57 protein-coding genes and 1 pseudogene (2 of these 58 only partly in view) are annotated in these 54,800 nt (G+C 58.1%); 34 read left to right on the top strand and 24 right to left on the bottom strand.

Annotated features, from left to right (window positions below; translation table 11 throughout):
* The 10 genes from rplO to bfr all read left to right on the top strand — a co-directional run.
* A protein-coding gene (rplO, locus tag TU76_RS05855) for a 50S ribosomal protein L15 (RefSeq protein ID WP_003444362.1) crosses the window boundary here: on the top strand, positions 1-103 show its final stretch. 335 nt of this gene lie to the left of the window's left edge; 103 of the gene's 438 nt are visible here — the last part of the coding sequence; its start codon lies beyond the left edge, outside the window; its stop codon occupies positions 101-103.
* The gene (gene secY, locus TU76_RS05850; protein WP_019409908.1) at positions 104-1,432 is read left to right on the top strand and encodes a preprotein translocase subunit SecY; all 1,329 of its coding nucleotides are present in this window, start codon (positions 104-106) and stop codon (positions 1,430-1,432) included.
* Positions 1,433-1,464: 32 nt separating this feature from the next.
* Entirely contained in the window at positions 1,465-1,581 is a 117-nt protein-coding gene (gene rpmJ / locus TU76_RS05845) for a 50S ribosomal protein L36 (RefSeq protein ID WP_002555468.1), read from the top strand.
* Positions 1,582-1,710: 129 nt separating this feature from the next.
* Positions 1,711-2,067, top strand: a complete 357-nt coding sequence (rpsM, locus tag TU76_RS05840; RefSeq protein ID WP_016779184.1) for a 30S ribosomal protein S13 — start codon at positions 1,711-1,713, stop codon at positions 2,065-2,067.
* A 30-nt stretch (positions 2,068-2,097) separates the two neighbouring features.
* A complete protein-coding gene (gene rpsK / locus TU76_RS05835; RefSeq protein ID WP_007924177.1) occupies positions 2,098-2,487 on the top strand; it encodes a 30S ribosomal protein S11 in 390 nt (129 codons plus the stop codon).
* A gap of 18 nt (positions 2,488-2,505) precedes the next feature.
* On the top strand, positions 2,506-3,126 hold the full coding sequence (gene rpsD, locus TU76_RS05830; RefSeq protein ID WP_048351233.1) for a 30S ribosomal protein S4: 621 nt from the start codon (positions 2,506-2,508) through the stop codon (positions 3,124-3,126).
* Positions 3,127-3,148: 22 nt separating this feature from the next.
* Entirely contained in the window at positions 3,149-4,150 is a 1,002-nt protein-coding gene (locus TU76_RS05825; RefSeq protein ID WP_003176403.1) for a DNA-directed RNA polymerase subunit alpha, read from the top strand.
* Between the two features lie 42 nt (positions 4,151-4,192).
* Positions 4,193-4,579, top strand: coding sequence for a 50S ribosomal protein L17 (gene rplQ / locus TU76_RS05820; RefSeq protein ID WP_003444357.1), 387 nt, complete (start codon positions 4,193-4,195; stop codon positions 4,577-4,579).
* 173 nt (positions 4,580-4,752) lie between these two features.
* Entirely contained in the window at positions 4,753-6,201 is a 1,449-nt protein-coding gene (locus TU76_RS05815; RefSeq protein ID WP_019824345.1) for a catalase, read from the top strand.
* 155 nt (positions 6,202-6,356) lie between these two features.
* On the top strand, positions 6,357-6,821 hold the full coding sequence (bfr, locus tag TU76_RS05810; RefSeq protein WP_046810342.1) for a bacterioferritin: 465 nt from the start codon (positions 6,357-6,359) through the stop codon (positions 6,819-6,821).
* A 121-nt stretch (positions 6,822-6,942) separates the two neighbouring features.
* Here bfr and uvrA read toward each other — a convergent pair whose 3' ends face one another.
* Positions 6,943-9,777, bottom strand: coding sequence for an excinuclease ABC subunit UvrA (uvrA, locus tag TU76_RS05805; protein WP_019824343.1), 2,835 nt, complete (start codon positions 9,775-9,777; stop codon positions 6,943-6,945).
* Positions 9,778-9,974: 197 nt separating this feature from the next.
* On the opposite strand from uvrA, the gene TU76_RS05800 reads away from it, so the two are divergent.
* The 5 genes from TU76_RS05800 (at position 9,975) to TU76_RS05780 (ending at position 16,252) form a co-directional block, all read left to right on the top strand.
* Positions 9,975-11,366, top strand: coding sequence for an MFS transporter (locus TU76_RS05800; RefSeq protein ID WP_019824342.1), 1,392 nt, complete (start codon positions 9,975-9,977; stop codon positions 11,364-11,366).
* A 9-nt stretch (positions 11,367-11,375) separates the two neighbouring features.
* Positions 11,376-11,915 (top strand): single-stranded DNA-binding protein, encoded by a 540-nt coding sequence (locus TU76_RS05795; protein ID WP_048351232.1) that lies wholly within the window; start codon positions 11,376-11,378, stop codon positions 11,913-11,915.
* A 271-nt stretch (positions 11,916-12,186) separates the two neighbouring features.
* The gene (locus TU76_RS05790; protein ID WP_048351231.1) at positions 12,187-14,301 is read left to right on the top strand and encodes a mechanosensitive ion channel family protein; all 2,115 of its coding nucleotides are present in this window, start codon (positions 12,187-12,189) and stop codon (positions 14,299-14,301) included.
* A 144-nt stretch (positions 14,302-14,445) separates the two neighbouring features.
* Entirely contained in the window at positions 14,446-15,330 is an 885-nt protein-coding gene (locus tag TU76_RS05785) for a sugar nucleotide-binding protein (RefSeq protein WP_072022790.1), read from the top strand.
* Entirely contained in the window at positions 15,323-16,252 is a 930-nt protein-coding gene (locus TU76_RS05780; protein WP_019824335.1) for an NAD-dependent epimerase/dehydratase family protein, read from the top strand. Before TU76_RS05785 ends, TU76_RS05780 begins: the two co-directional genes overlap by 8 nt.
* A gap of 57 nt (positions 16,253-16,309) precedes the next feature.
* Here the strand turns inward: TU76_RS05780 and TU76_RS05775 are convergent, their stop codons facing one another.
* The 5 genes from TU76_RS05775 to TU76_RS05755 form a co-directional block, all read right to left on the bottom strand.
* On the bottom strand, positions 16,310-17,008 hold the full coding sequence (locus TU76_RS05775) for an OmpW/AlkL family protein (RefSeq protein WP_019824333.1): 699 nt from the start codon (positions 17,006-17,008) through the stop codon (positions 16,310-16,312).
* Between the two features lie 138 nt (positions 17,009-17,146).
* Positions 17,147-17,671, bottom strand: coding sequence for a DUF3299 domain-containing protein (locus tag TU76_RS05770; protein ID WP_048351229.1), 525 nt, complete (start codon positions 17,669-17,671; stop codon positions 17,147-17,149).
* 10 nt (positions 17,672-17,681) lie between these two features.
* Positions 17,682-18,947 carry an ABC transporter permease gene (locus TU76_RS05765; RefSeq protein WP_019824329.1) on the bottom strand — a complete coding sequence of 422 codons (1,266 nt, stop codon included), beginning with the start codon at positions 18,945-18,947 and terminating at the stop codon, positions 17,682-17,684.
* 1 nt (position 18,948) lies between these two features.
* Positions 18,949-19,659, bottom strand: coding sequence for an ABC transporter ATP-binding protein (locus tag TU76_RS05760; protein ID WP_019824328.1), 711 nt, complete (start codon positions 19,657-19,659; stop codon positions 18,949-18,951).
* A gap of 139 nt (positions 19,660-19,798) precedes the next feature.
* On the bottom strand, positions 19,799-20,362 hold the full coding sequence (locus TU76_RS05755; protein ID WP_046810340.1) for a DUF2796 domain-containing protein: 564 nt from the start codon (positions 20,360-20,362) through the stop codon (positions 19,799-19,801).
* 134 nt (positions 20,363-20,496) lie between these two features.
* On the opposite strand from TU76_RS05755, the gene TU76_RS05750 reads away from it, so the two are divergent.
* Positions 20,497-20,871, top strand: a complete 375-nt coding sequence (locus tag TU76_RS05750; protein ID WP_019824324.1) for a hypothetical protein — start codon at positions 20,497-20,499, stop codon at positions 20,869-20,871.
* Between the two features lie 72 nt (positions 20,872-20,943).
* Here the strand turns inward: TU76_RS05750 and trxA are convergent, their stop codons facing one another.
* From trxA to TU76_RS05735, 3 genes are read right to left on the bottom strand one after another with little or no spacing between them, the layout of a single operon-like run.
* Positions 20,944-21,819 (bottom strand): thioredoxin, encoded by an 876-nt coding sequence (gene trxA, locus TU76_RS05745; protein WP_019824322.1) that lies wholly within the window; start codon positions 21,817-21,819, stop codon positions 20,944-20,946.
* A gap of 31 nt (positions 21,820-21,850) precedes the next feature.
* Positions 21,851-22,540 (bottom strand): class I SAM-dependent methyltransferase, encoded by a 690-nt coding sequence (locus TU76_RS05740; protein WP_046810532.1) that lies wholly within the window; start codon positions 22,538-22,540, stop codon positions 21,851-21,853.
* Positions 22,537-22,986, bottom strand: a complete 450-nt coding sequence (locus TU76_RS05735; RefSeq protein ID WP_048351228.1) for a YbaY family lipoprotein — start codon at positions 22,984-22,986, stop codon at positions 22,537-22,539. Before TU76_RS05735 ends, TU76_RS05740 begins: the two co-directional genes overlap by 4 nt.
* A 139-nt stretch (positions 22,987-23,125) precedes the next feature.
* On the opposite strand from TU76_RS05735, the gene nrdR reads away from it, so the two are divergent.
* From nrdR to TU76_RS05685, 10 genes are all read left to right on the top strand, one after another.
* Entirely contained in the window at positions 23,126-23,590 is a 465-nt protein-coding gene (nrdR, locus tag TU76_RS05730; RefSeq protein WP_019824317.1) for a transcriptional regulator NrdR, read from the top strand.
* Positions 23,587-24,720 carry a bifunctional diaminohydroxyphosphoribosylaminopyrimidine deaminase/5-amino-6-(5-phosphoribosylamino)uracil reductase RibD gene (gene ribD / locus TU76_RS05725; RefSeq protein WP_019824315.1) on the top strand — a complete coding sequence of 378 codons (1,134 nt, stop codon included), beginning with the start codon at positions 23,587-23,589 and terminating at the stop codon, positions 24,718-24,720. Before nrdR ends, ribD begins: the two co-directional genes overlap by 4 nt.
* A 46-nt stretch (positions 24,721-24,766) precedes the next feature.
* The gene (locus TU76_RS05720) at positions 24,767-25,429 is read left to right on the top strand and encodes a riboflavin synthase (protein WP_019824314.1); all 663 of its coding nucleotides are present in this window, start codon (positions 24,767-24,769) and stop codon (positions 25,427-25,429) included.
* 16 nt (positions 25,430-25,445) lie between these two features.
* On the top strand, positions 25,446-26,537 hold the full coding sequence (gene ribBA, locus TU76_RS05715) for a bifunctional 3,4-dihydroxy-2-butanone-4-phosphate synthase/GTP cyclohydrolase II (RefSeq protein ID WP_046810534.1): 1,092 nt from the start codon (positions 25,446-25,448) through the stop codon (positions 26,535-26,537).
* Between the two features lie 92 nt (positions 26,538-26,629).
* Positions 26,630-27,106, top strand: coding sequence for a 6,7-dimethyl-8-ribityllumazine synthase (gene ribH, locus TU76_RS05710; RefSeq protein WP_003444275.1), 477 nt, complete (start codon positions 26,630-26,632; stop codon positions 27,104-27,106).
* Positions 27,103-27,603, top strand: a complete 501-nt coding sequence (gene nusB, locus TU76_RS05705; RefSeq protein ID WP_016779229.1) for a transcription antitermination factor NusB — start codon at positions 27,103-27,105, stop codon at positions 27,601-27,603. The genes ribH and nusB overlap by 4 nt, the downstream gene beginning before the upstream one ends.
* Positions 27,604-27,618: 15 nt before the next feature.
* Entirely contained in the window at positions 27,619-28,578 is a 960-nt protein-coding gene (gene thiL, locus TU76_RS05700; protein ID WP_019824309.1) for a thiamine-phosphate kinase, read from the top strand.
* Positions 28,579-28,803: 225 nt separating this feature from the next.
* A complete protein-coding gene (gene ribA / locus TU76_RS05695) occupies positions 28,804-29,421 on the top strand; it encodes a GTP cyclohydrolase II (protein WP_019824308.1) in 618 nt (205 codons plus the stop codon).
* The gene (locus TU76_RS05690; protein ID WP_019824306.1) at positions 29,418-29,837 is read left to right on the top strand and encodes a hypothetical protein; all 420 of its coding nucleotides are present in this window, start codon (positions 29,418-29,420) and stop codon (positions 29,835-29,837) included. Before ribA ends, TU76_RS05690 begins: the two co-directional genes overlap by 4 nt.
* A complete protein-coding gene (locus tag TU76_RS05685) occupies positions 29,837-30,634 on the top strand; it encodes a cobalamin-binding protein (protein WP_046810537.1) in 798 nt (265 codons plus the stop codon). Before TU76_RS05690 ends, TU76_RS05685 begins: the two co-directional genes overlap by 1 nt.
* A gap of 69 nt (positions 30,635-30,703) precedes the next feature.
* Here TU76_RS05685 and TU76_RS05680 read toward each other — a convergent pair whose 3' ends face one another.
* The 4 genes from TU76_RS05680 to TU76_RS05665 form a co-directional block, all read right to left on the bottom strand.
* Complete coding sequence (locus tag TU76_RS05680) at positions 30,704-32,575, bottom strand: TonB-dependent receptor domain-containing protein (RefSeq protein ID WP_048351227.1); 1,872 nt, start codon at positions 32,573-32,575, stop codon at positions 30,704-30,706.
* A 178-nt stretch (positions 32,576-32,753) separates the two neighbouring features.
* A complete protein-coding gene (dxs, locus tag TU76_RS05675; RefSeq protein WP_048351226.1) occupies positions 32,754-34,652 on the bottom strand; it encodes a 1-deoxy-D-xylulose-5-phosphate synthase in 1,899 nt (632 codons plus the stop codon).
* A 132-nt stretch (positions 34,653-34,784) separates the two neighbouring features.
* Positions 34,785-35,672 (bottom strand): (2E,6E)-farnesyl diphosphate synthase, encoded by an 888-nt coding sequence (gene ispA / locus TU76_RS05670; protein WP_019824299.1) that lies wholly within the window; start codon positions 35,670-35,672, stop codon positions 34,785-34,787.
* Positions 35,669-35,911, bottom strand: a complete 243-nt coding sequence (locus TU76_RS05665; RefSeq protein WP_019824297.1) for an exodeoxyribonuclease VII small subunit — start codon at positions 35,909-35,911, stop codon at positions 35,669-35,671. Before TU76_RS05665 ends, ispA begins: the two co-directional genes overlap by 4 nt.
* 150 nt (positions 35,912-36,061) lie before the next feature.
* Between TU76_RS05665 and TU76_RS05660 the strand changes: the two are divergent.
* Positions 36,062-36,412, top strand: a pseudogene (locus TU76_RS05660) (SDR family oxidoreductase); the annotation flags it as partial.
* Positions 36,413-36,760: 348 nt separating this feature from the next.
* Here TU76_RS05660 and TU76_RS05655 read toward each other — a convergent pair.
* From TU76_RS05655 to exaC, 8 genes are all read right to left on the bottom strand, one after another.
* Positions 36,761-37,498, bottom strand: coding sequence for a LexA family transcriptional regulator (locus TU76_RS05655; RefSeq protein ID WP_048351225.1), 738 nt, complete (start codon positions 37,496-37,498; stop codon positions 36,761-36,763).
* Positions 37,499-37,705: 207 nt separating this feature from the next.
* Positions 37,706-38,233, bottom strand: coding sequence for an inorganic diphosphatase (ppa, locus tag TU76_RS05650; RefSeq protein WP_003444254.1), 528 nt, complete (start codon positions 38,231-38,233; stop codon positions 37,706-37,708).
* Positions 38,234-38,334: 101 nt separating this feature from the next.
* Positions 38,335-39,147 (bottom strand): M90 family metallopeptidase, encoded by an 813-nt coding sequence (locus TU76_RS05645; RefSeq protein WP_046810541.1) that lies wholly within the window; start codon positions 39,145-39,147, stop codon positions 38,335-38,337.
* Between the two features lie 15 nt (positions 39,148-39,162).
* Positions 39,163-39,816 carry a DedA family protein gene (locus TU76_RS05640; RefSeq protein ID WP_019824255.1) on the bottom strand — a complete coding sequence of 218 codons (654 nt, stop codon included), beginning with the start codon at positions 39,814-39,816 and terminating at the stop codon, positions 39,163-39,165.
* A 309-nt stretch (positions 39,817-40,125) separates the two neighbouring features.
* Positions 40,126-40,935: an ethanolamine ammonia-lyase subunit EutC gene (eutC, locus tag TU76_RS05635; protein WP_019824253.1), complete on the bottom strand. Its 810-nt coding sequence runs from the start codon at positions 40,933-40,935 to the stop codon at positions 40,126-40,128.
* Between the two features lie 2 nt (positions 40,936-40,937).
* On the bottom strand, positions 40,938-42,338 hold the full coding sequence (locus tag TU76_RS05630; protein WP_019824252.1) for an ethanolamine ammonia-lyase subunit EutB: 1,401 nt from the start codon (positions 42,336-42,338) through the stop codon (positions 40,938-40,940).
* A gap of 52 nt (positions 42,339-42,390) precedes the next feature.
* Complete coding sequence (gene eat / locus TU76_RS05625) at positions 42,391-43,836, bottom strand: ethanolamine permease (protein WP_019824250.1); 1,446 nt, start codon at positions 43,834-43,836, stop codon at positions 42,391-42,393.
* 158 nt (positions 43,837-43,994) lie between these two features.
* Positions 43,995-45,515 (bottom strand): acetaldehyde dehydrogenase ExaC, encoded by a 1,521-nt coding sequence (gene exaC / locus TU76_RS05620; protein WP_048351224.1) that lies wholly within the window; start codon positions 45,513-45,515, stop codon positions 43,995-43,997.
* A gap of 346 nt (positions 45,516-45,861) precedes the next feature.
* On the opposite strand from exaC, the gene TU76_RS05615 reads away from it, so the two are divergent.
* The 4 genes from TU76_RS05615 to TU76_RS05600 all read left to right on the top strand — a co-directional run bounded on the left by TU76_RS05615 (position 45,862) and on the right by TU76_RS05600 (position 50,130).
* Entirely contained in the window at positions 45,862-47,748 is a 1,887-nt protein-coding gene (locus tag TU76_RS05615; RefSeq protein WP_048351223.1) for a sigma-54-dependent Fis family transcriptional regulator, read from the top strand.
* Between the two features lie 147 nt (positions 47,749-47,895).
* The gene (gene mpl / locus TU76_RS05610; protein WP_019824245.1) at positions 47,896-49,245 is read left to right on the top strand and encodes a UDP-N-acetylmuramate:L-alanyl-gamma-D-glutamyl-meso-diaminopimelate ligase; all 1,350 of its coding nucleotides are present in this window, start codon (positions 47,896-47,898) and stop codon (positions 49,243-49,245) included.
* Positions 49,242-49,871 (top strand): flavin prenyltransferase UbiX, encoded by a 630-nt coding sequence (ubiX, locus tag TU76_RS05605; RefSeq protein ID WP_019824244.1) that lies wholly within the window; start codon positions 49,242-49,244, stop codon positions 49,869-49,871. The genes mpl and ubiX overlap by 4 nt, the downstream gene beginning before the upstream one ends.
* Positions 49,864-50,130 (top strand): YceK/YidQ family lipoprotein, encoded by a 267-nt coding sequence (locus TU76_RS05600; protein ID WP_048351222.1) that lies wholly within the window; start codon positions 49,864-49,866, stop codon positions 50,128-50,130. Before ubiX ends, TU76_RS05600 begins: the two co-directional genes overlap by 8 nt.
* A 15-nt stretch (positions 50,131-50,145) precedes the next feature.
* Here TU76_RS05600 and TU76_RS05595 read toward each other — a convergent pair whose 3' ends face one another.
* Both TU76_RS05595 and TU76_RS05590 read right to left on the bottom strand, forming a co-directional pair.
* A complete protein-coding gene (locus TU76_RS05595) occupies positions 50,146-50,787 on the bottom strand; it encodes an oxidoreductase (protein ID WP_019824241.1) in 642 nt (213 codons plus the stop codon).
* Between the two features lie 49 nt (positions 50,788-50,836).
* The gene (locus TU76_RS05590; RefSeq protein WP_048351221.1) at positions 50,837-52,519 is read right to left on the bottom strand and encodes a C13 family peptidase; all 1,683 of its coding nucleotides are present in this window, start codon (positions 52,517-52,519) and stop codon (positions 50,837-50,839) included.
* A 185-nt stretch (positions 52,520-52,704) separates the two neighbouring features.
* On the opposite strand from TU76_RS05590, the gene TU76_RS05585 reads away from it, so the two are divergent.
* The 3 genes from TU76_RS05585 to TU76_RS05575 are packed head-to-tail and all read left to right on the top strand — an operon-like array spanning position 52,705 to position 54,381.
* Positions 52,705-53,067, top strand: a complete 363-nt coding sequence (locus TU76_RS05585; protein WP_019824238.1) for a CidA/LrgA family protein — start codon at positions 52,705-52,707, stop codon at positions 53,065-53,067.
* The gene (locus TU76_RS05580; RefSeq protein WP_019824235.1) at positions 53,064-53,780 is read left to right on the top strand and encodes an LrgB family protein; all 717 of its coding nucleotides are present in this window, start codon (positions 53,064-53,066) and stop codon (positions 53,778-53,780) included. Before TU76_RS05585 ends, TU76_RS05580 begins: the two co-directional genes overlap by 4 nt.
* A gap of 10 nt (positions 53,781-53,790) precedes the next feature.
* Positions 53,791-54,381, top strand: coding sequence for an LON peptidase substrate-binding domain-containing protein (locus TU76_RS05575; protein WP_019824234.1), 591 nt, complete (start codon positions 53,791-53,793; stop codon positions 54,379-54,381).
* Positions 54,382-54,392: 11 nt separating this feature from the next.
* Here TU76_RS05575 and TU76_RS05570 read toward each other — a convergent pair whose 3' ends face one another.
* Positions 54,393-54,800, bottom strand: partial view of a bifunctional DedA family/phosphatase PAP2 family protein gene (locus tag TU76_RS05570; RefSeq protein WP_048351220.1) — the end only. The gene runs 909 nt beyond the window's last position; 408 of the gene's 1,317 nt are visible here — the last part of the coding sequence; its start codon lies off the right edge, out of view; it ends in the stop codon at positions 54,393-54,395.

Below are 54,800 nucleotides of genomic sequence, written 5' to 3'. Positions count from 1 at the left end.
GTCCGGTGAAGTTACTCGCGCTGTCACAATCGGCAAGGGAATCGGCGCCACCAAAGGTGCGCGTTCGGCTATCGAAGCAGCTGGCGGCAAGTTCGAGGAATAAATGGCTAAGCAAGGTGCTCTCTCAGCGCTCAGCAAAGGCGGGTTATCCGAGCTCTGGGCTCGACTGCGTTTTCTATTCCTGGCGATTATCGTCTACCGAATAGGCGCACACATCCCAGTTCCAGGCATCAACCCGGACCGGCTGGCGGACCTGTTTCGACAGAATGAGGGGACCATACTTAGCTTGTTCAACATGTTTTCCGGCGGCGCGCTGGAGCGGATGAGTATTTTTGCGCTGGGGATCATGCCGTACATTTCGGCATCGATCATCATGCAGCTTATGTCCGCTGTTAGCCCGCAGCTGGAGCAGTTGAAGAAGGAAGGTGAAGCTGGACGTCGCAAGATAAGCCAGTACACCCGCTACCTCACTGTCGTTCTTGCTCTCGTTCAGGCTATTGGCATGTCCATTGGTCTGGCGGGGCAAGGCGTAGCGTTCACTGGTGACCTAGGCTTCCATTTCGTTGCAATAACCACTTTTGTGGCGGGTGCAATGTTCATGATGTGGCTGGGTGAGCAGATTACTGAGCGTGGTGTTGGCAACGGTATCTCGATGTTGATTTTTTCGGGTATCGTCGCCGGTCTTCCGAGAGCAATAGGGCAGTCTTTCGAGTCTGCACGTCAGGGCGATATCAATATTTTCGCTTTGGTTGCTATCGGTTTGCTGGCAGTAGCGATTATCGGTTTTGTGGTGTTCATTGAGCGTGGTCAGCGTCGTATTGCTGTTCACTACGCCAAGCGTCAGCAGGGCCGCAAGGTCTTTGCTGCGCAGACTAGCCACTTACCGCTGAAAGTGAATATGGCCGGCGTTATCCCGGCTATTTTTGCGAGCAGCATTTTGCTGTTCCCGGCTTCGCTGGGTGCCTGGTTTGGTCAGTCTGAAGGTATGGGCTGGTTGCAGGACATCTCGCAGTCGATCGCTCCTGGTCAGCCGTTGAATATTCTGCTGTTTAGTGCAGGGATTATTTTCTTCTGCTTCTTCTATACGGCGTTGATGTTCAATCCGAAAGACGTAGCGGAAAACCTGAAGAAGTCCGGTGCCTTTATTCCGGGTATCCGTCCAGGTGAGCAGTCGGCACGCTATATTGATGGCGTTTTGACTCGTTTGACTCTGTTCGGTGCTCTTTATATGACGGCCGTGTGTCTGTTGCCCCAGTTCCTGGTGGTTGCGGCAAACGTTCCGTTCTACCTTGGCGGGACCTCGTTGCTGATCGTTGTTGTGGTTGTTATGGACTTCATGTCCCAAGTACAATCGCACCTCGTTTCGCACCAGTACGAATCCCTGATGAAGAAAGCCAACCTGAAGGGCTACGGCAGCGGCATGCTTCGCTGAAGTACTACCCCGTAAGGTGAGAGGAGTTGGTGATGAAAGTTCGTGCATCGGTGAAAAAGCTGTGCCGTAACTGCAAGATTATTCGCCGCGAAGGTGTTGTTCGGGTAATTTGCAGCGCGGAACCACGTCACAAACAGCGCCAAGGCTGAGTGTGATCTGTTTGAAGCCCAGCAGCTAGTGCGCTGCTGGGTTGATTATTTGTTATTACAGCGATATTATCTCGCGCCCTATTTCTTGGCTTCCGGGGCGTAGGTAGCTGTCAATTGGAGTCCCACTGAATGGCCCGTATTGCAGGCGTTAACATTCCAGATAACAAGCACACTGTTATCTCGCTGACCTACATCTATGGTGTTGGTCGCACTACCTCACAGAAAATCTGTGCGGATGCTGGTGTAAACCCAGCCGCTAAGATCAAGGATCTGAGCGACGAGCAGATTGAGTTGCTGCGTGGCGAAGTGGCGAAGTTCACCACTGAAGGTGACCTGCGTCGTGAAGTCAACATGAAAATCAAACGCTTGATGGACTTGGGCTGCTACCGCGGTCTGCGCCATCGTCGTGGTCTTCCAGTACGCGGTCAGCGTACCAAGACCAACGCGCGTACTCGCAAAGGTCCGCGTAAGCCGATCCGCAAGTAATCGCACCAGCGAATCGACAGGAATTTAGTCATGGCAAAACCTGCTGCTCGTCCTCGTAAGAAAATTAAAAAGACAGTGGTTGATGGCATCGCCCACATCCACGCGTCTTTCAACAACACAATCGTGACCATCACCGACCGTCAGGGTAATGCGCTTTCTTGGGCTACCTCCGGTGGTTCGGGTTTCCGCGGTTCTCGCAAGTCCACCCCGTTCGCTGCTCAAGTAGCTGCTGAACGTGCTGGTCAAGCTGCGCTGGAATATGGCCTGAAAAACCTTGACGTTAACGTCAAGGGCCCAGGTCCAGGTCGTGAGTCCGCTGTCCGTGCTTTGAACGGCTGTGGCTATAAGATCGCCAGCATCACCGACGTGACGCCAATCCCGCACAACGGGTGCCGTCCGCCGAAGAAGCGCCGCGTGTAATCCAGGAGACTGTAAAGAATGGCTCGTTACATTGGTCCAAAATGCAAACTGGCACGTCGTGAAGGCACCGATCTCTTCCTGAAGAGTGGTGTGCGCGCTATCGAATCGAAGTGCAATATTGAAGCTGCTCCAGGCATCCACGGCCAACGCCGCGGTCGCCAATCCGACTACGGTACCCAACTGCGTGAAAAGCAGAAGGTCCGTCGTATCTACGGCGTTCTCGAGCGTCAGTTCAGCGGCTACTACAAACAAGCTGCTGGCAAGAAAGGTGCAACTGGCGAAAACCTGTTGCAACTGCTCGAATGCCGCCTGGATAACGTCGTATACCGTATGGGTTTCGGTTCTACTCGTGCCGAATCTCGTCAGTTGGTATCGCACAAGTCGATCAGCGTTAACGGTCAGACCGTAAACGTTCCGTCGTACCAGGTTCGTGCTGGTGACGTGATCGCTATCCGCGAGAAAGCAAAGAACCAGCTTCGCATTGTCCAAGCTCTCGATCTGTGTGCCCAACGTGGCCGCGTAGAATGGGTAGAAGTAGACACTGAGAAGAAGTCGGGCGTTTTCAAGAACGTTCCTGCTCGCAGTGATCTGTCCGCCGACATCAACGAAAGCCTGATTGTCGAGCTCTACTCCAAGTAAGGGCTAGAAAATAGGTGCATCCATGCAGATTTCGGTAAATGAGTTCCTGACACCTCGCCATATTGATGTGCAAGTTGTCAGTCCAACCCGCGCTAAAATCACACTCGAGCCTCTCGAGCGTGGTTTTGGCCACACCCTGGGCAACGCGCTGCGCCGCATCCTGTTGTCCTCAATGCCAGGCTGTGCAGTAGTCGAGGCCGAGATTGACGGTGTGCTCCACGAGTACAGCGCCATCGAAGGTGTACAGGAAGACGTAATTGAAATCCTGTTGAACCTTAAAGGTCTGGCTATCAAGCTGCACGGCCGTGACGAAGTTACGCTGACCTTGTCGAAGAAGGGTTCGGGGGTGGTTACCGCTGCCGATATTCAGCTGGATCATGATGTCGAGATCGTTAATCCCGATCACGTAATCGCCAACCTGGCGTCTAACGGCGCCTTGAACATGAAGCTCACCGTAGCTCGTGGTCGTGGTTATGAACCAGCAGATTCGCGTCAGAGCGATGAAGATGAAAGCCGCAGCATTGGTCGCTTGCAGCTTGACTCTTCGTTCAGCCCGGTTCGCCGTATCGCATACGTGGTGGAAAACGCCCGTGTCGAGCAGCGTACTAACCTGGACAAGCTGGTTATTGATCTGGAAACCAACGGTACACTGGATCCTGAAGAGGCCATTCGTCGTGCTGCAACCATTCTGCAACAGCAGTTGGCTGCATTCGTCGACCTCAAAGGTGACAGCGAGCCAGTGGTAATCGAACAGGAAGACGAGATCGATCCGATCCTGCTTCGTCCGGTTGACGATCTGGAACTGACCGTGCGTTCGGCCAACTGCCTTAAGGCGGAGAACATTTACTACATCGGTGACCTGATTCAGCGCACCGAAGTAGAACTGTTGAAGACTCCGAACCTGGGCAAGAAATCCTTGACTGAAATCAAGGACGTTCTGGCCTCCCGTGGTCTGTCCCTCGGCATGCGCCTCGACAACTGGCCGCCTGCAAGTCTTAAGAAGGACGACAAGGCGACTGCCTGATCGTCGTAATCACCGAACGTTGTGTTTGGTAAGGAATGAACCATGCGTCATCGTAAAAGTGGTCGTCACCTGAGCCGCACTAGCTCCCACCGCAAGGCTATGTTTCAAAACATGGCAGTGTCGTTGTTTGAGCACGAGCTGATCAAAACGACTCTGCCGAAAGCCAAAGAATTGCGTCGCGTTGCTGAGCCGCTGATTACTCTGGCCAAGAATGATTGTCTGGCTAACCGCCGTCTGGCCTTCGACCGTACGCGTTCGAAAGCCATCGTTGGTAAGCTGTTCAACGATCTGGGCAAGCGTTATGCAACTCGTGAGGGTGGCTACCTGCGCATCCTCAAGTGCGGTTTCCGCGCTGGCGACAACGCGCCTATGGCGTACGTCGAGTTGGTTGATCGTCCAGTTGGCGGTGAAGCTGTATCCGCTGAGTAAGACGTCAGTCTCTACAAAGAACCGGGCCTAGTGCCCGGTTTTTTGTGTCTGTACGATTATGTTTTTCTATTGATTCTTATCATTTAATGCATTTGCCCGTGCGCAGATCATGGTCAATACTCTTCCTCAGCCGATTAGCCGGCAGTACAAAGACTGACTGAGGAAGCAAACGCATGAGCCAGACCAAAACGCTTACAACCGCCAGCGGCGCTCCAGTTGCTGATAACCAGAATTCTCGTTCTGCCGGTCCTCGTGGCCCTTTGCTACTCGACGATTTTCATCTGATCGAGAAGCTCGCCCACTTCAACCGTGAAAACATTCCGGAACGACGTGTGCACGCCAAGGGTTCAGGTGCACACGGTACCTTCACGCTGACCCGTGACATGGCTCAGTACAGCAGTGCCAAGCTGTTCGACACCATTGGCAAGCAAACACCAACTTTTCTGCGCTTTTCAACCGTAGGTGGCGAACGTGGCTCGGCCGACACCGAGCGTGATCCACGAGGTTTTGCACTCAAGTTTTATACCGAAGAAGGTAACTGGGACATCGTGGGCAACAACACGCCCGTGTTCTTCATTCGTGACCCTCTTAAGTTTCCCGACTTTATCCACACCCAAAAACGTTTGCCGCAAAGCAATCTGAAAAGTGCGCAGATGATGTGGGATTTCTGGTCACACTCGCCTGAGGCATTGCACCAGGTCACTATCCTGTTCTCTGATCGTGGGATTCCTGATGGCTACCGTCACATGCACGGTTTTGGCAGCCATACCTACAGCCTGATCAATGCGGCCGGTGAGCGTCACTGGGTCAAATGGCACTACAAAACCAAGCAAGGTATCAAAAACCTGCCGCCTGCCGAGGCAGCGCGTCTTGCAGGTACTGACCCTGACTATGCACAACGGGATTTGTTTGATGCCATTGAGCGCGGTGATTTCCCTAAATGGCGTGTCTGCATGCAGATCATGACCGAGGCGCAAGCAGCCGCTCACTACGAAAACCCATTCGACGTGACCAAAACCTGGTCACAGAAAGAGTTTCCGTTGATTGAAATCGGTGAACTTGAGTTGAACCGTAATCCACTCAACTACTTCGCCGAAGTCGAGCAAGCTGCGTTTGGCCCCAGCAACATGGTGCCCGGTGTCGGTTTGTCTCCAGACCGTATGCTCCAAGGTCGTGTGTTCGCTTATGCTGATGCGCATCGCTACCGTATAGGTACTAACCACCAGCACCTGCCTATCAACTCGGCGCGTGTGCCTGTGCATAACTATCAGCGCGATGGTGCCATGGCCTATGGCAACAACGGGGGAGCTGCGCCGAACTACGAACCCAACAGCTACGCGGATGCGCCAAAACAAGCCCCGCAGTTCGCTGAGCCGCCTCTGGCCCTGAGTGGCGCAGCTGATCGTTACGATCATCGCGTTGATAGCGATTACTACAGCCACGCGGGCGCGCTGTTCCGTCTGATGAATGACGAGCAGAAAGCCCTGCTGATCAATAACATCGCAGGGGCAATGGGCGGGGTTTCAGACGATGTGGTGGAGCGTCAGCTGCAACATTTCTACAATGCCGATCAGGCTTACGGTGACGGTGTTGCCAAAGCACTGGGCGTAAAGGCTAAGTAAGTCTAAGTGAGAAGCAGAACCGCCCTCAATAGGGCGGTTTTTGCGTTATTTAGGCCTGTTTTCTCTACAAATGCAGGATTTTATAGCGATTGAGTCGTGACCTCTCAGTCTGCATGGTTCAAACTACAGCCTTTCAAGCAGGGAGATGTGCGGCGATGCAAGGGCACCCGGACGTAATCGATTACCTCAACACGTTGCTCACCGGCGAGCTGGCTGCACGTGACCAATATTTTGTCCATTCCCGTATGTACGAGGATTGGGGTTTTACCAAGCTCTACGAACGTATCAACCACGAAATGGAAGAAGAGGCACAACACGCTGATGCGTTGATGCGCCGGATTCTGATGCTTGAAGGCACTCCGCGCATGCGCCCGGATGATTTGGATGTCGGCACAACAGTGCCTGAAATGTTCGCTGCCGACCTGCGCCTTGAGTACAAGGTCCGCGCTGCACTGTGCAAAGGTATTGCTTTGTGTGAGCTGCACAAGGACTACGTAAGCCGTGACATGTTGCGCATTCAGCTGGCAGACACCGAAGAAGATCACACTTACTGGCTGGAAAAACAGCTGGGCTTGATCAAGACGATAGGTCTTCAGAACTACCTGCAATCGCAGTTCTGATTTCAGTCGGGTAAGAGAACGCAACCCTATTGTGGGAGCGTGCTTTGCTCGCAATACAGAATGCGCTAACAAAAAGCCCCTGCCATCTGTTGATGGCAGGGGCTTTTTTTATGCGCCGTTTTTAATCCCGGTCGCGGATCAGCAACGGTTTCAGATAGAAGCCCGTATGAGATTGCGACATCTCGGCTACTTCTTCCGGAGTACCGGTTGCGATGATCTGACCACCCTTGGAACCGCCTTCAGGTCCCAGGTCAACCAGCCAGTCAGCAGTCTTGATCACATCCAGGTTGTGCTCGATCACCACCACGGTATTGCCGTGATCGCGTAGACGATGCAGCACATCCAGTAATTGCTGGATATCGGCAAAGTGCAAACCTGTCGTAGGTTCATCGAGGATATAAAGCGTTTTGCCAGTATCGCGCTTGGACAGCTCGCGGGACAGTTTCACCCGTTGTGCTTCACCGCCTGACAGCGTTGTGGCGGACTGCCCCAGCTTGATGTACGACAAACCTACATCCATCAACGTTTGCAGCTTACGCGCCAAGGCCGGCACGGCATCAAAGAACACACGGGCTTCTTCGATGGTCATCTCCAGCACTTCGTGGATGCTTTTGCCCTTGTACTTGATCTCAAGGGTCTCACGGTTATAACGCTTGCTCTTGCACACATCGCAAGGCACGTAGATATCAGGCAGAAAGTGCATTTCTACCTTGATCAAGCCATCACCCTGACAGGCCTCGCAGCGTCCGCCCTTCACGTTAAAGGAGAAGCGCCCCGGGCCATAGCCGCGCGAGCGCGACTCAGGTACGCCCGAGAACAACTCGCGTATCGGCGTGAACAGCCCGGTATAGGTCGCAGGGTTGGAGCGGGGTGTACGGCCAATCGGGCTCTGGTCGATATCTACGACCTTGTCCAGATGCTCAAGGCCTTTGATGCTGTCGTGAGCCGCGGCTTCAAGCGTGGTTGCGCCATTGAGTGCTGTGGCGCTGAGCGGGTAAAGCGTGTTGTTGATTAGTGTCGACTTGCCCGAGCCCGATACACCGGTCACACAGGTCAACAGCCCAATTGGGATTTCCAGATCCACGTTGCGCAAGTTGTTGCCGCGAGCGCCTTTTAGCGAAAGCGTCAGCTTCTTGTTGCGTGGTGTGCGCTTGGCGGGCACGGCGATCTTCACCCGGCCCGACAAGTACTTACCGGTCAGTGAGTCCGGGTGTGCCATGACCTCGGCCGGGGTACCCTGCGCGACGATGTGCCCGCCATGCACACCCGCGCCCGGGCCGATATCCACCACATAGTCCGCCAGACGAATCGCGTCCTCGTCATGCTCCACCACAATCACCGTGTTACCGATGTCGCGCAGATGCTTGAGGGTGCCCAGCAATCGGTCGTTATCACGCTGATGCAGGCCGATGGAGGGTTCGTCGAGGATATACAGCACCCCGACCAGGCCTGCGCCGATCTGGCTGGCCAGACGAATACGCTGGGCTTCACCGCCGGACAGCGTATCGGCACTGCGATCCAGTGACAGATAGTCGAGCCCCACATTCACCAAAAACTGCAGGCGCTCGCGAATTTCCTTGAGGATCTTGTCGGCAATTTCGCCGCGACGTCCGGTCAGGCTCAGGGTGCTGAAGTATTCGGTCGCATCACCAATAGGCATATTGGTCACGGCCGGGAGGGTTTTTTCACCGACCCACACGTGGCGGGCTTCGCGCCGCAGACGGGTGCCGCGGCAATCCGGGCAAGCCTGGGTGCTAAGGAACTTGGCGAGCTCTTCACGCACGGTAGACGACTCGGTCTCGCGGTAGCGACGCTCAAGGTTTGGCACGATGCCTTCAAACGGATGCGCGCGCTTAACGATGTCACCGCGATCATTCAGGTAGCGGAAATCTACATTTTGCGTGCCACTGCCGTACAGGATGACCTTTTGCTTATCAGCCGCCAGCTCGCTGAACGGCACTTCAAGACTGAAGTCATAATGCTTGGCCAGCGCTCCCAGCATCTGGAAGTAATAAACGTTGCGCCTGTCCCAGCCGCGTATCGCGCCTTCAGCCAGGGTCAGCTCGCCATTGACCAGCCGCTTGATGTCAAAAAATTGCTTGACCCCCAGCCCGTCACACGTGGGGCAGGCGCCAGCCGGGTTGTTGAAGGAAAACAGCTTGGGCTCCAGCTCACTGATCGCGTGGCCACAGATTGGGCAGGCGAAGCGCGCGGAGAAAATCATCTCTTCGCCCGGCTCGTCGTCCATCGGTGCTACCAAGGCAATGCCATCGGCAAGCTTCAGCGCGGTCTCGAATGATTCGGCCAAGCGCTGTTGCAGGTCAGCACGCACTTTAAAGCGGTCGACCACCACGTCGATGGTGTGCTTCTTCTGCTTGTCGAGCTTAGGCAGCTCATCCAGCTCGCAGAGCTTGCCGTTGACGCGTGCCCGCACGAAGCCCTGGGCCCGCAGCTCTTCGAATACAGAAAGGTGTTCACCCTTGCGCTCGCGAATCACCGGAGCCAGCAACATCAGCTTGCTGCCTTCAGGTTGCGCCAGCACCAGATCGACCATTTGGCTGACGGTCTGGGCTTCAAGGGGGATGTCGTGGTCCGGGCAGCGGGGGATACCTACGCGGGCGTACAGCAAGCGCAGGTAATCGTAAATTTCGGTGATGGTGCCAACCGTGGAGCGCGGGTTGTGCGATGTCGATTTTTGCTCGATGGATATCGCTGGCGACAGACCTTCGATGGTATCGACGTCGGGCTTTTCCATCATCGACAGGAACTGCCGCGCATAGGCTGACAGCGACTCGACATAACGTCGCTGGCCTTCGGCGTACAAAGTGTCAAACGCCAGGGATGATTTGCCGGAGCCAGACAGTCCGGTGATGACGATCAGTTTGTCCCTGGGCAGGGTCAGGTCGATGTTCTTCAGGTTGTGGGTTCGTGCCCCACGTATCAGGATCTTGTCCACTGCGGCCTCGCTTGGCGGGCATAACGTAAACGAATGAGTATACGGATCTGTATGAAAGCTGTGCAGGCCTTGATGGCACGATGTCATTCAAGCAGCCTTTATAACTTTTGCGTGACAAAGCGTCGCGGCTCTCTCGCGTATGTGCTGTTACTCGATGGGACTGATAGAATCGCCGCCGGTTCACATGAGGTTTTTCCATGCACGATCCCCACAGCGAACGCATGAGTAGCGGCGAGACCCGAGCAGCAAGCGGTCTGGCCCTGGTGTTCGCCTTCCGTATGCTAGGCATGTTTATGGTGTTGCCGGTTTTGGCGACCTATGGGATGGACCTTGCCGGCGCGACGCCCGCCCTGATTGGCCTGGCGATTGGCGCTTATGGCCTGACTCAAGCCATTTTTCAGATCCCGTTTGGTGTTATTTCCGACCGTATTGGGCGGCGCCCGGTCATTTATCTGGGGCTGATTGTCTTCGCTTTGGGTAGCGTGTTGGCGGCTAATTCAGATTCGATTTGGGGTGTCATTGCGGGACGTATCCTGCAGGGAGCGGGTGCAATTTCTGCTGCTGTCATGGCATTGCTGTCAGACCTCACCCGTGAGCAGCATCGCACCAAGGCGATGGCCATGATCGGCATGACCATCGGTTTATCATTTGCTGTCGCAATGGTCGTGGGGCCGCTGCTCACTCGTGCCTTCGGGCTGTCCGGGCTGTTTCTGGCCACAGGTGCGATGGCGCTGCTGGGGATCGTGATCGTCATGTTCATGGTGCCGCGCTCGACCGGGACCTTGCAGCACCGCGAGTCCGGGGTGGCCAGGCAGGCATTGCTACCCACCTTGCGTCATCCAGATCTGCTGCGTCTTGATCTCGGCATTTTTGTGTTGCACGCCATGTTGATGTCGAGCTTTATCGCGTTGCCGCTGGCGCTGGTCGAAAAGGCCGGACTGCCCAAGGAGCAGCACTGGTGGGTGTACTTGACGGCCTTGCTGATTTCTTTCTTCGCCATGATTCCGTTCATCATCTACGGCGAAAAGAAACGCAAAATGAAACGAGTTTTACTCGGCGCCGTCGCGACGTTGATGCTCACTGAGCTATTCTTCTGGCAGTTTGGCGACAGCTTGCGTGCATTGGTGATTGGCACTGTAGTGTTCTTTACTGCGTTCAACCTGCTTGAGGCTTCATTGCCTTCGCTGATCAGCAAAGTGTCACCGGCGGGTGGCAAGGGCACGGCGATGGGGGTTTATTCCACCAGCCAATTCCTGGGTTCGGCACTGGGGGGCATACTCGGCGGCTGGTTATTCCAGCATGGCGGTTTGTCGGTTGTGTTCCTTGGAGGCGCAGGTCTGGCTGCACTCTGGCTGGCCTTTGCTGTTACCATGCGTGAACCACCATATGTAACCAGCCTGCGCTTGCCGTTATCACCTGAGGCGCTTCGCGAAGCAGGTTTGACCGAGCGTTTGAAAGCAGTTGCTGGCGTTACAGATGCAGTGATCGTGGCTGAAGAAGCTGCGATTTATATCAAATTGGACACCGAACTATTGGATCGCGCGACACTCGAGCAGTTGGTTAACCCAGCGCCGACGTGCGAAGCCTAGGAGAACGTTATGGCCCGTGGGGTTAACAAAGTTATATTGGTCGGCACATGCGGCCAGGATCCCGAAGTTCGCTACTTGCCTAACGGTAATGCCGTGACCAACCTGAGTCTGGCAACCAGCGAACAGTGGACTGACAAGCAAACTGGCCAAAAAGTCGAAAAGACTGAATGGCACCGTGTATCGATGTTCGGAAAAGTTGCCGAGATCGCTGGCGAATACCTGCGCAAGGGTTCGCAGGTATACATCGAAGGCAAGTTGCAAACCCGTGAGTGGGAAAAAGACGGTATCAAGCGTTACACCACCGAAATCGTGGTCGACATGCAAGGCACCATGCAGCTTCTTGGTGGCCGTCCACAGGGCGACCAGCAAAACCAGGGTGGTGGTAACAACTACCAGCAACAGCAGTCCGCTCCGCGTCAGCAGGCTCAACGCCCTGCGCCGCAGCAGCAGCCTCAGCAGCCTCAGCAGCAATCGCGTCCAGCGCCGCAACAGCAGGCACCACAACCTGCTCCGGACTTCGACAGTTTTGATGACGATATTCCGTTCTGATTTGTAGCTTTCGAGCTTCATCGCAGTACTAAAAAAGCCCGTCGCTGATTCAGCGACGGGCTTTTTTTGTGCCGCACTTTTTGCAGGGAAGGGCATGGTTGATCCGTGACAGGACTCGCTTGTGCTGCATATGAGAGAGTTTTCTCACGAAGGTGCTGGGTTAATCCGTGGATTGACTACGCTGTACCGGGAAGCGCGCGTCGAGTCGCCGGCCGATTTTCTCGGTTCGTTGCGACCTGCTCGCCAGACTTGTCCAGGAGGATTTCCGGGTTTGCTCACATTCAAGACAGCGATTTTGTTCCTCATCCTGTTGTTATCAGGCAACGGTGTTGTTCAGGCAGCGCCTACGCTGGCCTCCATCATGAAAGCCGAAGAGTCCGACGGTAAGCCACCCGTATTGGTCGATGGCGGTTTGCTGGGCGCCTTGGGTGCCGGTATGGATGAGGTCCAGAGCCAGCTGGGCTCCAGCGTGCATCAGTTAGGTGCCTGGAGTTTGCGTATCAAACGAGCGGCACAAGAAGTCGAGGAGCTGGGGGTTCAGGCATCGACTCATCCTTCGTGGAACGGGGTGGGGGATTTTTTCCTGTTATCCGTGATCTGGGTATGCGCCTTCATCGGATTAATGCTGGCAGGACGTTGGCTTGCGAGTTATTTGGGCAAGAGTCGTCGAATTAACAGCAGGCCGCGGATCCAAGCGCTTATCGGCTACGGGTTACCTTATTTGGTGCCTGCGCTGCTCAGCTTATTACTGACGTTGTATGTCAGTCGTTTCCTGAACGACTCCCTTGGCCGTTCGCTGGCGCTTAGCCTGTCATATGCCAGCAGCGGAGGGGTGTTCTGCTCGGCACTGGTGCTGTCACTGAATACGATGTTTGATGTGGAACACAAACGACGTGCAGTTCAGATCATTCGCGACTACGCCATGCGCCCGCTATTTTGGACCGGTTTTTTGGCTGCTTTGAGTGATGCCATGAACAGCCCGCAAATTACGCTGGAAATTGGCGGCAACATTGCGACCTGTCTCTCGGTGTTTTCAGGGTTGATGGCGTGCGCCATTTTAGCCTTTTTGGCAGTCCGGCTTCGTCGTCCGGTTGCTCACTTGATGCGTAATCGGGCCTTGGCTCAGCGTCTGGGGCAGCCGGCATTGCAAGAGTCATTACGCATTTTTTCGGTGCTCTGGTATTGGCCCCTATTGCTAATGCTGCTGGCAACGGCACTCAACTTGCTGGGTGTGGGCGAGGGTAGCGAGCGCGCTTTGCGCAATGCGCTGCTGACATCCGGCTTGCTGATCGGCACTGTATTTCTGAGTACGATCCTGCATCACTCATTTCGTACGAAAGTTCAAAGCTCCGGAGCCTATAAAGATCGCTTTATGAATGTGGTTTACGCCTTGCTGCGTATTGCCCTGGCGGTGAGCTTTATTGAGCTATTGGCTAATATCTGGGGTTTCTCATTGCTGGCCTTTGCTTCAGACAGCAATACCGGCCGGGTTATAAGCGACTCACTGGGGCACATCCTGCTGATTTTTCTGGTGACCTGGTTGTCGTGGGTCGTGCTCGACACAGCTATTCAGCAAGCGCTGGAGCCCACGACCAACCGACGTGGCACCCGCGAACCCAGCACGCGGATCAAAACCATCCTGCCGTTGACGCGCAATGCGATCAAAGTGGTGTTGGTGGTGATCTGTACCATCACCACCATGGCCAATCTGGGAGTTAACGTGGCTCCCTTCCTGGCGGGCGCCGGAGTTATCGGTCTGGCGATCGGCTTCGGCTCTCAGCAACTGGTTCAAGATGTGATCACCGGATTGTTCATCATCATTGAAGACACCATTTCGGTCGGCGATTGGGTCGTGATCGACTCTTCCCACGCGGGTACGGTCGAGGGGTTGACCATTCGGACCTTGCGGCTGCGGGACTCCCGTGGCTTTGTCCACTCGGTGCCGTTTGGTCAGATCAAGGCGGTGATCAACCACTCTCGGCAGTTTGCCTATGCATTTTTTTCAGTACAGTTCACTTACGACACTGACATGGACAAGGCGACAGCCCTGATACGGGAGGCGGGGAATAAAATCAGTGACGATCCTTTGCTGAGCCTCAGCTTGCAGGGCTCGTTGACCATTTTTGGTGTCGACAGCATGAACCTGGACGGTGTGACGATTACTGCGCAGTTCCGCACCCTGTCGGGGGCGCAGAACACCGTTAGCCGGGCATTCAATGACCGGCTTAAAAAGCTTGTGGATAAGTCGCCTGAAGTGCATTTTGCGCAACATTATCCACAGGGGTTCCTGATGCCTGTTCGTGAGCCGGAACAATCATCGCAAACAGACTCCTCGGCGCAACGGTCTACAGTGCTGCTGTCAGACATCCCGCCGCGATCACAGTGAGGGCCAGCTACATGGGGGCAGTTTGTCAGTGACGAGTGAGGCAGAAACCCGCAAAATGAGGCTATCTTGATCATGGTCAGCAGCTTTCACGGCTGGTTTTCTGGTATATATCACCGTTCTGAATAGACTGAGTCTGCATACTTTATGCGAATGCGCCTTATGTTATTGGGCGGCGGAAATGCCCTCGGGCAGGCGCTGATTCGTCTGGGTGCCGAGGAAGACATTAATTTCCTTGCCCCGCGTCCACCGCAAGACGGTTGGGACGCCGCGAGCCTCACGCAACTGCTCGACGACACCCGCCCGGATGCTGTCATCAACCTTGCGTACTACTTCGACTGGTTTCAGGCGCAGTCAGTGAGTGAGACCCGCCTTGCCGCTCAAGAGCGTGCTGTCGAGCGTCTGGCTGAGTTGTGCCAGCACCACAGCATTACCTTACTGCAACCTTCCAGCTATCGAGTTTTCGATGGGTCGCGAGCCACGGCCTACAGCGAGAAGGACGAGCCAGTCCCGCTAGGGTTGCGCGGTCAGGCCCTGTGGCGTATCGAGCAAAGTGTGCGGGCCATTTGCCCACAACACGTGCTGCTGCGTTTTGGCTGGTTACTGGATGACAGCCCCGATGGCACCCTTGGGCGGTTTCTGGCTCAAGCCGAAAAACCGGGCGAACTGCTGATGGCCGATGACCGACGGGGCAATCCGACACCGGTGGACGACGCCGCGCGGGTCATTATCTCGGTACTCAAGCAGCTTGATTGTGCGGCGCCCCTGTGGGGCACTTACCACTACGCCGGGCATGAGGCGACGACGCCGCTGGCGCTGGGCCAGGCGATTCTGGCCGAGGCGCGCAACCTGCACACGCTGGCAATCGAAGCACCTACGCCCCAGGCACATGCCGCGCGGCCGGATGCGGCTGAAGAGCCTCAGCACGCAGTGCTGGCGTGCAAAAAAATTCTACACACCTTCGGGATCAAGCCTCGCGCATGGCGTGCGGCACTCCCCACTTTACTGGACAGGTTTTATCGTCATGGTTGATGCTCCCGTTTTAATCACCGGCGGCGCCGGATTTATTGGCTCCAATCTTGTAGATGCCTTGTTGGCCAAAGGCTACGCGGTACGAATTCTCGACGATATGTCCACTGGCAAGCGCAGCAATCTGCCAATGGACAACGCACGGCTCGAACTGATTGAAGGTGATGTGGCAGATGCCGCGCTGGTGACCAAGGCCATGGCCGGTTGCAGTGCCGTGGTTCATCTGGCAGCAGTCGCGTCGGTGCAAGCATCGGTGGACGATCCGGTACGTACTCATCAAAGCAACTTTATCGGCACCCTGAACGTGTGCGAAGCCATGCGCGAAACCGGCATCAAGCGCGTTGTGTTTGCGTCCAGTGCTGCGGTCTATGGCAATAACGGCGAAGGTGAGTCGATCGTCGAAGACACGCCTAAAGCGCCGTTGACCCCTTACGCCGCCGACAAGCTGTCCAGCGAGTACTACCTGGATTTCTACCGTCGCCAACACGGTCTTGAACCGGTGATTTTCCGCTTCTTCAATATCTTTGGCCCACGCCAGGATCCATCTTCGCCCTACTCAGGCGTGATCAGTATTTTCAGTGAACGTGCTGAAAAGGGTTTGCCGATCACCATTTTTGGCGATGGCGAGCAAACCCGCGACTTCGTTTATGTGGGCGATCTGGTCAAAATCCTGGTGCAGGCTGTGGAAGCCACAACGGTTCAAGAGGGCGCGATCAACGTTGGCCTGAACAAGGCTACGACTCTCATGCAGATGCTTGCAGCCCTGAGCGAAGTCGTTGGAGAGTTGCCACCGATCAGCCACGGCCCGGCCCGTTCTGGCGATATCCGTCATTCCCGTGCCGACAACAGCCGTCTGTTGCAACGCTTCACCCTGGGTGAAACCACACCGATGAGTGTCGGACTGGCGCGCCTGCTCGGTCGCTAATGTTTTTTCGCTCACAAAAAAGGCGCCTTTAAAGGCGCCTTTTTTATGGGGGCGGGCTTAGAACTTGTAGCCCAGACCTACCATGTAAACCCATGGGTCTACATCAACGTTGACCTTGGCGCGTGTGCCCGGTGCGACGGCGTTGTTTTCGACCGTTGCGCGCGTGTCGATATCGATATAGCGCGCTTGGGCGTTGATCATGATGTTATCGGTCAGCATGTAGTCAGCACCCAGCTGCCATGCCATGCCCCAGGAGTTTTTCGCCTTGAAGTTGTCGAAACCTTCGGCGCTGGCGCTGCTGCCGACGTGTTCGTCGTAGATCCAGGTGTAGTTGATACCGGCACCCACGTAAGGCTGGAACACCGACTTGGAATCCAGTGGGTAGTAAACAACGCTCAAGGTCGGTGGCAAGTGCTTGAGGCTGCCCAGTTTGCCGTTGGCCGCAGCAAGGCCGGTGCCCTTGAGTTTGACGTCATGCTCAAACGGCGTTGCCGCCAGCAGTTCGATACCCACATGGTCGGTAATCATGTAAGCAAAGTTGAGACCCAGTTGCGTATCACTGCTCATGGTCGCCTTGCCACCCAGATCGGTGCCCGCCAGTGGGCCCTGATCAACCTTGACGCTGGAGCTGTCGGCCTTCGGGTTTACGGTGATGGCACCGGCACGCAGAATGATGTCGCCTTCGGTGTGTGCGTGGGCAAGAGGCGCGACGACAGCGAGCGCAAGGGCGGCTGCGCTGAGCAAAGACTTGTGCATGGGAGCTCCATTGGGATATTTAAAATTTATATAGCCAATGGTAATGAGCCCGCACACCCGTTCAGTTGACCCAGCTCAATGAAAAGATGAAGTTGTGAAAAATTCGTTAGTTGCCAAGAGCGCCCCGGTGCTTTTGATTTACTCCGGCAATTCGTACACCACGATCTTCTGCGCATCCATCTGATAACCCGCATCCGCCAGCTCGCTGGTACTGGCCTTGACCTGCATCGCCCCTACGATCCAGTACGGCTGGTATAGCTCGTCGAGTTTGACCCCCTCTTTGCTGGTCACATGCACGATCTGGTTCGACGGTGGGGGCGGTACGTGAATGCACGCGCCGAAGTAGGGCACCAGCAAAAAGTCCGTGGTACGGCCATCTTCGCTGACCTCAAGGGGCACGATATACCCCGGCAGGCGAATCAGTTGGCCGTCCAGCGCCGCAACTACCGGCGCGTTGGGCAAGTTCTGCCTGGCTGCCGGAGCGGTCTCCATGTCACCGATCTGAGACAAGTCGTGCAGCGGCGTCATGTCCGGGGCTTCAGGTGGCGCATCCGGCGGGATCATCTCAGACCAGGTCAGCTCTTTTGGGTCGGCTGCCCACAGCGGTGTCGCCACCAACAGTAAGAGCGCCAGTACCACGCGTGAGATTGCAGACCTTTTCATAAACGTAGGCTCATAAACGAATGGACAGGCCGTCGGCCAGCGATTGTCGATAGGCGCGCCAAGCGGGCACGCAGCCCATCAGCAGGGCGGCTGCCAGAATACCGCCCAGCAGCGTCCATTCATATTCACTTGGCCATGCCAGTGGCAAATACAGTCCGTAATTGGATTGCACGTAGCCTTGAGCGATGGCGATGCACACATACAGCAAACCTACACCTGCGATCACCCCGGCCAATGCCAGCGCGAGGGCTTCGAAAATCAGCAGGGTTGCGATGTGCCAGGGCCGTGCACCCACGGAGCGCAGAATCGCCATCTCGCGGCGACGTTCATTGAGGCTGGTCAAAATCGCAGTGAGCATGCCGATCAGCCCGGTCAATACCACGAACAGCGAAACCACAAACAGCGCCTTTTCAGCGGTGCTCATCAGGCTCCAGAGCTCTTGCAGGGCCACGCCCGGCAAAATGGCCATCATGGGTTCTCCGCGAAACTCATTGATTTCACGTTGCAGGGCAAAGGTGGAAATCTTGCTGTTCAGGCCCAGCATGAATGCGGTGATGGCCTGTGGCGTGAGGTCCATATTGCGTGCCTGATCGGCGCTGACACGCCCGGCACCATGGGCGGGCACACCGTTGTGCCAGTCGATATGAATCGCTTCCATGCCGCCAAGGCTGATGTGCAGCGTGCGATCAACCGGGGTGCCGGTGCGCTTGAGAATGCCGACCACGGTGAACGGTTTGTCGTCATGTTTGACCAGGCTGATCGCTGCCACGCCATGGGCCAGCACCAGCTTGTCGCCCAGTTTGTAATGCAGCGCCTCGGCGACTTCGGCACCCAGTACCACTTCGAAAGGATCGGTTGCAAAGGCCCGGCCACTGTCCAGCTTCAGGTTTTGTTTGTGGCCATATTGATAGTGTTCAAAGTAGTTCTCGTTGGTGCCCATCACCCGATAACCACGATGCGAGTCACCCAGGGACATGGGAATTGCCCATTTCACTTTCGGGTTGTTGGCGAAGTGTTCAAAGCTGTCCCAACGAATGTTGTTGGTGGCATTGCCGATACGAAATACCGAATACAGCAGCAGGTTGACCGAGCCGGAGCGCGCGCCAACGATCAAGTCCGTACCGCTGATGGTGCTTGCAAAGCTGGCCCGGGCTTCGGTGCGCACCCGCTCGACTGCCAGCAGCAGGCAGACCGAGAGGGCAATGGCGAAGGCGGTCAGCAGCGCGGTAAAGCGGCGATTGGCCAGGCTGGCCAGCGCTAGACGAAACAGATACATCTCAGACCTCTACCTGTGTGGCGGCGCGATTGAGTTCAGACAACGACAGATTGCGGTCGAACAGGGGAGCCAAGCTTTGATCGTGGCTGACAAACAACAGGCTGGCGCCAGCCTCGCGGCATTCGGCAAACAGCAACTGGATAAAGGCTTCGCGGGCGTCGGCATCCAGCGCAGAGGTGGGTTCGTCGGCAATCACCAGTTCGGGCTGGCCGATCAATGCGCGGGCGGCGGCAACGCGCTGCTGCTGGCCAATTGATAACGAATCGGCGCGACGCTCCAGCAGCGCCGGGTCTTTGAGGCCCAAATGTGCGAGCAGGGTTTGCGCGGCGTTATCCACACTGCCATGGCGCTGCACGGCGCGGCTGGCGCGTAGTTTGGAGAAGTGGCAAGGCAACTCAACGTTCTCGCGAACCGATAAAAACGGCAGCAAATTGAACTGCTGAAAAATATAGCCCGTGTGATCAACCCGAAAGCGGTCGCGTGCGCCCGAGCCTAGTTCGCTCAGTTCCTGGCCCAACAAGCGGATCGTGCCCAGGTCGGCTTTTTGCACCCCGCCCAGCAAACCCAACAGGGTAGTTTTGCCACTACCGCTGGGGCCTTTGAGAAACAGGGTTTCACCGGGTTCCAGGCGAAACGCCGGGATATCCAGCAGCACGGGGTGCCCCGGCCAGCTGAAGCTCAGGTCGCTCAGTTCGATAAGTGCTTGGGTCATGGGGAGAGGAAATCGCCTGTGTCATCGGGGGGTGTTTTTTGTGGGAGCGGGCTTGCTCGCGATCCAGACGCTGCAGTCTTTCAGTGAAAGCACGGTGACGCCATCGCGAGCAAGCCCGCTCCCACAGAGGGGCGGGTATTTAAAACTTCAGCGTAGGTGCCTTGGCCGTCACTTCCACCGCTTGCTGACCACTTGGGCCGATCAGTTGTACCTTGAATTTATGCGTGCCGGGGAATGTCTTGAAAAACTGGGCCAGGTCCAGGGCTTTCAGCGCATCCGGTTGACTGCAGGTAAAAGCGTAGTGGGCTTCGATATCACTGTGGTGGTGTTCGCCCTTGGTTACCCCTTCTTCGGGAGACGATTCGAACAGCGGGCTCTTGAGCTCTTGCTCGTCAGCGGTGCAGCCGGCGGCCTTTGGAATGCTGAACAGTACCAGCGGGTTTTCCAGTTGTTTGCGGGCCGAACTGACCTTGGCCTTGTCCGAGTCGGTCGTGGCGACGTGTTCAAAACCCACCAGATTCATGGATGGACCGTCCAGGTCCAGCTCCAGCGTCTGACCGTCCAGCGCCACATTCAAGCTTCCCACGCCATGTTCATGGGGCGGCAAGCTGCTGTGCTCATGGTCATGGTCATGAACGTCGGCGGCGTGAGCCATCGCCAGCGGCAACAAGGCAAACGGCAAAGCAAGAAGCAAACGGCGCATGGGAGCACTCCAGCAAGAAATATGAATATTTTGTTATGTGATCTTATAACAAGTGTTGCGAGAGTTTGCCCGTGTGCTTGGCGTTACGCAAGACGCATGGGAGCATGGCTTCCTGAAATTTGAGGAGCACAACGATGGTGCGCATTCGCGGAACGATAGGCGACTGGCCGGTGGATTTGACGGTGGAGCTGGATGACGGCGATTGGGCGAAGCTGGGCGCGCAGTTGCCTGTGGGTGAGGCGCCGACCATTCAGCCACCGGCCAAGCCAGCGAATCAGGATGATGCCGTGTGGGAAACCACCAAAGACTTGCTGCGCAAGGCCGGCCAGATGACCGGGCCTGAGCTGCTGGGGCAGCTTGAAGCGCTGACCGGCAGCACGGGTGCGGGCAAGCGCCTGTTGGTTCGCCTGCGCCATTGTGCCGAGGTCAAGGTGGTCAGCGGCGCAGATTCACCGATTTATAGTTGGGTTGAAACTAGCTCTGTGGGAGCGAGCCTACTCGCGAAATAACGCGTGTTGACTGTATAGCCGCAGTGCTCTTGAGACCTTCGCGAGCGGGCTCGCTCCCACAGTGGGTGGGGGTTAGTACAGCGCTGCAAACAGCTTGCGGCGGTACGTGGTGACCAGCGGGTGGTCGTTGCCCAGCAGGTCGAACACTTGCAGCAACGTCTTGTGGGTGATGCCTTCGTTATAGCTGCGGTTGCGGGTAAACAACTTCAGCAAGCCGTCCAGAGCCCCTTCATATTGCTGGCGCGACAATTGCTGAATCGCCAGTTGGTACGCAGCTTCATCGTCCTGCGGGTTTTGTGCCACGCGGGTTTTCAAATCGGCAACATCAGGCAAGTCTGCCGCCTGGCGCAAAAACGTCAGTTGCGCCTTGGCCCCTGCCAGCTCGGCTTTGTGCTCGTCGCTTTTGACCGCATCCAGCACGGCTTGCGCTTCAGTCAGTTCACCGCGCTCGGCCAGGCAGCGGCCATACAGGATGAGTGCCATGGCGTTGCTGTTGTCTTCAGTCAGGATGCTTTTAAGCAGGGCTTCGGCATCGGCAAAACGGCTTTCGGCGAACAGCGCCTGAGCCTGTACCAACGGGTCTTCCACGGCGGCTTCAGGCATGACTACGTGAGGGGCGAGCATGGTGCGGATGGCCGACTCAGGCTGTGCTTCCTGGAAACCATCGACAACCTTGCCGTCCTTGAACAGCACGACCGTGGGTAATGTCTGAATACCGATGCGGCCCACAATGTCCTGCTCGACATCGCAATTGACCTTGGCCAGCAACAATTCGCCCTGATAGTCCTCGGCGATTTGTTCCAGGATCGGCAGCATCACCTTGCAAGGCGCGCACCACTCGGCCCAGAAATCCACCAGAACCGGCTGGTCGAAAGAGGCCTGGACCACTAATTTGTCGAAGTCCGCGGAGGTTACGTCGAAGCTGTAAGCAGGCGTAGGCTGATTCATTATGTGTCTCGAAGCAGGTAAATGAGGGCAACTATAAAGGCTCGACGCGAGCGCTGAAAGGCGTGGGTTCGCGTTGCGCGTGATACAGGCTGACGTTGCGAAATTCGTGGGGTTCGGCCAGGTCGGGCAAGGTCAGTGCCTTGAGCATTTCCAGTGGTCGGTACAGCGGATGCTTGAAGTCGCGCACGCGGGAGTCGGCTACCAGCGCCTCTTGGCCGCGGGTTAAAAAATGATCCAGCAACGGCAGGTTTTCACGGTCATACAGCACGTCAGCCACCAGGATCAGATCGAACCGGTCGACCTCGGCAAAAAAATTACTGCAATAGCCCAGTTGCACATCGTTGAGTTGCGCATTCGCCCGGCATGCAGCCAGCGCCAGCGGGTCAAGGTCGCAGGCCACGACTTCCAGTGCCCCCGCCCGTGCAGCCGCAATCCCCGCCACGCCGGAGCCGGCGCCAAAATCCAGCACGCGCTTGCCTTTGACCCAGTGCGGGCGGTCGGCCAAAAAACGCGCCAACGCCAACCCGCTGGCCCAGCAAAACGCCCAGTAAGGCGGCTCGTAGAGAATGCGTCGGGTTTCGTCAGGGGTGAAGGCACGATCCATGTTGTGCGCATCGATCAGCCAGAGCTTGAGCGCAGTGTCGGGCAAGTCGGTAATGATCAGTTGCGCATCACCCAACAACTCGCCTAACGACTGCTGCAGGTCTAGCGGTGTATTCATGGTGCTTTGACGAATGCCAGAGTGCCCAGCGCCTGCGTTGCGGGCTGGCTGATAATTCGTGAAGGCAGGTGCAGGATCAGTTGCCCGGACTGGCTGGCCCGACCGCGCAGCTCCACCCGTGCACCGGCCGGGAAGGCTTCGGGGTTGAAGCGCAGCTTGAATGGCAGCGGCTGGTTATTACCGATGATTTTGCTGCTGGCCATCAGTCCTTGGGGGCGTCCGCGCTCGTCGACAATCAGCATTGCCAACTCAACCTCGGCGCCCGCCGGGGCACCGGTCAGCACACCGCTGAGCTCGCGCTGGTGAGCGGGCAGCGGGCCCAGGTCAGCCGGGGCGTCGGTTTTTGGCTGCGTCAGCACTTGGGGCTGTGCCGATTTTGGTGGCTCACTGCTACAAGCCACCAGCAAACTGGCAAGGCACAGCAAAACAAGCGTTCGTAGCGGCATACACGGCTCCAGCAGCAGGTCAGTCGATGTATCAGATTGTGTAAAACATAGTAGCCCGACTGTATACCGTAAAGCCTATGGCTTGTCTTGCCAGTGGGATGCGCTAACATGGCGCTCCCCATTTTTGTTGGCTGCCACCATGCACTGTCCCTTCTGCGGTGCCAACGACACTAAAGTCATCGACTCGCGTCTGGTCGCCGAGGGCGACCAGGTGCGTCGCCGGCGCGAATGCCTGGCCTGTGGTGAGCGTTTCACCACCTTTGAAACAGCCGAGTTGGTGTTACCCCGTCTGATCAAGCAAGACGGCAGTCGTCAGCCCTTCGACGAAGATAAGCTGCGCGCCGGCATGCAGCGTGCGCTGGAAAAGCGCCCGGTGAGTGTCGAGCGCCTTGAAGCGGCGCTGGCGCGAATCAAGCACAAGCTACGTGCCACCGGCGAACGTGAAGTCAAATCGCTGGTGGTTGGTGAACTGGTCATGGGCGAGCTGCAAAAGCTCGACGAAGTGGCCTATATCCGCTTTGCCTCGGTCTATCGACGCTTCCAGGACTTGAACGAGTTCCGTGAAGAGATCGACCGACTTGCCCGTGAGCCCTCGAAAGAATGACCCAGTCCACTGAACAATCGATTTTAGACATCCATTACATGGCGCGTGCCATCGAGCTGGCGCGCAACGGTTTGTACACCACTCACCCCAACCCGCGTGTCGGTTGCGTAATCGTGCGCGACGGGCAGATCGTCGGCGAAGGCTGGCATGTGCGCACCGGCGAGCCCCATGCCGAAGTCCACGCGCTGCGCGCAGCGGGCGAACTGGCCCGTGGCGCTACAGCCTATGTGACCCTTGAGCCGTGCAGCCATCACGGGCATACCCCGCCGTGTGCCGAAGGCCTGATCAGTGCGGGCGTGGCGCGTGTAGTTGCGGCCATGCAAGACCCCAACCCGGAAGTCGCCGGGCGCGGCCTCAAACGTATGGCTGACGCCGGAATTGAAGTGCTCAGCGGTGTGCTTGAAACCCAGGCCAGGGCGCTTAATCCAGGCTTCCTCAAGCGCATGGAGCACGGCCTGCCGTTTGTGCGGGTCAAGCTGGCGATGAGCCTTGATGGCCGCACCGCGATGGCCAACGGCGAAAGCCAGTGGATCACAGGTCCTGAGGCGCGCTCTGCCGTACAGCGTCTGCGAGCCCAGGCCAGCGTCGTGCTGACCGGAGCCGACACGGTTCTGGCTGACGGCGCACGCCTCACGGTGCGCGGTCCCGAGCTGGGCCTGAGCCCTGAACTGACCGCGCTGGCGCTCAGCCGCCCGCCGCTTAGAGTGTTGATCGACGGGCGTTTGCGAGTACCGCTGGATGCACCTTTTTTCAAAGCCGGGCCAGCGCTGGTCGCGACCTGCGTGCCGCCTGCCGAGCAGTACCGCACGGGGCCCGAATGCCTGGTGATTCACGGCGCCAACGGCCAGGTTGACCTGCGCAAACTATTGGTTGCGCTGGCTGCACGCGGCGTCAACGAAGTGCTGGTCGAGGCCGGTCCGCGTTTGGCTGGGGCATTTGCCGATCAAGGTCTGGTCGATGAGTACCAGATCTTCGTCGCGGCCAAGTTCTTGGGCTCCACAGCCCGGCCACTGCTTGAGCTGCCGTTGACCCACATGAGCGAAGCACCATTGCTCAAAATCACCGAAATGCGCGCGGTGGGCGATGACTGGCGAGTCACTGCCATTCCCGTGCCGCCAGCGAGCGTATAATTCTCAGCCTTCGTTTTACGCAGGCTTTGTTCTCAAGGGGAACGCCATGTTTACCGGCATCATCGAATCCATCGGCAGCATCCGCGCACTGACCCCAAAGGGCGGCGATGTGCGGGTTTCCATCGACACCGGCAAGCTCGACCTGAGCGACGTCAAACTCGGCGACAGCATCGCGATCAATGGCGTGTGCCTGACTGCCGTTGAACTGCCGGGCAACGGATTTGCGGCTGATGTCAGCCGCGAGACCCTGGATTGCACCGCGTTCAACGACCTGAAAAGCGGTAGCCGAGTCAATCTGGAAAAAGCCCTGACCCCGACCACGCGCCTGGGTGGTCATCTGGTGAGCGGTCACGTTGATGGCGTGGGTGAAGTGATCTCCCGTGAAGAGAACGCCCGTGCCATCGAATTTCGTATTCGTGCGCCCAAAGAACTGGCCAAGTACATCGCCCATAAAGGCTCGATCACCGTCGACGGCACCAGCCTGACCGTGAACTCGGTCAATGGCGCCGAGTTCTCTCTGACCATCATTCCGCACACCCTGAGCGAAACCATCATGGACGACTACCGTCCGGGTCGCCGGGTCAACCTCGAAGTCGATTTGCTGGCGCGCTACCTTGAGCGTCTGCTGCTGGGCGATAAAGCCGCCGAGCCGACCTCGGGAGGCATCAGCGAAAGTTTTCTGGCCGCCAACGGCTACCTCAAATCCTGACTTAAGGGGGTGCCGCGTGGCGCTCAACAGCATCGAAGAACTGGTCGAAGACATCCGCCAAGGCAAGATGGTCATCCTTATGGATGACGAAGACCGCGAGAACGAAGGCGACCTGATCATGGCCGCCGAGTGCTGCAAGGCCGAGCACATCAATTTCATGGCGCGTTTTGCCCGTGGCCTGATTTGCATGCCGATGACCCGTGAACGCTGCGAACTGCTGAAGTTGCCGCTGATGGCGCCGCGCAACGGTTCCGGCTTTGGCACCAAGTTCACCGTCTCGATTGAAGCCGCCACCGGCGTGACCACCGGCATTTCCGCCGCGGATCGCGCACGCACAGTGCAAGCGGCTGCAGCCAAGGACGCCAAGGCCGAAGACATCGTCAGCCCGGGCCATATCTTCCCGCTGATGGCCCAGGCGGGCGGCACCCTGGCCCGCGCCGGTCACACCGAGGCGGCCTGCGACCTGGCCCGCATGGCCGGTTTCGAGCCAAGTGGCGTGATCTGCGAAGTCATGAATGACGACGGCACCATGGCCCGTCGTCCCGAGCTGGAAGTATTCGCCGCCGAGCACGGCATAAAAATCGGCACCATTGCCGACCTGATTCACTACCGCATGATCCACGAACGTACCGTTCAGCGGATTGCTGAGCAGCCACTGGACAGCGAACTGGGCCAATTCAACCTGGTGACCTATCGTGATTCAGTCGAAGGCGATGTGCACATGGCACTGACCCTGGGCAAGATCTGCGCTGAAGAACCGACGCTGGTTCGGGTGCATAACATGGACCCGCTGCGCGACCTGCTGATGGTCAAGCAACCGGGCCGCTGGAGCTTGCGCGCCGCCATGACCGCGGTGGCCGAGGCGGGCAGCGGTGTGGTGCTGCTGTTGGGGCATCCGCTGGACGGCGACGTATTGTTGGCTAATATCCGCGAAACCGCGGACCACGCGCCGGTGAAAAAACAGACCACCTACAGCATCGTAGGTGCCGGTTCGCAGATCCTTCGTGACCTGGGCGTGCGCAAAATGCGCCTCATGAGTTCACCAATGAAGTTCAATGCCATATCCGGTTTCGATCTGGAAGTTGTAGAATACGTGCCCTCCGAATAAAGACCGGTCGTGTCCTGTCCGAAATTCGTGGCCCAATATCCTTAAAGAACGCACGCGAGTGCGTTCTGGCTCTTTAATACGAGACATACCGAATGACCCTGAAGACCATCGAAGGTACCTTCATCGCCCCCAAAGGGCGCTACGCTCTGGTAGTTGGCCGTTTCAACAGCTTTGTTGTCGAAAGCCTGGTGAGTGGTGCCGTTGATGCCCTGGTTCGCCACGGTGTGAACGAAAGCGACATCACTATCATTCGTGCGCCGGGTGCGTTCGAAATCCCGCTGGTTGCGCAAAAAGTTGCTCAGCGCAACGAGTTCGCTGCCATCATCGCCCTGGGCGCTGTGATTCGTGGCGGTACTCCGCACTTCGAATACGTTGCTGGCGAATGCACCAAGGGCTTGTCCCAAGTGTCCATGCAGTTCGGCGTACCGGTAGCATTCGGTGTACTGACTGTTGATTCGATCGAGCAAGCCATCGAGCGTTCCGGCACCAAAGCCGGCAACAAAGGCGCTGAAGCTGCCTTGTCCGCCCTTGAAATGGTTAGCCTGTTGGCACAGTTGGAGGCCAAGTGATTTCCGACGAAAGCGATCGTTTCAACCCGCGCGATCCAAAACCTGCGGACGCTGGCAAACCCTCCAAGAGCGCCAAGCGCCGTGAAGCGCGTCAACTCGCGACTCAGGCCCTGTACCAATGGCACATGGCCAAGCAATCGTTGAACGAGATCGAAGCTCAGTTTCGCGTTGATAACGACTTCACCGACGTTGACGCTGCTTACTTCCGTGAAATCCTGCATGGCGTGCCTGCACACAAAGGCGAGATCGATGCTGCTCTCGTTCCGTGCCTGGACATCACCATCGAAGAACTCGACCCGGTTGAACTGTCTGTTCTGCGTCTGTCGACCTGGGAGCTGATCAAGCGTGTCGACGTCCCTTACCGCGTTGTGATCAACGAAGGTATCGAGCTGGCTAAAGTGTTCGGTTCCACCGACGGCCACAAGTTTGTCAACGGTGTGCTCGACAAACTGGCGCCGCGCTTGCGTGAAGCTGAAGTCAAGGCTTACAAGCGCTAAACGGCGCTGTCGGCCATGGGCGAGTTTGAGCTGATCCGCAATTTCTTCGCTGCCGCGCCCTGTGCGCAGGGTGGCGAAGGTGTTGCTCTGGGTATTGGCGACGACTGCGCCCTGCTGGATGTTCCCTTCGGGGAACAGCTGGCGATTTCCACCGACACCCTGGTAGCCGGGGTGCACTTCGCAGATCCTTGCGACCCTTTCTTGCTCGGTCAGCGTTCGCTGGCGGTGGCGGCCAGTGATTTGGCAGCCATGGGCGCAACACCCCTCGCATTTACCCTTGCCCTGACCTTGCCGACGGTTGAAGCCGATTGGTTAGAGGCTTATGCCCGCGGTTTAAACCTGATGGCCCAAGCCTGTGGTCTGCGTCTGATCGGTGGCGATACCACGCGCGGGTCGTTGTGCCTGACGCTCACGGTGTTCGGCCGGGTGCCCGCAGGCCAGGCCCTGACCCGCAGCGGTGCCCGCTCTGGCGACCTGCTGTGTGTGGGCGGTGAGCTGGGCAATGCAGCCGGCGCTTTGCCGCTGGTGCTGGGCCAACGCACCGCAGAGCCGATGATCAGCGAACCGTTGCTGACCCATTACTGGTCGCCACAGCCGCAGCTGGCGCTGGGTCAAGCACTGCGCGGCAAAGCCACTTCGGCACTGGACATCTCCGATGGCCTGCTCGCCGACTGTGGCCATATAGCCTTGGCATCAAAGGCGGGGTTGGTGATTGAGCTGGATCGAGTGCCCGTTTCGCTGGCGCTGGAAGAGTTTCTGGGCGACAGCGGTGCGCAGCAGGCTGCCTTGAGTGGCGGTGACGATTACGTGCTTGCGTTCACCTTGCCCGCGCTTGAGCTGCCGACGTTGCTGGCCGATGGTTGGCCGATCCATGTGATTGGCCGCGTGGTCGAAGGGCAGGGCGTGACACTGCTGGATGCGGATGGCTCAGACATCACGCCTGCAGTGCGCGGATATCAGCATTTTCACGCTTGACCCTGTGGGAGCGGGCTTGCTCGCGATGGCATCACCACGTTCAGCCTGATACACCCCATCGCCTGCTTCGCGAGCAAGCCCGCTCCCACAGGTACTGTGTGTGCCACAAGTCATCAAACTTTTAGATATTTATCCTCGGTAATTCAGCCTAAGCGTCTGTCGGAACCTCCTGTTACAATGCCGCCTCTGCGAATCTCCAGTCCTCAAACTGATCAGGAGCACACGGTGCCCGTCGTTTTCGTTGCCGCTTGCAAGTTGCCCACCCCCTTTGCCGAATTCACCATGCATGGCTTCCTTGAGAAAACCACGGGCCGTGAACACGTTGTGCTCAGTTTGGGCGACGTGACGGATGGTGCTCCGGTGTTGGGTCGGGTTCATTCCGAATGCCTGACGGGTGATGCCCTGTTCAGCCAGCGCTGTGACTGCGGATCGCAGCTCGAAGCGGCCTTGCAGGCCATTGCCCGCGAAGGGCGTGGCGTGCTGTTGTACCTGCGTCAGGAAGGTCGTGGCATTGGCTTGTTGAATAAAATCCGTGCCTACGAGCTGCAAGATGGTGGCGCCGATACCGTTGAAGCCAACGAACGCCTTGGCTTTGCTGCCGACCAGCGCGATTACGCTATCTGCCTGCCGATGCTTGAGCACGTAGGCGTGCAGTCGCTGCGCCTGATGACCAACAACCCGCGCAAGGTCAAAGCCTTGACCGATATGGGCATCACCGTGGCAGAGCGTGTGCCGCTGCACACCGGGCACAATCCGCACAACAAACTGTACCTGGCGACCAAGGCCAACAAGCTCGGTCACATGATGGGCAACCAGCATCAAAATGAGGCAGACCCGGCGTGACCCGTGGTCAGCGTCGTAGGCGCCTGAGCTTTAGTTGGTGGCAACAGCTGGTACTGACCCTGCTCCCGCTGCTGTTGGCCAACTGGTTTTTTGGCAGCTCCGAGCCGTTGCTGCCTGAACTGGCGATGCCGTTCTTCATCGCAGGCGTGGCATCGATGTTCGCGACCCTGCGCACGTTCGGGCCTTACAAGCATGGCCTGATCAACCTGCAAAAAGCCCTCGACACCCCGCAGGAACCGGCGGCTTGGGATGAGCTGGCACGTGTGCGTCACCGTGCCCTGCTGGCCGCAGGGTTCCCAACCTGGATCGCCGCTCTGGCCGTATTTGTCGGGCTTGAAGGTGTTCCGCTGTTGCTGCTGGCATTGTCGACACTGGTGCTGTTTTACCTCTACCGCATTCCTCGCCAGGTCGGCTGATGCGCGTCTGGCTGGCGGCTCTGCTGCTGAGCGCCAGCACGCCCTCCCTGGCCACCCCCCGTGTGGTCAGCCTGTCACCTTCTTTGTCTGAAATGGTCGTCGAGCTGGGCGCCGCCGATTTGCTGGTGGGGCGTCTGGATGCGGGCGAACCATTACCGGAGCTGGCCAGCGTGCCCTCAGTGGGCCGCTACGGGCAGTTGGACATGGAGCGCTTGCTCAGCCTTCAACCCGACCTGCTCTTGCTCTGGCCGGGCAGTGTGGGCATTGCACAGCGCGAACAGCTGCGTAGCCTGAAGATCCCGACCTACATTGGCGAGCCAGGCAGCCTCGATCAGCTGGCTGATCAGGTTGAAGCCCTGGCCGCTGCCCTTGAGCGCCCTGCGCGGGGGCATGCACTGGCGGATCAATTGCGTCAGCGTCTTGCCGGATTACGGGCGAAGTATCAGAGCGACAAGCCGGTGCGAGTGTTTTATCAGGTGTGGGATCAGCCTCTGTACACCATCGGTGGCGGGCAAATCATCAGTGATGCGCTAGCCGTGTGCGGGGCGAAAAATGTGTTCGACGACCTCAAGCTGCCGGCTCCGCAAGTCAGTATCGAGTCCGTTCTGCAGCGTAATCCCGAGGTGATCATTGCCAGCACCCAGGCGCAGCTGGATGCCTGGAAAGCCTGGCCGCAGATTGATGCGGTCAAGCATGGGCGTTTGCTGTTGTTGGCCGACAAAGGCCTGGAACGCCCAAGCGGGCAGATGCTGGAAGCGACAGCCAGGTTGTGTGAGCAACTGGCGTCAGAGCAGTAACCCTCCCTCAGTGGGAGCGAGCCTGCTCGCGAAGGCCTCAACAGAGCAGGCTCGCTCCAACAAAAAGTTTCACAGCGTTGGGGTCCAGGTGACGGCCAACTGCAGCGAGCGCCGCTCTTCGCGGTAGCCATAATAGCTGCCGTCATAGCTGTAAAGGGCGCGGGTGAAGCGCTTGTCCAGCAGGTTGTCGACCTTCACATCGAACCGCACTTCTGAACTGGCCTGCCAGTTGCCGCGCAGCCCCAGCACGCCATACCCGCCAATGGGCTGCTTGTTGTCTTCATCATTGAAACTGTTGCTCACCGCCTGCCAGGTAGCGCCTACCCCCACACGGTCAAATTGGCGGTCCAGATCCAGGCTCAACGTCCGTCGTGCGCGGCGGCTCAAGGTGTGGCCAGTGTCTCGATCACGGGGGTCGATGATCGCAATCCCCAGGCTGCTCTGCCAGCCGAACCACTCCTGCTGCACGGCGCTTTCGAAACCGGTAATTTGGGCCGCGCCGATGTTTTGCTGGATAAAGTTGGCGTCGGCCACAATCGCGTCACGAATGTCGGTGCGATACAGCGAGGTTTCCAGGCGGCTGGTGTCACTCAGCTGACTGCGCCATTGCAGTTCGTAGCTCTTGGAGTGCTCCGGTTTGAGATTCGGGTTGCCGAACTCTGGGTAGTACAAGTCATTGAATGTAGGTGCGCGAAACCCTTCGCTGTAAGACAGCAGTACATCGTTGTCGGCGTTGAGCGGCACAGTCAGGCTGGCGCTCCAGGTGTTGTGGCTGCCGAATTGCTGGTTCTGGTCGTGACGCAGGCCCAGCTCGGTCGAAAAGTAATTACCGTGGAAGCGGTGCTGGATAAAGGCGGCACGATTCCAGCGACTGTCTACGTCGAAAACGGTACTGCTGCGCACGCGGTCTTCATAGGTGTCTGCGCCCAGGATCAGGGTGTTTTGATCGTCCAGCGTCAGGTTGTTTTGCCAGTTGAGTGAGTCTCGATAGGTGTTGAAGCTGTAAACGTCAGAGCTAAGCTTGTCCCGGGTCTTTTCGCGGTTTTCGCTGTGGCCCAGTTCCAGGCGTGAATTCCAGCGCTCGGCAAGCTGGGCGTCGATAAAACTGCCGACGCTGCTGATATCGAAGTCGCTGTAAAGTTGCTGCCCACTGACCGTCAGGGTGCTCGGGTCCCAGCGACCAAACGAGTTGTCGAGTTCGGTCTTGCCGATATTCTTCATCGCGGTCAGTCCGACCTCAAGGTCCTCGCTCAGGTAGTGGCTCAGGTTCAGGCTCAGTGATTTGTTGCGATAGGCATCATGGTCGTTGTCGCTGGGGAAGGACTCGTGAGTACGGTTGATCCCCGCAGTCTGTTCGAGACTGCCGCTCAGGTTGTAGCGCGTTTGCGTATCCCCGCCGGATATCCCGACGCTGTTGTCTGAGCTGCCATAGCTGCCCATCGCGCTGCGGACTCGAAGCTGCGGGGCCTGATTGGCGCCACGGCGAGTGAAAATCTGAATCACCCCGCCGATCGCATCACTGCCGTAGATCACTGATCGCGATCCGCGCAGCACTTCTACGCGTTCGATCTGATCGATATTCAGGTACTGCAGGTTGCTGTCGGCCGAAGTGGCATTGGCCATGCGTTGGCCGTCCACCAGCACCAGACTTTGTGCCGACTTGGTGCCGCGAATATAAATCCCCGGCAAACCACCGCGCCCGCCGCTTCGCGCCACTTGAACCCCCGGTACCCGGCCCAGCAGGTCGGTCAGGCTGGTGGGTTGCAGGCGGTCAATGTCTTCACGGGTGAACACGCTGTTGGCGCTGCTGCTGTCCGAGCGCGCTTCAACCTGGCGATTGCCGGTGATCAGTGTTTGCGGGAGTTTGAGCGCGTCTTCGCGCTCAGCGGCGTTGGCCAGCAACGGGCTGCTGAGGATTAAAACCAGGCGAAGGTGTTTCATGGGTGTTAAAAACTCCGTAGCCGCTGGCGAAGGAACGAGGCTGCGTTCGGCGGCGTAGCCGTCGTAAAATCAGCACGCGCGGTTTTCAGTCACACCGCATGTTCTGATTTTACGATTGCTTCGCAATCGAACGCAGCCTTCGGCAGCTGCTACATATGCGAGTACATTTTCAGCTTTTCTACAGCCCCAGCAATGCCATGCGCTGGCGTACCGAGGCTTCGATGCCTGGTGCATCCAGGCCGCACTCAGCCAGCATCTGGCTTGGCTTGGCGTGCTCAACGTAGATGTCCGGCAGGCCCAGGTGCAGGACTGACTTGAGTACGTTTTCACGGGCCAGGAACTCGCTGACACCCGCACCGGCGCCACCCATGATGGCGTTTTCTTCGAGGGTCACCAACAGTTCATGGCTATCAGCCATTTCGCGAACCAGTGCTTCATCCATTGGTTTGACGAAACGCATGTCGACCACGGTGGCGTCGATTTTTTCTGCCACTTGCAGGGCTTCGGCCAGTTGCACGCCAAAAACCAGCATGGCGACTTTGGAACCCTGGCGACGAATCACGCCCTTGCCGATGTCCAGCGGTTCGAGGTTTTTTTCGATAGGCGCGTTTGGGCCAGTACCACGCGGGTAGCGTACTGCCGCCGGGCCGTTATACAGATGGCCGGTGGTGAGCATTTTGCGCAGTTCGTTCTCGTCGCTCGGGGTCATGATGACCATGCCCGGGATGCAACGCAGGAACGAGAGGTCGAAACTGCCTGCGTGGGTTGGGCCGTCTTCGCCCACCAGACCTGCGCGGTCGATGGCGAACAGTACGTCCAGATTTTGCACGGCAACGTCATGCACCAACTGGTCGTAACCGCGCTGCAGGAACGTCGAATAAATAGCCACCACAGGCTTGGCGCCTTCGCAGGCCATACCAGCAGCGAAAGTCACAGCATGCTGTTCGGCAATCGCAACATCGAAATAACGTGTGGGGAAGCGTTCGCTGAAGGCGATCAGGTCCGAGCCTTCTTTCATGGCTGGAGTGATGCCCATCAGACGCTCATCGGCAGCGGCCATGTCGCACAGCCACTCGCCAAAGACCGCCGAGTACTTCGGCCCGCTGGCCACTTTTGGCACCGCTTTCGGTGCGTTCAGCGGGTCAAGCTTGGTGATGGCGTGATAGCCAATCGGGTCGGCTTCGGCGGGAGCAAAGCCTTTGCCTTTCTTGGTGACGATATGCAGGAACTGCGGACCTTTGAGGTCGCGCATATTGCGCAGCGTCGCGATCAGGGTCGGCAGGTCGTGGCCATCGATAGGGCCGATGTAGTTCCAGCCCAGCTCTTCAAACAGTGTGCCGGGTACCAACATGCCCTTGGCATATTCTTCGGTACGGCGAGCGATTTCCCAGGCGCCGGGCAAACGCGACAGCACTTTTTTGCTGCCTTCGCGCATGCTTGCGTAGGTACGGCTGGAGAGGATTTTGGCCAGGTAATTGGACAGGCCACCCACATTGCGCGAAATCGACATGTCGTTATCGTTGAGGATCACCAACATGTTGGCATCCACTTCCGGCGCGTGGTTCAGGGCTTCAAAGGCCATGCCGGCAGTCAGTGCGCCGTCACCGATCACGGCGATCGCCTTGCGATCGCTGTTTTGCAGGCGGGCGGTAATGGCCATGCCCAGCGCTGCGCTGATCGAGGTGCTGGAGTGCCCAACGCCGAAAGTATCGTACTCGCTCTCGGAGCGACGCGGGAAAGCGGCAACGCCGTCCTTCTGGCGCAAGGTCGCCATTTGCTCGCGACGGCCCGTGAGGATTTTGTGCGGATACGCCTGATGACCCACATCCCACACCAGTCGGTCGTCGGGGGTGTCGAACACGTAGTGCAACGCGATGGTCAGCTCAATGACACCCAGGCCGGCACCGAAATGCCCGCCCGTCTGGCCGACGGTATAGAGCAATTCCAGGCGCAACTCATCGGCCAGGGTTTCCAGCTCGGCTTCGGCCAGGCGGCGCAGACCCGCAGGCGTGCCTGCCCGGTCGAGCAGGGGCGTAGTCGGACGGTTGCGGGGAATCTCTTGAAACGTCGTTGGCATCAGGCGAATCGTTATAGGTATAAGAAGAGGCGGCAGTTTACCTTATGGAACGTAAGCTGCCCACGCAGTCTGGCACTCGTTAGTAAGACCTTGGCATTAGAGCTGTCAGAAATCATTACCGAGTGTGGCTTATCAGTGGCGGCGTTCAACGATATATCGCGCCAATTCACGCAGCGGTTCGGCACCTGCATCAAAATGCCGCAGGGCATTGAGTGCCTGATCGCGCAGATCCAGTGCATAGCCTTTGGCCTGCTCCAGACCCATCAGCGCCGGATAGGTCGGCTTGTCCCGTGCGATATCGGCGCCCTGGCGTTTGCCCAGAGTCGCGGTATCGCTTTCAACATCCAGAATGTCGTCCTGAACCTGAAACGCCAGGCCAATGGCCCGCGAGTAGGTGTTCAGTGCGTGCAGATTTTTGGCGTTGGCGTTGCTGCTGGCCAAGGCGCCCAGTTGAACACTGGCTTCGATCAGGGCTCCGGTCTTGTGCCGGTGCATGTTTTCCAACGCTGCCTGATCAAGTTTCAGGCCTACAGAACCCAGGTCAATGGCTTGTCCGCCGACCATTCCTGCCGGGCCTGCGGCCTTTGCCAGGGCGGTGACCATGCGCAAGCGAGTCTCGGCGTCCAGGGTGTTGAGTCGTGGGTCGAGCAGGGCGCTGAACGCCAGGCTTTGCAAACCGTCACCGGCCAGAATGGCGCAGGCTTCGTCGAATGCCTTGTGGGTGGTCGGTTGGCCGCGCCGCAGATCGTCATCATCCATTGCGGGCAAATCATCATGCACCAGCGAATAGGCGTGGATCAGCTCGACGGCACATGCCGCGCCATTGGCTTGTTCGGGCACGCTGCCCAGCGCCTGGCAAGCGGCATAGGCCAGTAGCGGGCGAACACGTTTGCCACCATTCATGACGCTGTAGCGCATGGCCTCGTAAAGACGGGCCAACTCCGGTGCCGGAGCGACAAGCAAGAGTTCAAGCGCCGCATTGACGCGTGCCTGGCTGCTGATCTGGTAAGCGTCAATCATTCGGACTGTTCCGCATCAAAAGGCTCTTGCGCCAACTCACCATCACGCTCAAGCAGGATCTGGACTTTCTGCTCGGCCTGGGCCAATGCGCCCTGACAATCACGGGTCAGGCGGATGCCTTGTTCGAAGGCGGTCAGAGAGTCTTCCAGCGACAGCTCGCCATTTTCCAGACGCTCGACCAGTGTTTGCAGGTCAGCGAGTGACTGTTCGAAATCCGGTGAAGCTTTTTTGCGGGCCATGGCGGCATTCTCGGTAGGCGTTAAAACCGGCTGACACTAGCAGACAGCAGGTTTTGGGGCAAATCGGGGGCGGCCTTCACCCTGCGGACTTTGAAGTGGATGACCTGGAAATGATGCCCTAAAGCCCGGGCAAGATTGAGCTTTAGCCCCATCGCCGGGCACGAAGGCTATGCCCTGTTGGGGGTTTACTCCTCAACCAAGTTTGCCGTCCGTGCCTTGACCCAGGCGGCCAAGGAGCTGGCTGTTCACGGCATTGCCGTCAACGCCTATTGCCCCGGAGTTGTGGGCACTGACATGTGGGTCGACATTGACAAGCGTATGGCCGAAATCACCGGCGCTGCGATTGGTGCGACTTATGAAAAGTTTGTCAGCGGGATAGCCTTGGGTCGGGCAGAAACACCGGATGACGTGGCGGCCTTTGTGTCCTACCTCGCCAGCCCGGATGCTGACTACATGACAGGGCAGGCTCCGCTGATCGATGAGGGGCTGGTGTTCCGCTAAATCCCGCCGTTGCAACGACACTTGTGGGGGGCGAGCTTGCCTGCTCCCACTGTTCTTCAAGGCTCGTCTTGCAGGCGCAACCCAACTGGGTTTTTTCGAAAACTTCAGATTCGCAGGCATTAAAAAGCCGGCTTGTGGCCGGCTTCTCGGGGGCGGGTTTGGCTTATTTTTGGTAAGCCGTACTCGCCTTCAATCGGGACATCCAGCGCGTTGCGGCTGGGTGTGGGGCGTGACGGCTTTTTGCGGTCTGGCCCTGCATTCCGGCTCGCTAGAAGCGAGGGGGATGCGCAAGTGCGGCAAATCATACTGGGATTGAAGTGCTTTTCCCACTAAAAGCCTGCCCAAACGCTATTCCTCCAGTGTGTAAGGCATCGGAGGGCGCCGGCGATTGAGCGTGGACCACCAAAATACCCATCCCAATATCCGTATCTGCTGCGCTTGGACTTCGGCGGCGCTGAACACTTCGTCCGCTGACTCCAGGTGGTTGTGGCTGCGCAGGCGCAGGCCGTTGTTGGGCAGGCGATAGACGTATTTGATGCGCAGCATGCCGTCCTGTTCGAGAGCATAAATTTCGCCGTCGACGATATGGGTCAGGCTGCGGTCGACGGCGACAGTGGAGCCGTCCTGGATTTTATGCGACATGTCGTTGCCGATCATGGAGATACACATGGCCTGGTCGGGGCTGACGTCCATGGCCTCCAGAACTGAACAGGTTAATCGCACGGTTCGGTCAGGAATGTGCACCACCCGAGTTTTGCCCGAGCCATCCGGGTGCAGGGCTTCGCTGTAGAAAGGCACTTCAACTTCGAGGTAGGCAGCAGGCTTGTGCGGCATCGGCGCTTGGTCAGGAGACGTTGCGTCGTTGCTGTCGGCAAACCCCGGGTGTTTGTTTCCTTCTCCTGTGCGTAACCAACGACTGTTGACGCACAGCAGCTCGGCGATTTCATCCAGCCGAGCCATGGGAATGCCTCGCTTGAACCAGTTGTTGACGTGCTGCGGCGTAACGCAGCGATTGGCTGCGAAGTCCGAAGCGGTTAAATGGCACTCCCGCAGGAGGGCTTTCAGGCGATCACCGGATGTATTCATGAACACAGAGTCTACGGGCAAGGCAGGCCTGTTTAAATAAACTAAACGTTCAAAAAAACATGGCTAAAACCAGAAAATTCCCAGTCCTACAGAGACCTTTCCTACGTCCATGGGATAAGCATTTTGAATGCCGTAAACGGGCTGTTTTATTGCGTTTATGCGGGCATAAAAAAACCTCGGCGAGCCGAGGTTTTTTTAAGGGGTTACTTAGCCTTTGTAGGCAGCAACCGACTTCATGATCTCGGTGCGGGCGGCTTCTGCATCGCCCCAACCTTCGATCTTCACCCATTTGCCTTTTTCGAGATCTTTGTAGTTCTCGAAGAAGTGCTGAATTTGCTGAATCAGCAGAGGTGGCAGGTCGGTGTACTCTTTCACGTCAACGTACAGCTGGGACAGCTTGTCGTGAGGCACTGCAACTACTTTGGCATCGCCGCCGCCGTCGTCAGTCATGTGCAGGATGCCAACCGGGCGAGCACGGATAACCGAACCTGGAGCTACCGGATAAGGGGTAACAACCAGCACGTCCAGTGGATCACCGTCGTCGGCCAGAGTGTTCGGGATAAAGCCGTAGTTGGCCGGGTAGAACATCGGGGTAGCCATGAAGCGGTCAACGAACAGGCAGTCGCTGTCTTTGTCGATTTCATATTTGATCGGCGCGTGGTTAGCCGGAATCTCGATAGCGACGTAGATGTCATTCGGCAGGTCTTTGCCAGCCGGAATCTTGCTGTAGCTCATTGGGCGGTGCCCCCGTTAGTAGGCCAGTTTGGTTGGCCGATTTGGCCAAAAAGTGGCGGCGATTATAGGCGTATTCCTATAAGGACGTCACCCTTGGGCGATCAGTGCTGTGCGCGGTATTCGGGGTGTTCGGTTTGCAGCTGCTTGAGGCGTGCGAGGGTGTCCTGACGATAGAACAGACTCAGCTGTTGATAGACCAGCGGATAGGCATGGTTCAACAGGTCTGGCGCGCTGAAAAAGTACTCGCTGGTGACCGCAAAGAACTCGGCCGGGTTTTCGGCCGCATACGGATCAATTGGCGCGTGGTCCGCGTTGTGGTGGTCAAGATAGTGATTGAGGTGGTCGTAGGCCTGTTGCATGGCCTTGGTCCAGTCACTCACGTGCATGCTGCTGTGCAGTGGCGGCATGCCATTGGCAGAGCCATTGAGCATGTCCAGTTTGTGTGCCAGCTCATGGATGACCAGGTTGTAGCCTTCCCAGCCACCGCTCGACAGAACGCCAGGCCAGGCCAGAACCACCGGGCCATGCTCCCAGGCTTCACCGCTGTGATGGCCTTCCCACTCATGCTCGACGCCGCTGGAGTCACGATGGCGCTGGGGGCTGATGAAGTCGTCGGGATACAGCACGATTTCGTGAAACCCTTGGTACCAGTCCAGATCGCCCAGATTGAGCAGCGGCAATTGTGCCTGAGCGGCCAGCAACAGCCGGCCCTCTTCGGTCAGCTCAACACCGGGCATGGCCGTCAGGTGTTTGTCCTTGAGGAACAACACGCTGGTGTCGCGCAGCCACTTGTCCTGCTCGTCATCCAGCCCGTCGAGAATGCTCAACCGCTGGCGCACGCTGTGCCAGACATCGGGTGTCACCGGGTGTTGCGCCAGAATCCGCTGGCGCCGCCATTCAGTTAGAGACCACATGGTAGGCGAGTCCGATCAGGCTTTGGCTTTAGACGGAGTACGACCCATGCGGCTGCGGACTACGCCAATAATCATGGGTACCAGCGACAGCAAGATGATGCCTACCACCAGCAAGGACAGGTTTGTCTTGATGAAAGGTACGTTGCCGAAGAAGTAACCCAGGGTTACCAGGCCGCCGACCCACAAGATCGTGCCAAATACGCTGAACATGAAGAAGCGCGGGTAGAACATGCGTGCCACGCCGGCAACAAACGGCGCGAAGGTACGGAAAATTGGCAGGAAGCGCGCCATCGTGACGGTTTTACCGCCATGACGTTCGTAGAAGTCGTGGGTTTTTTCGAGGTAGTCGCGACGGAAGATTTTTGAGTTCGGGTTGCTGAACAAGCGCTCGCCTGCCGTTCGTCCGATCACATAGTTGGTGCTGTCGCCCAGAATCGCAGCCAGCATCAGCAAGCCCCCGAGCAATACAGGGTCCATGCCGCCGCCTGCCGCTACAGCGCCTGCGATAAAGAGCAGCGAATCACCCGGCAAGAACGGCATAACCACCAGGCCGGTCTCGCAAAAAATCACCAGAAACAGGATGGCGTAGATCCATGGCCCGTAATTGTTCACCAGCATGTCGAGGTACACATCGAGGTGCAGGATAATGTCGATCGGGTTGAAATCCATGTAAAGCACCTGTGTTGATGACCCGGCTCTGCAGGTCTGTGCGGGGAGGGGTAGGTAGTTAACTACAACTAATGTAGTTTTTTCGTACTTTTTTAAGGAATCGGATTATACGGATTGAGACGAATTCTGCTGATGGAGTTTGTAGCGAAGCGTGTATTGAATTTCCAGCTGTTCAAAACGTGTAGCCGTTGAGATGCGAAGCGAGGCTGCGACAAGGGTCGCAGGCACAGAAAGATACTCCAGCCGTGGGAGCGAGCCTGCTCGCGAAGATCATTCGCGAGCAGGCTCGCTCCCACGGGGGCTTGATCGTTACTCGCCCTTGAGCAGGAAGTTTTCGCTGGGGGCACCCACGTCCACGGTCTGTACCTGTGCTTCATCCTTCAAGTTGACCCCCGACAATTGCCGACGGCAGGCCTCGCGCATCAAATACGCCAGCCGATGAGCGGCCATGCCATAGCTCAAGCCTTCGAGCCTTACATTGGAGATGCAGTTGCGATATGCATCGGTCAGGCCGATCTTGGGCGCATAGGTGAAGTACAGCCCCAGGCTGTCGGGTGAACTGAGGCCGGGGCGCTCGCCGATCAGCATCACCACCATTCTTGCGCCCAGCAGTTCGCCGATCTCGTCGGCCACGGCGACACGGCCTTGCTCCACCAAAATGACGGGTGACAGTGACCAGCCCTCGGTGGCTGTGTGTTCTTCCATGCGCGCCAAAAAGGGCAGGGTGTGGCGATGAACAGCCAGTGCCGACAAACCATCAGCAACCACCACCGCCACATCGATCCCCCCGGGGTTGGCTTGGGCGTAGTCGCGCAATTGCTGTGCCGAGCTGTCGTTAAGCTTGCGCCCCAGATCCGGGCGTTGCAGGTAGCTGTGGCGGTCAATTGCGGCGCTGTGCAGCAACAGGCTTTCGCGCCCGCGCTCGCTCAATTGCGCGCTCAAGCCCGGGTGATCAAACGGTAAATGCACCGCATCACGGGCCTGGGCGTGAGCAAACTGAAAATCCAGCTGGGCCTGAGTCGGCATACTGGTGCCCGTGCGGCCCAGCGCAATGCGCGCCGGGGTCAGGCGGCGCAGCTCCAGCCACGGGTTAGGGCTTTGGGGCGGGGTGTTGGCCATGTTCAGCGTCCTCCCAAGTGAGCCAGCGCCTGGCGAAATGCGGGTGGCAATTGATGACCGAACTCAATCCGGCCGTCGGCCTGAGTGAAAATTCCGACTTTGCTCAGCCACTGTTCAAACTCGGGTGCAGGCTTGAGTCCCAGGGTTTTGCGCGCATACAGCGCGTCATGGAAGGAAGTGGTCTGATAGTTGAGCATGATGTCGTCCGACCCCGGAATGCCCATGATGAAGTTGATCCCGGCCACGCTCAGCAGCGTCAACAGGGTGTCCATATCGTCCTGGTCGGCTTCGGCGTGGTTGGTGTAGCAGATGTCGCAGCCCATCGGCACGCCCAGCAACTTGCCGCAGAAGTGGTCCTCAAGACCGGCTCGAATAATCTGCTTGCCGTTGTACAGGTACTCGGGGCCGATAAAGCCGACCACGGTATTGACCAAAAACGGTTTGAAATGCCGCGCAACGGCGTAGGCCCGGGTCTCGCAGGTTTGTTGATCCACTGCGAAATGGGCGTTGGCTGATAGCGCGCTGCCCTGACCTGTCTCGAAATACATCAAGTTGTTGCCCAACGTGCCGCGATTGAGGCTTAAACCCGCTTCATACCCTTCCTGCAATACATTCAAGTTGATACCGAAACTGGCGTTGGCCGCTTCGGTGCCTGCAATCGACTGGAACACCAGGTCCAGTGGAACTCCACGATTGATCGCCTCGATTGAGGTGGTGACATGGGTCAGTACGCAGGACTGGGTCGGGATTTCATAGCGCTGAATGATTGCGTCGAGCATGTTCAGCAAGTCGCAGATCGAGGCGATGCTGTCGGTGGCCGGGTTGATACCGATCATTGCGTCGCCGTTGCCGTACAGCAGCCCGTCGAGAATGCTCGCGGCAATCCCGGCCGGGTCATCGGTGGGGTGGTTGGGCTGCAGGCGAGTCGAAAGTCTGCCGCGCAGGCCCATGGTGCCGCGAAACTGGGTGACGACACGGATCTTTTGCGCCACCAGAATCAGGTCTTGCACACGCATGATTTTCGAGACGGCAGCGGCCATTTCCGGCGTCAGGCCTGGCGCCAGGGCGCGCAGGCTATGTTCATCGGCCGCGTCGCTGAGCAGCCAGTCGCGAAAGCCACCGACCGTCAGGTGGCTCACGGTAGCGAAGGCTTGCAGGTCATGGCTGTCGATTATCAGCCGGGTGACTTCATCGGATTCGTACGGGATCAACATTTCTTGCAGGAAGTACGCGAGCGGGATATCAGCCAGCGCCATTTGTGCAGCGACGCGTTCGCCGTCGTTCAGGGCGGCCACGCCGGCCAAAAAATCCCCGGAACGTGCCGGGCTGGCTTTGGCCATCACCTCTTTGAGGCTGTCGAAGCGGTAGGTCTGGGTGCCAACCGCATGAGAGAAAGTTGCCATTCAGGGTGCTCCATGACGCCAGACGCAGCGCGTCTGGCGGATTTCTCAGCGGTTAATGCAGGGCCTTTTCGGCCTGTTGAATAGCCGCGAATTCCTCTTCCGGCGTGCCGGCCACCAAGTGGTGGCGACTGTAGAAAGCGAAGTAGGCAATTAATACTCCATAGATCACCGCAGCGCCAATCACCACCCGTGGATCTACCAGGAACCCGGCGACTACTGCGACGCAAGCGAGCACCAAAGCGATGCCTGAAGTGAAAATACCGCCCGGCGTGCGATACGGACGCTCCATTTTGGGGCGACGAATGCGCAGGGTGATATGCGCGGCCATCATCAGCACGTAGGAAATCGTTGCGCCAAACACTGCCACGAGAATCAGCAAGTCGCCCTGGCCGGTCAGCGACAGGCCGAAACCGATAATGCCGGGAATGATCAAGGCCAGAACGGGAGCCTTGCTCTTGTTGGTTTCGGACAGTTTGCGCGGCAAGTAGCCTGCGCGGGACAGGGCGAATATCTGACGCGAGTAAGCGTAAATAATCGAGAAGAAGCTGGCGATCAAACCGGCCAGGCCCACCAGGTTCACAAAACTGCCCATCCAGGTCGAGCCGCCGTAAGCCTTGCTCAGTGCTTCAACCAGCGGATTACCCGAGGTCATCAAGCTGTTTGCCCCCGCGCCCCCTGGACCAATCACCAGAATCAGCAGGGCGAAGGTGGCCAGTACCAGCATGGCGCCAATCAGGCCGCGAGGCAGGTCGCGCTTGGGGTTTTTGGTTTCTTCAGCGGCCAGCGGCACGCCTTCGACTGCGAGGAAAAACCAGATTGCGTAGGGAATGGCGGCCCAGACGCCGACATAACCGAACGGCAGGAAGGGGCTGGCGCCTTTGGCTTCGGTGACCGGGATATCCAGCAGGTTGGCGACACTGAAGTGCGGCACCATCGCGACCAGAAACACCCCAAGCGCAATTGCGGCCACGGCGGTGATGATAAACATCAGCTTGAGCGCTTCGCCGACCCCGAAAATGTGGATGCCGATAAAGATGATGTAGAACGCCAGATAGATCATCCAGCCGCCAATTCCGAAGAGCGACTCGCAGTAGGCGCCAATGAACACGGCAATGGCCGCGGGTGCGATGGCGTACTCGATCAGGATGGCGGTACCGGTCAGAAACCCGCCCCAAGGCCCGAATGCGCTGCGCGCAAAGCCATAGCCGCCACCGGCGGTGGGGATCATCGAAGACAGTTCAGCCAGCGAAAAGCACATGCACAAGTACATGGTGGCCATCAGCAATGTGGCGATAAACATCCCGCCCCAGCCGCCTTGGGCCAGACCAAAGTTCCAGCCGGCATAGTCGCCGGAAATTACATAGGCCACGCCCAGGCCCACCAGCAGGACCCAGCCGGCAGCGCCTTTTTTCAATTCTCGTTGTTGGAAATATTCACTGCCGACTTTTTCAAAGTCGACAGAGGATGCCGCCGAAGCGGGAGTAGGTTCGCTAGGCATGGGAGTCACCTGTTCTTTTATAGTTTGAGAAAATATGACAGGGAGCAAAGCAAGAGCTGGGCCAAAGGCTCGGTATAGAGCAGTTGAAACCCGTTGTAGGAGCGAGCCTGCTCGCGAACGGCCTTCGCGAGCAGGCTCGCTCCTACGGGTTTGCGGGGTTAGAAGAAGCCCAGCGGGTTGGTGTCGTAGCTCACCAGCAGGTTTTTAGTCTGCTGATAGTGGTCGAGCATCATCTTGTGGGTCTCACGGCCAACGCCGGATTTTTTGTAACCACCGAACGCCGCATGTGCCGGGTACAGGTGATAGCAATTGGTCCACACACGACCGGCCTTGATTGCGCGGCCCATGCGGTAGGCGCGGTTGATGTCGCGAGTCCACAGGCCTGCACCCAGACCAAACTCGGTGTCGTTGGCGATCGCCAGCGCTTCGGCTTCGTCCTTGAAGGTGGTGATGCTGACCACCGGGCCAAAGATTTCTTCCTGGAATACGCGCATTTTGTTGGTGCCCTTGAGCAGGGTCGGCTGGATGTAATAGCCGGTTGCCAGGTCGCCTTCGAGTTTAGCCACTTGGCCGCCGGTCAGCAGCTCGGCGCCTTCAGCCTTGGCGATTTCAAGGTAGGACAGGATCTTGTCGAATTGCTGCTCGGACGCCTGGGCGCCGACCATGGTGTCGGTGTCCAGCGGGTCGCCACGCTTGATCGACTCGACTTTTTTCATCACCACTTTCATGAAGTCGTCGTAGATCGACTCCTGAATCAGTGCCCGCGATGGGCACGTGCAGACTTCACCCTGGTTGAAGAACGCCAGCACCAGGCCTTCAGCGGCTTTCTCGATGAAGGTTGGCTCAGCCTGCATGATGTCTTCGAAGAAGATGTTCGGCGACTTGCCGCCCAGTTCAACGGTCGACGGAATGATGTTTTCGGCAGCACATTTCATGATGTGCGAGCCCACGGGTGTGGAGCCGGTGAAGGCAATCTTGGCAATACGCTTACTGGTGGCCAGCGCTTCGCCAGCTTCCTTGCCGAAACCTTGCACGACGTTGAGGACGCCGGGTGGCAACAGGTCGCCGATCAGTTCCATCAGCACCGTGATGCTCAGCGGGGTTTGCTCGGCGGGTTTGAGGACTACGCAGTTACCGGCAGCCAGTGCTGGCGCAAGTTTCCAGGCGGCCATCAGCAGCGGGAAGTTCCAGGGGATGATCTGCCCGACCACGCCCAGCGGTTCGTGGATGTGGTAGGCCACGGTATTGCCGTCAATCTCGGCCGCGCTGCCTTCTTGTGCGCGGATGCAGCCGGCGTAATAGCGGAAGTGGTCGGCTGCCAGCGGCACGTCTGCATTCAGGGTTTCGCGTACTGCTTTACCGTTGTCCCAGGTTTCGGTCACGGCCAGCAGTTCGAGATTTTGTTCGATGCGATCAGCGATTTTCAACAGCACCAGCGAGCGAGCCTGCACGGATGTCGCGCCCCAGGCATCGGCGGCGGCATGGGCGGCGTCGAGAGCTTTGTCGATGTCTTCTGCGGTCGAACGCGGGAATTCGGCGATGGCTTTGCCGTTCACAGGCGAGGTATTGGTGAAGTACTGGCCTTTGACGGGCGCCACGAATTCGCCGCCGATGTAGTTACCGTAACGGCTCTTGAACGAGACGATCGAGCCTTCAGTACCGGGTTGTGCGTAACGCATGGTGTGTGTCTCCTGGCTTTATTGTGCTTATGGGAGGACGCGCTGTGGCGCTGATACAAGCAGGAGCAAGGGCTGGGCCATATTTGTGAAGTCCTTGTAAACCGTGGCTTCAAGGCTTTTTTGAGGCGATTGGGCAGGGGGTGCTGTGACAGGGCTGATACAGCCGTTGTGACAATTTGTACCATCGACGGTACGGTCGACGACCGGTGAGTCAGTTCGTGATTGCAATGGGCCGCATGCCAGAGGATGCTGGGCATTCGGTTTGGACTGGATCTCTGTTGCCGCTGAGGGTGGGTTGCCTCTGTCGAGCGTGAGGCCACCGAAACAGAGCGGAGAACAATAAGAAATGCACAGCACCGATTTGAGCCGTCACGCACGGCAAGTCATAGATGTCACCCAAGGGCGCCCTCAAGGGTGCGACCCGTCTATCGTTCGTTCCTGGCAACGATGCCTTGAGGATTATCACCTCGATCCCGCACAAACCATCGCTCCGACCGTGCTTGAGCAAGGCCGCATTCTCGAAGGCCGCGAGCGGTTGCAGCAGGTGCTGAAAATCGCCGGTCATGAAATGAACAGCTTGCACCAGCAACTCTCCGGTGCCGGGCATGCTGTGCTGCTCACAGATGCCCGAGGGGTAATTCTCAACTGTGTCACCGCCCCCTCCGAGCGCAAGGTGTTTGAACAGGCCGGTCTTTGGCTGGGTGCCGACTGGAGCGAAGCGCGGGAGGGCACCAACGGGATTGGCACTTGTCTGGTGGAGCGCCAGGCATTGACGATCCATCAGGACGAACACTTTCGCGGTCGACATACCGGGCTGACCTGTTCGGCGAGCCCTGTGTTTGATCCCCAAGGTGAGTTGCTGGCGGTGCTGGATGTGTCTTCGGCCCGTCACGAAGCTTCGCGCCAGAGCCAGTTTCATACCATGGCGCTGGTCAATCTCTCGGCCAAAATCATCGAAAACAGCTACTTTCTGGGCCATTTCGAAAACCAGTGGCTGCTGCGGTTTCACCTGCAGGCGGAGTCGGTCGGGCTGTTCAGTGAAGGCATGCTGGCCTTTGATGGTGACGGGATTATTTGCGCCGTTAACCAAAGTGCCTTGAACCTGCTGGGCCACGTGCGTGACGGGTTGATCGGGCAATTGATCGAGAGTGTGTTCGATTGCCCGCGCGACGACTTGTTCGCCCGGGCCACTCCCCAGGCGACTACCAGTTGGCCGCTGCGCACTCGCGATGGCCGCCGACTGATTGCGGCGCTGCGCGGTCAAGCACGACGTGCGCCTGTTCCGGTCGCGGTACATGTTGAGCCGCAATTGTCGCGCCTTGGCGGGATTTGTCTTGGGGATGAAGCCCTGCAGGTCGATTTTCGCCGTGCGTTGCGGGTGTTTGAGCGCGATGTGCCGCTGCTGATCAACGGCGAAACCGGCTCCGGTAAAGAAGCCTTTGCCAAGGCCGTGCATCAGGCCAGTTTGCGTAGCAGCCAACCTTTTGTGGCGCTCAACTGCGCGTCTATTCCGGAGAGCCTGATCGAGAGCGAGCTGTTCGGTTACCGCGGCGGCAGCTTTACCGGGTCCCGCAAGGAGGGCATGCAAGGCAAGTTGCAGCAGGCCGATGGTGGCACCTTGTTCCTGGATGAAATCGGCGATATGCCTCTGGCGCTGCAAACCCGTCTATTAAGAGTGCTGGAAGACCGTCTGGTGGTGCCGATTGGTGGCGAACCACTAGAGGTTAACGTGCGCATCATCAGTGCCACGCACCGCAACTTGCAGGAGCGCGTAGCCCACGGCAGCTTTCGCGAAGATTTGTATTACCGTCTTAACGGGCTGGAGGTTGGTCTGCCAGCGTTGCGCGATCGCACTGACAAGTCGCAGTTGCTGGACTTCTTGCTGGCAGAGGAGGCGGGCGGACAACCGTTGCGGATCAGCCAGGGCGCGCGCGAGGCGCTGCTGGAGTTTGCCTGGCCGGGCAACGTGCGCCAATTGCGTAATGTGCTGCGCACCCTGGCGGCTTTGTGTGACGACGACGTAATCCAGTTCGGCGACTTGCCTGCCACTATTCGCCTGGCTCCGTCCAGGGTCCCGGAACCTTGTGAGCACCCGCTTGAAGATGCCGAAAAGCACGCCTTGTTGCTGGCGCTCGAACTGCACCGCTGGCACATGACCCATACGGCGCTGCAATTGGGGGTTAGCCGCAATACCCTTTATAGAAAGCTGCGCAAGCATGGGATTGAGCGCTGAGCAGAGCGACTTCACGTGTGTGGGAGCTGCGGTCTGCCTGGCAAACCGCGGTGATGTCATCGCGAGCAAGCCCGCTCCCACATGAATCATCAGGTGCGAAACTCACCCCCCTGCGCTACCCTTCGCCGATGATTTACGAGGTCGACTATGCACATTCATATTCTTGGTATTTGCGGCACTTTCATGGGTTCGCTGGCGGTTCTTGCCAAAGAACTGGGCCATCACGTTACCGGCTCTGACGCTAACGTTTATCCGCCAATGAGCACCCAGCTGCAGGCTCAGGGTATTGAATTGACTCAGGGCTATGACCCGTCTCAGCTCGATCCGGCTCCAGATGTGGTGGTGATCGGTAATGCGTTGTCGCGGGGCAACCCGGCGGTGGAGTACGTACTCAACAAGGGCTTGCCGTATGTGTCGGGCCCGCAATGGCTCGCCGACCATGTGCTGCAAGGCCGCTGGGTGCTGGCCGTGGCCGGCACCCATGGCAAAACCACTACCAGCAGTATGCTGGCCTGGGTGCTGGAACACGCAGGCATGGCGCCGGGGTTCCTGATCGGTGGCGTGCCGCAAAACTTTGCGGTATCGGCCCGTCTGGGAGACACGCCGTTCTTTGTGGTTGAAGCCGATGAATATGACAGCGCCTTTTTCGACAAGCGCTCGAAGTTCGTTCACTACCGCCCGCGTACGGCGATCCTCAACAACCTTGAGTTCGATCACGCCGATATCTTCCCGGACTTGCCTGCCATCGAGCGCCAATTCCATCATCTGGTGCGCACCATTCCGAGCGAAGGGCTGGTGATCCATCCGACCACCGAGCCTGCCTTGCAGCGTGTGATCGAGATGGGCTGCTGGACGCCGGTGCAAACCACGGGCGAGGGCGGCCAATGGCAAGCTCGTCTGCTCAGCGAAGACGGTTCGCGTTTTGAGGTGCTGTTTGACGGCGTCATGCAGGGCACTGTCGAGTGGGACATGACCGGCCAGCACAACGTGGCCAATGCCTTGGCGACCCTGGCGGCTGCACGCCATGTGGGCGTTGTGCCGAACCTGGCGATTGATGGCTTGAGCGCCTTTAAAAGCGTGAAACGTCGGATGGAAAAAGTCGCTGAAGTTCACGGCATTACCATTTACGACGATTTCGCCCACCACCCGACTGCGATCGCGACCACGCTCGACGGCCTGCGCAAGCGCATTGGTGATGCACCGCTGATTGCCGTGATTGAGCCGCGCTCCAACTCCATGAAGCTCGGTGCTCACCGTGATGGTTTGCCGCAAAGTGTGGTTCAGGCCGATCACGTGGTCTGGTACGCACCGGCCAATCTGGGCTGGGATCTGGCGGCGACAGTTGCGTCGAGTCCTGTGCCGACGAAGGTCTGCGATTCGCTGGAAGCCATCATTGCCGAGGTCAAGGCCCAGGTTAAGCCGGGCGCCCATGTGGTGATCATGAGTAACGGCGGCTTCGGCGGGCTGCATGGCAAGCTGGCGGACGCGCTGCAATGAGCGGCCCGGAGCGTATAACCCTGGCCGTCACCGGCGCATCGGGCATGCAGTACGCCCTGCGTTTGCTCGACTGTCTGGTGCGGGAGGATCGCGAAGTGCACTTCCTGATCTCCAAGGCGGCGCAATTGGTGATGGCAACCGAAACCGACGTCAGCCTGCCGGCCAAACCACAGGCGATGCAGACGTTCCTGACTGAATACACCGGGGCTGCTGCCGGGCAGATTCGGGTGTACGGCAAGGAAGACTGGATGTCCCCGGTGGCTTCGGGGTCAGGTGCTCCGGCGGCGATGGTGGTGGTGCCCTGTTCGACGGGTACGCTGTCGGCGATTGCTACTGGCGCCTGCAACAATCTGGTGGAGCGGGCGGCCGACGTGACCCTCAAGGAGCGTCGCCAGTTGATTCTGGTGCCGCGTGAGGCGCCGTACTCCAGCATCCATCTGGAGAACATGCTCAAGCTGTCCAATATGGGGGCCGTGATCATGCCAGCGTCTCCCGGTTTCTATCATCAGCCGCAGACCATCGATGACCTGGTGGACTTTGTGGTGGCGCGGATCCTCAACCTGCTCAACATCCCCCAAGACATGCTCCCGCGATGGGGTGAGCACCATGTAGGCGGCGATGAATAAAGCGCTTTTGGCTTTGCTGGCGGCGGCTCTGGTGTGTGGTTGCGCCAGCGTACGTACGCTCAATGCAGCAAAGCCGGGCACCCGGCTTGATCTGTATGCGTTGCAAGGCGGGTGTTGCGCCAAGGATCGCTTTGGCGCCGAGGCCCCGCGATACCCCGGTCTGGACCTGCCCGCCAGCGCGTTGCTCGACACGGTAGTGTTGCCGTTGTCGGTGCTGACCGCGCTGGGTGTCGGGTTTCAGGCCAGTGGTGGTTTGTAGCGAACCGGTGGCGGGCTACTTGCCCAGCTTGCGTAAGTCATCCGACTCAATCACCCGCACGCCGTCCTGTTCTTCCAGCGCCAGGCGCCAAAGGGCCCGAGCCAGTTGGCAGGCCTCGATGCCGTGGTACTTGCCCGGAATCAGTTTGGATAATGGCCCAGCGATTTGCTCGGCCAGTCGAGGCTCTACACGGTCTCCCAGGAGTAGCGAAGGGCGTGCGATGGTCAGTTGCGGCCAGTTTTGGGCGCGCAGCGATTGCTCCATTTCGCCTTTGACACGGTTATAGAACACCGACGATTTTGGGTCGGCGCCAATGGCACTGACCACAATCAGGTGTCGGGCACCCATTTCTCGTGCGCGTTTGGCGAAAGCCACCACCATGTCATGGTCCACTGCGCGGAATGCAGCTTCCGAGCCTGCCTGTTTGATTGTGGTGCCCAGGCAGCAGAAGGCCACATCGACCCGGCCACTGAGCTGGGGCAGGAATACGGCTGGATCACCTACCGGGTTTTCCAGGTGCGGATGCGCCGCCAGAGGCTTGCGCGAAGGGGCAAGCACGCGAGTGATGGTGGGTTCATTGAGCAGGCGGTCGAGCAACAGTTCGCCCGTAAGACCGGTGGCTCCAGCGAGCAAAATATGTGAAGGCGTCAAGTGCATAGTGTTTCTCCCTTGATACAACCAGCTTAGCCATTCCAGGGTTATTTGCTTACTGCAAAGCCTGTTTTGCTTGTTGATGACGCAAGCGTTGCCAGTGGTTCAGAACGCCTTTTGGCGCCCATATTTGAGGTTCGGAAGGTTCGTAGCCATCAGCCAGCTCACGCTCGGCGACGTAGTGTTTGGCCAGCTTAAAGGCTTTTTGCAAATCGTCTGTCTGGTTCAGGGCCTGAGCAAACAAGGCATTGCCGAAGTAGGTGAAGTCGGCTTCTTCCGAGCAGCCGAAGGACACGCGATCAGCCTTGGATGCGGTCATGATCAGGGTTTTTTCATCCTTGAGTGCGGGGATAAAGCCGCCCGAATAGCAGGATGAAATCACGATGACCTTGTCGCGGTTTTTCAGGGGGACCAGCGCCGCCGCCAGTTCGTCAGCGGGCAGATCTGCCAGCTCCAGGCGGGGCTGATCCAGCACCAGTTCGTGCTCTTGTGTGCCGTGGCTGGTCAGGTAAATAAATATCAGGTCTTCCGGGCCAGTGCGTTCGGCCAGGGTAAGGGCCGCACGGTGCAGATTCTCGCGGGTGGCCATGGGGCGATCGAGCAGGTGATCACGGTGGTTTACCAGCGTGATCTGGCCGCGGCTGCCAAAGCGACTGGCGAGCATGTCGTTGACGTAATCGGCTTCACGCTTGAACACGCTCTGCTTGCCGTCGCCTGCGAGCACCAGGCTGTACAGCTCAATGGCCGGTGTCGACGGTGCAACACCCGCCAATGCCTCGTTGAGCAGCGTGCCTTGGTTGAGCAACCCCAGTTCCAGCGGATCGGGCAAGACAGTGCCATTGGCATCGCGGACTCGCTGGCCGTTAACCCAGAAACCGCTTTGCACGGTGCCATCGGCCAGCGTCAGGGTGCCCTCGCCCTGGTAGGTGTCTGCGGCAAATCCGCCCACATAAGTGCTGGCGTCGGGCAAGCTCAAATGGCCCTGACCGTTGAAGCGCCATTCGTTGAACATGCCGCGATAGTGGCTGCCGTCGATGCCGATCAGCTCGCCCTTGCCGGTCAATGCGCCGTCTTTGAACTCGCCGACCCAGACATCTCCGTCGGCATTTTCATAGCGACCTTTACCGTTCAACTGATTGTGCTTGAACGCGCCTTCGTACTGGTCGCCGTCGGCACTGTTGAAGACGCCGTTGCCCTCCAGCTCGCCATTGACGAACTGGCCGGTGAATTCATTGCCGCTGGCATCGCTGCGCATCCCTTCCCCGTGGGGCTTGCCGTGGGAAAACTGGCCTTTGTACTGGCTGCCGTCTTCCAGTTCAAGCTGGCCGTTGCCCGAGAACTGGTCATCCTTGAAATCCCCTCGATAGCTTAAGCCGGCTTCTTTGCGCGTGCCTTCACCTTCGCGTCGCCCTTGCTTGAAACCGCCCACATAAGTGCTGTCGTGAGTGGTCAGGCTGCCTTGGCCGCTGAATAAGCCTTGTTCAAACCCGCCGCGATACACATCGCCATTACTGGCGTGCCATTCACCCTGGCCTTGCCACAGGCCATTTTTGAAGTCGCCTGCGTACCAGTTGCCGTTGGGGTAGTCGATGCGTCCCTGGCCTTGCAGCAACCCGTTGACCACTTCGCCACGATAACGCCCGCCATCGGGCAGGCGTGCGTCTGGCGGTAACAGCGATTCACCGTCACCGCAGGCCGTCAGCAGCAGGGTCAAAGCAAGGGGGGCAAATGGGCGCATAGCGGGATCCGGATAATTAAGCCACCGAGTATGCCGTAGCAATGGAGGGTGTCTATAGGCCCGGATGAAACATCGAGACTAATTCAGTGTTGCTGTGTGAGCCCGGGCCGGCAAGGTTTGGCAATGCCGGTGGTGGCGGGGACGTGCTTATAATGCGGCACAAAAATATTCGCTGGAGAGGTGAGATGTTGTTACGCGGCTTGACGTGGCTGGTGCTGTTTCAATTGCTGGGCACTGCGCTCAATCACTTGTTCGTCCCCGTGTTGCCCGGCCCTATTATTGGGCTGCTGCTGTTGCTGGGGTTTTTTATGGTGCGGGGACAGGTCGGCGAGCCATTGAGTCTGGCTGCCAGCAGCCTGTTGCGTTATCTGCCTTTGCTGCTGGTGCCACCCGCCGTGGGCGTCATGGTGTATGCCGCTGATATTGCTGCTGACTTTTGGGCTATCGTCGGGGCGCTGGTACTGTCGTTGTTACTCTCGATGGCGTTTGTGGGCGTGCTGATGCAACGCTTGCTCAAGCGTCACAGTCATCCTGAGGAGCGGCCATGAGCGTTCAATGGCAAGGCGCCTGGGAATCAGTGATCCATCATCCGCTGTTTGGTATCGGCATCACCTTGGGCGCCTATCAACTGGTGCTTGCGGCTTACGAAAAAACCCGCTGGATTTTCCTGCAGCCCGTACTGGCCTCAATGCTGCTGGTGATCGGTGTGTTGCTCAGTTGCGGCTTGAGCTATGCCGAGTACCGTGAGAGCACGAATATCCTGAGTATCTTGCTGGGGCCTGCGACGGTGGCGCTGGCGGTGCCGCTGTACCTGAACCTGCGACGAATTCATCAATTGTTCTGGCCTATTTTAACTACGCTGGTGGTTGGCGGTGTGTTTGCCACCGGTCTGGTGGTGCTGCTGGCGTGGTGGTTTGGGGCAGAGCACATGATGTTGATGACCCTTGCGCCCAAATCCGTCACCTCGCCGATTGCCATGTTGGTGGCTGAACAGATTGGCGGTGTGGCGGCACTGGCGGCGGTGTTTGTGTTGATCACTGGAGTGATTGGCGCCATTTGCGGGCCTGGCCTGTTACAGCTTTTGGGGGTTCATAGCCCGGAGGCCCGGGGCATGGCACTGGGGATGACGGCACATGCAGTCGGCACGTCGGTGGCCTTGCATGAGAGTGAAGAGTGCGGTGCTTTTGCAGCGTTGGCGATGAGTTTGATGGGCGTTGCCACGGCGGTATTTTTGCCGTTGGCCGTGACCCTCGTGGTGTAAGGGTGAGTGTATGACGTTGCCACTGTTTCCTTTGAAGACGGTACTGTTTCCGGGGTGTGTACTGGATCTGCAGATTTTTGAAGCGCGCTACCTGGACATGATTGCCCGCTGCATGAAGCAAGGCACGGGCTTTGGCGTGGTGTGCATCCTTGATGGCCGAGAAGTCGGCAATGCCCCGCAAGACATCGCCGGGATCGGCTGCGAAGCGCTGATCCGCGACTTTCAGCGCCAGGACAATGGACTGCTGGGAATTCGGGTCGAAGGTGGGCGCCGCTTTGAGGTGCTGAGTACTGAGTTGCAGCGCGACCAGTTGTTGGTAGCGCAGGTCGAATGGCTGAGCGAGATCCCCGAACAGCCGCTTCAGGATGAAGACCAGGACCTGCTGGCCTTGCTCAAGGCTTTGGCCGAGCACCCGATGGTCGCAGCCTTGAGCATGAATACCGAAGTCGCGGGGCAGCAGTCATTGGCCAATCAACTGGCGTACCTGTTGCCTTTTGCCGAAGCAGACAAGATTGAGCTGCTGCAGGTCGATGACCCGCAGCAGCGTCTGGACGGGATTCAAGTGCTGCTCGATGAGATTCAGGGCGAGGCGTTCACCTGACAGTTCCGGGTTCAATAGGCGTAGCGCAGCAGCTCTTTGGACATGTGGGCCAGCATGAAAAAGCCGTAAAGCGCAGTTACCGAAGGCAAGATCAGCCACCAGATTTTCTGTGGAATGGGTTCAAGCGGCATAAACCGCTGGCTCAGCGCCAGCGCGAATGCATTGACGGTGATGGCGAGCAGGGCGCCTGCGGTGATATCGGTTGGCCAATGAGCACCCAGATATACCCGCGACATCGCCACGGTGATCGCCAGCAAGCACCCGAGTAACACCCAGGTAACGCGCATGCGCTGTGGCTGATTGCGTCCGGCCAGAATCGCCAGGGCTACAAAAAAAGCAAAGGCTCCCGAGCTGTGCCCACTGGGCATGCTGTAGCTGGTCAGGGGGTCGACCAGCACTTCGGGGCGTACCCGGGCGAA

Source organism: Pseudomonas psychrophila (assembly GCF_001043005.1).
GTDB lineage: Bacteria > Pseudomonadota > Gammaproteobacteria > Pseudomonadales > Pseudomonadaceae > Aquipseudomonas > Aquipseudomonas psychrophila.
This window is presented reverse-complemented; position numbering and strand designations above follow the sequence as displayed.

What these genes read in the sequence shown, in the direction of transcription:
- TU76_RS05785 (WP_072022790.1), top strand. Translation starts at nt 14,446, where the DNA reads ATGCGAATGCGCCTTATGTTATTGGGCGGCGGAAATGCCCTCGGGCAG.
- eutC (WP_019824253.1), bottom strand. Translation starts at nt 40,935, where the DNA reads ATGGCCAACACCCCGCCCCAAAGCCCTAACCCGTGGCTGGAGCTGCGC.
- TU76_RS05735 (WP_048351228.1), bottom strand. Translation starts at nt 22,986, where the DNA reads ATGCCGCTACGAACGCTTGTTTTGCTGTGCCTTGCCAGTTTGCTGGTG.
- TU76_RS05595 (WP_019824241.1), bottom strand. Translation starts at nt 50,787, where the DNA reads ATGCACTTGACGCCTTCACATATTTTGCTCGCTGGAGCCACCGGTCTT.
- TU76_RS05795 (WP_048351232.1), top strand. Translation starts at nt 11,376, where the DNA reads ATGGCCCGTGGGGTTAACAAAGTTATATTGGTCGGCACATGCGGCCAG.
- TU76_RS05755 (WP_046810340.1), bottom strand. Translation starts at nt 20,362, where the DNA reads ATGCGCCGTTTGCTTCTTGCTTTGCCGTTTGCCTTGTTGCCGCTGGCG.
- ppa (WP_003444254.1), bottom strand. Translation starts at nt 38,233, where the DNA reads ATGAGCTACAGCAAGATTCCGGCTGGCAAAGACCTGCCGAATGACATC.
- TU76_RS05630 (WP_019824252.1), bottom strand. Translation starts at nt 42,338, where the DNA reads ATGGCAACTTTCTCTCATGCGGTTGGCACCCAGACCTACCGCTTCGAC.
- TU76_RS05770 (WP_048351229.1), bottom strand. Translation starts at nt 17,671, where the DNA reads ATGAAAAGGTCTGCAATCTCACGCGTGGTACTGGCGCTCTTACTGTTG.
- TU76_RS05600 (WP_048351222.1), top strand. Translation starts at nt 49,864, where the DNA reads ATGAATAAAGCGCTTTTGGCTTTGCTGGCGGCGGCTCTGGTGTGTGGT.
- dxs (WP_048351226.1), bottom strand. Translation starts at nt 34,652, where the DNA reads ATGCCAACGACGTTTCAAGAGATTCCCCGCAACCGTCCGACTACGCCC.
- TU76_RS05575 (WP_019824234.1), top strand. Translation starts at nt 53,791, where the DNA reads ATGACGTTGCCACTGTTTCCTTTGAAGACGGTACTGTTTCCGGGGTGT.
- ribH (WP_003444275.1), top strand. Translation starts at nt 26,630, where the DNA reads ATGACCCTGAAGACCATCGAAGGTACCTTCATCGCCCCCAAAGGGCGC.
- TU76_RS05680 (WP_048351227.1), bottom strand. Translation starts at nt 32,575, where the DNA reads ATGAAACACCTTCGCCTGGTTTTAATCCTCAGCAGCCCGTTGCTGGCC.
- ribD (WP_019824315.1), top strand. Translation starts at nt 23,587, where the DNA reads ATGACCCAGTCCACTGAACAATCGATTTTAGACATCCATTACATGGCG.
- TU76_RS05615 (WP_048351223.1), top strand. Translation starts at nt 45,862, where the DNA reads ATGCACAGCACCGATTTGAGCCGTCACGCACGGCAAGTCATAGATGTC.
- TU76_RS05760 (WP_019824328.1), bottom strand. Translation starts at nt 19,659, where the DNA reads ATGACCCAAGCACTTATCGAACTGAGCGACCTGAGCTTCAGCTGGCCG.
- nrdR (WP_019824317.1), top strand. Translation starts at nt 23,126, where the DNA reads ATGCACTGTCCCTTCTGCGGTGCCAACGACACTAAAGTCATCGACTCG.
- TU76_RS05775 (WP_019824333.1), bottom strand. Translation starts at nt 17,008, where the DNA reads ATGCACAAGTCTTTGCTCAGCGCAGCCGCCCTTGCGCTCGCTGTCGTC.
- TU76_RS05800 (WP_019824342.1), top strand. Translation starts at nt 9,975, where the DNA reads ATGCACGATCCCCACAGCGAACGCATGAGTAGCGGCGAGACCCGAGCA.
- eat (WP_019824250.1), bottom strand. Translation starts at nt 43,836, where the DNA reads ATGCCTAGCGAACCTACTCCCGCTTCGGCGGCATCCTCTGTCGACTTT.
- rpsK (WP_007924177.1), top strand. Translation starts at nt 2,098, where the DNA reads ATGGCAAAACCTGCTGCTCGTCCTCGTAAGAAAATTAAAAAGACAGTG.
- TU76_RS05585 (WP_019824238.1), top strand. Translation starts at nt 52,705, where the DNA reads ATGTTGTTACGCGGCTTGACGTGGCTGGTGCTGTTTCAATTGCTGGGC.
- secY (WP_019409908.1), top strand. Translation starts at nt 104, where the DNA reads ATGGCTAAGCAAGGTGCTCTCTCAGCGCTCAGCAAAGGCGGGTTATCC.
- rpsD (WP_048351233.1), top strand. Translation starts at nt 2,506, where the DNA reads ATGGCTCGTTACATTGGTCCAAAATGCAAACTGGCACGTCGTGAAGGC.
- rplQ (WP_003444357.1), top strand. Translation starts at nt 4,193, where the DNA reads ATGCGTCATCGTAAAAGTGGTCGTCACCTGAGCCGCACTAGCTCCCAC.
- TU76_RS05750 (WP_019824324.1), top strand. Translation starts at nt 20,497, where the DNA reads ATGGTGCGCATTCGCGGAACGATAGGCGACTGGCCGGTGGATTTGACG.
- rpsM (WP_016779184.1), top strand. Translation starts at nt 1,711, where the DNA reads ATGGCCCGTATTGCAGGCGTTAACATTCCAGATAACAAGCACACTGTT.
- TU76_RS05645 (WP_046810541.1), bottom strand. Translation starts at nt 39,147, where the DNA reads ATGTGGTCTCTAACTGAATGGCGGCGCCAGCGGATTCTGGCGCAACAC.
- TU76_RS05765 (WP_019824329.1), bottom strand. Translation starts at nt 18,947, where the DNA reads ATGTATCTGTTTCGTCTAGCGCTGGCCAGCCTGGCCAATCGCCGCTTT.
- trxA (WP_019824322.1), bottom strand. Translation starts at nt 21,819, where the DNA reads ATGAATCAGCCTACGCCTGCTTACAGCTTCGACGTAACCTCCGCGGAC.
- mpl (WP_019824245.1), top strand. Translation starts at nt 47,896, where the DNA reads ATGCACATTCATATTCTTGGTATTTGCGGCACTTTCATGGGTTCGCTG.
- TU76_RS05685 (WP_046810537.1), top strand. Translation starts at nt 29,837, where the DNA reads ATGCGCGTCTGGCTGGCGGCTCTGCTGCTGAGCGCCAGCACGCCCTCC.
- TU76_RS05740 (WP_046810532.1), bottom strand. Translation starts at nt 22,540, where the DNA reads ATGAATACACCGCTAGACCTGCAGCAGTCGTTAGGCGAGTTGTTGGGT.
- TU76_RS05780 (WP_019824335.1), top strand. Translation starts at nt 15,323, where the DNA reads ATGGTTGATGCTCCCGTTTTAATCACCGGCGGCGCCGGATTTATTGGC.
- TU76_RS05720 (WP_019824314.1), top strand. Translation starts at nt 24,767, where the DNA reads ATGTTTACCGGCATCATCGAATCCATCGGCAGCATCCGCGCACTGACC.
- bfr (WP_046810342.1), top strand. Translation starts at nt 6,357, where the DNA reads ATGCAAGGGCACCCGGACGTAATCGATTACCTCAACACGTTGCTCACC.
- rpmJ (WP_002555468.1), top strand. Translation starts at nt 1,465, where the DNA reads ATGAAAGTTCGTGCATCGGTGAAAAAGCTGTGCCGTAACTGCAAGATT.
- TU76_RS05640 (WP_019824255.1), bottom strand. Translation starts at nt 39,816, where the DNA reads ATGGATTTCAACCCGATCGACATTATCCTGCACCTCGATGTGTACCTC.
- ispA (WP_019824299.1), bottom strand. Translation starts at nt 35,672, where the DNA reads ATGATTGACGCTTACCAGATCAGCAGCCAGGCACGCGTCAATGCGGCG.
- TU76_RS05825 (WP_003176403.1), top strand. Translation starts at nt 3,149, where the DNA reads ATGCAGATTTCGGTAAATGAGTTCCTGACACCTCGCCATATTGATGTG.
- TU76_RS05590 (WP_048351221.1), bottom strand. Translation starts at nt 52,519, where the DNA reads ATGCGCCCATTTGCCCCCCTTGCTTTGACCCTGCTGCTGACGGCCTGC.
- ubiX (WP_019824244.1), top strand. Translation starts at nt 49,242, where the DNA reads ATGAGCGGCCCGGAGCGTATAACCCTGGCCGTCACCGGCGCATCGGGC.
- TU76_RS05655 (WP_048351225.1), bottom strand. Translation starts at nt 37,498, where the DNA reads ATGAATACATCCGGTGATCGCCTGAAAGCCCTCCTGCGGGAGTGCCAT.
- exaC (WP_048351224.1), bottom strand. Translation starts at nt 45,515, where the DNA reads ATGCGTTACGCACAACCCGGTACTGAAGGCTCGATCGTCTCGTTCAAG.
- TU76_RS05580 (WP_019824235.1), top strand. Translation starts at nt 53,064, where the DNA reads ATGAGCGTTCAATGGCAAGGCGCCTGGGAATCAGTGATCCATCATCCG.
- thiL (WP_019824309.1), top strand. Translation starts at nt 27,619, where the DNA reads ATGGGCGAGTTTGAGCTGATCCGCAATTTCTTCGCTGCCGCGCCCTGT.
- TU76_RS05815 (WP_019824345.1), top strand. Translation starts at nt 4,753, where the DNA reads ATGAGCCAGACCAAAACGCTTACAACCGCCAGCGGCGCTCCAGTTGCT.
- TU76_RS05665 (WP_019824297.1), bottom strand. Translation starts at nt 35,911, where the DNA reads ATGGCCCGCAAAAAAGCTTCACCGGATTTCGAACAGTCACTCGCTGAC.